This window comes from Streptomyces sp. NPDC001851 (assembly GCF_040297165.1).
In the GTDB taxonomy this organism is placed as follows: domain Bacteria; phylum Actinomycetota; class Actinomycetes; order Streptomycetales; family Streptomycetaceae; genus Streptomyces.
Window position 1 is genome coordinate 1 of the sequence record NZ_JBEOYR010000011.1, and the last position, 57,025, is coordinate 57,025.

The 57,025-nt window shown below is 71.6% G+C and carries 50 protein-coding genes and 1 riboswitch (1 of these 51 cut by a window edge); of the genes, 27 read left to right on the forward strand and 23 right to left on the reverse strand.

Translation table 11 applies throughout. From position 1 onward, the window contains the following. Positions 1-149 precede the first annotated feature (149 nt). The 6 genes from ABT171_RS17665 to ctaE form a co-directional block, all read right to left on the reverse strand. Complete coding sequence (locus tag ABT171_RS17665; RefSeq protein WP_351244643.1) at positions 150-1,511, reverse strand: aminotransferase class V-fold PLP-dependent enzyme; 1,362 nt, start codon at positions 1,509-1,511, stop codon at positions 150-152. Between the two features lie 142 nt (positions 1,512-1,653). Continuing rightward, positions 1,654-1,770: riboswitch (SAM riboswitch) on the reverse strand. A gap of 75 nt (positions 1,771-1,845) precedes the next feature. After that, positions 1,846-2,910, reverse strand: a complete 1,065-nt coding sequence (gene trpD / locus ABT171_RS17670; RefSeq protein ID WP_351244645.1) for an anthranilate phosphoribosyltransferase — start codon at positions 2,908-2,910, stop codon at positions 1,846-1,848. A 118-nt stretch (positions 2,911-3,028) separates the two neighbouring features. Beyond that, positions 3,029-4,666, reverse strand: coding sequence for a cytochrome bc1 complex cytochrome b subunit (qcrB, locus tag ABT171_RS17675; protein WP_351244647.1), 1,638 nt, complete (start codon positions 4,664-4,666; stop codon positions 3,029-3,031). Further along, positions 4,663-5,730 (reverse strand): cytochrome bc1 complex Rieske iron-sulfur subunit, encoded by a 1,068-nt coding sequence (gene qcrA / locus ABT171_RS17680; protein WP_351244649.1) that lies wholly within the window; start codon positions 5,728-5,730, stop codon positions 4,663-4,665. Before qcrA ends, qcrB begins: the two co-directional genes overlap by 4 nt. Continuing rightward, positions 5,727-6,539 (reverse strand): cytochrome bc1 complex diheme cytochrome c subunit, encoded by an 813-nt coding sequence (qcrC, locus tag ABT171_RS17685; protein ID WP_351244651.1) that lies wholly within the window; start codon positions 6,537-6,539, stop codon positions 5,727-5,729. The genes qcrA and qcrC overlap by 4 nt, the downstream gene beginning before the upstream one ends. A 61-nt stretch (positions 6,540-6,600) precedes the next feature. Beyond that, the gene (gene ctaE, locus ABT171_RS17690) at positions 6,601-7,221 is read right to left on the reverse strand and encodes an aa3-type cytochrome oxidase subunit III (RefSeq protein ID WP_351244653.1); all 621 of its coding nucleotides are present in this window, start codon (positions 7,219-7,221) and stop codon (positions 6,601-6,603) included. A 166-nt stretch (positions 7,222-7,387) separates the two neighbouring features. Here ctaE and ABT171_RS17695 point away from each other — a divergent pair, with 166 nt between their 5' ends. Beyond that, the gene (locus tag ABT171_RS17695; protein WP_351244655.1) at positions 7,388-7,789 is read left to right on the forward strand and encodes a response regulator; all 402 of its coding nucleotides are present in this window, start codon (positions 7,388-7,390) and stop codon (positions 7,787-7,789) included. Between the two features lie 101 nt (positions 7,790-7,890). Here ABT171_RS17695 and ABT171_RS17700 read toward each other — a convergent pair whose 3' ends face one another. From ABT171_RS17700 to ctaC, 4 genes are all read right to left on the reverse strand, one after another. Beyond that, complete coding sequence (locus ABT171_RS17700; protein ID WP_351244657.1) at positions 7,891-9,150, reverse strand: L,D-transpeptidase; 1,260 nt, start codon at positions 9,148-9,150, stop codon at positions 7,891-7,893. A 133-nt stretch (positions 9,151-9,283) separates the two neighbouring features. Further along, positions 9,284-9,682: a cytochrome c oxidase subunit 4 gene (locus tag ABT171_RS17705; protein ID WP_031166647.1), complete on the reverse strand. Its 399-nt coding sequence runs from the start codon at positions 9,680-9,682 to the stop codon at positions 9,284-9,286. Then, a complete protein-coding gene (gene ctaD / locus ABT171_RS17710; RefSeq protein WP_351244660.1) occupies positions 9,679-11,412 on the reverse strand; it encodes an aa3-type cytochrome oxidase subunit I in 1,734 nt (577 codons plus the stop codon). Before ctaD ends, ABT171_RS17705 begins: the two co-directional genes overlap by 4 nt. Beyond that, positions 11,409-12,368: an aa3-type cytochrome oxidase subunit II gene (ctaC, locus tag ABT171_RS17715; RefSeq protein WP_351244662.1), complete on the reverse strand. Its 960-nt coding sequence runs from the start codon at positions 12,366-12,368 to the stop codon at positions 11,409-11,411. Before ctaC ends, ctaD begins: the two co-directional genes overlap by 4 nt. 281 nt (positions 12,369-12,649) lie before the next feature. Here ctaC and ABT171_RS17720 point away from each other — a divergent pair, with 281 nt between their 5' ends. Beyond that, on the forward strand, positions 12,650-14,014 hold the full coding sequence (locus ABT171_RS17720; RefSeq protein WP_351244664.1) for a cysteine desulfurase/sulfurtransferase TusA family protein: 1,365 nt from the start codon (positions 12,650-12,652) through the stop codon (positions 14,012-14,014). Between the two features lie 12 nt (positions 14,015-14,026). On the opposite strand, the gene ABT171_RS17725 is transcribed toward ABT171_RS17720, so the two are convergent. Further along, complete coding sequence (locus tag ABT171_RS17725) at positions 14,027-15,001, reverse strand: carbohydrate kinase family protein (RefSeq protein ID WP_351244666.1); 975 nt, start codon at positions 14,999-15,001, stop codon at positions 14,027-14,029. Positions 15,002-15,130: 129 nt separating this feature from the next. Between ABT171_RS17725 and ABT171_RS17730 the strand changes: the two genes are divergently transcribed. Then, the gene (locus ABT171_RS17730) at positions 15,131-15,340 is read left to right on the forward strand and encodes a hypothetical protein (protein ID WP_351244668.1); all 210 of its coding nucleotides are present in this window, start codon (positions 15,131-15,133) and stop codon (positions 15,338-15,340) included. 101 nt (positions 15,341-15,441) lie between these two features. Then, positions 15,442-17,094 (forward strand): hypothetical protein, encoded by a 1,653-nt coding sequence (locus ABT171_RS17735; protein WP_351244670.1) that lies wholly within the window; start codon positions 15,442-15,444, stop codon positions 17,092-17,094. Between the two features lie 67 nt (positions 17,095-17,161). Here ABT171_RS17735 and ABT171_RS17740 read toward each other — a convergent pair whose 3' ends face one another. Further along, a complete protein-coding gene (locus ABT171_RS17740; protein WP_028422454.1) occupies positions 17,162-17,518 on the reverse strand; it encodes an iron-sulfur cluster assembly accessory protein in 357 nt (118 codons plus the stop codon). Between the two features lie 275 nt (positions 17,519-17,793). On the opposite strand from ABT171_RS17740, the gene nadA reads away from it, so the two are divergent. Both nadA and ABT171_RS17750 read left to right on the forward strand, forming a co-directional pair. Next, a complete protein-coding gene (gene nadA, locus ABT171_RS17745; protein WP_351244672.1) occupies positions 17,794-18,978 on the forward strand; it encodes a quinolinate synthase NadA in 1,185 nt (394 codons plus the stop codon). 143 nt (positions 18,979-19,121) lie between these two features. Next, the gene (locus ABT171_RS17750) at positions 19,122-19,697 is read left to right on the forward strand and encodes a Uma2 family endonuclease (RefSeq protein ID WP_351244674.1); all 576 of its coding nucleotides are present in this window, start codon (positions 19,122-19,124) and stop codon (positions 19,695-19,697) included. Between the two features lie 51 nt (positions 19,698-19,748). On the opposite strand, the gene ABT171_RS17755 is transcribed toward ABT171_RS17750, so the two are convergent. The 5 genes from ABT171_RS17755 to ABT171_RS17775 form a co-directional block, all read right to left on the reverse strand. Further along, on the reverse strand, positions 19,749-22,850 hold the full coding sequence (locus tag ABT171_RS17755) for an efflux RND transporter permease subunit (RefSeq protein WP_351244676.1): 3,102 nt from the start codon (positions 22,848-22,850) through the stop codon (positions 19,749-19,751). A gap of 159 nt (positions 22,851-23,009) precedes the next feature. Next, positions 23,010-23,690 (reverse strand): response regulator, encoded by a 681-nt coding sequence (locus tag ABT171_RS17760; RefSeq protein WP_351244678.1) that lies wholly within the window; start codon positions 23,688-23,690, stop codon positions 23,010-23,012. Next, complete coding sequence (locus ABT171_RS17765) at positions 23,687-24,952, reverse strand: sensor histidine kinase (protein WP_351244680.1); 1,266 nt, start codon at positions 24,950-24,952, stop codon at positions 23,687-23,689. Before ABT171_RS17765 ends, ABT171_RS17760 begins: the two co-directional genes overlap by 4 nt. Before the next feature lie 128 nt (positions 24,953-25,080). Continuing rightward, positions 25,081-25,359 carry a PspA-associated protein PspAA gene (gene pspAA / locus ABT171_RS17770; RefSeq protein ID WP_351244682.1) on the reverse strand — a complete coding sequence of 93 codons (279 nt, stop codon included), beginning with the start codon at positions 25,357-25,359 and terminating at the stop codon, positions 25,081-25,083. A 33-nt stretch (positions 25,360-25,392) separates the two neighbouring features. Beyond that, positions 25,393-26,184 carry a PspA/IM30 family protein gene (locus tag ABT171_RS17775; protein ID WP_351244684.1) on the reverse strand — a complete coding sequence of 264 codons (792 nt, stop codon included), beginning with the start codon at positions 26,182-26,184 and terminating at the stop codon, positions 25,393-25,395. 257 nt (positions 26,185-26,441) lie between these two features. On the opposite strand from ABT171_RS17775, the gene ABT171_RS17780 reads away from it, so the two are divergent. The 3 genes from ABT171_RS17780 (at position 26,442) to ABT171_RS17790 (ending at position 29,108) form a co-directional block, all read left to right on the forward strand. Beyond that, positions 26,442-27,071 (forward strand): DUF3043 domain-containing protein, encoded by a 630-nt coding sequence (locus ABT171_RS17780; RefSeq protein WP_351244686.1) that lies wholly within the window; start codon positions 26,442-26,444, stop codon positions 27,069-27,071. 83 nt (positions 27,072-27,154) lie between these two features. Beyond that, on the forward strand, positions 27,155-27,856 hold the full coding sequence (locus tag ABT171_RS17785) for a class I SAM-dependent methyltransferase (RefSeq protein WP_351244688.1): 702 nt from the start codon (positions 27,155-27,157) through the stop codon (positions 27,854-27,856). A 178-nt stretch (positions 27,857-28,034) separates the two neighbouring features. Further along, positions 28,035-29,108: a S1C family serine protease gene (locus ABT171_RS17790; RefSeq protein WP_351244690.1), complete on the forward strand. Its 1,074-nt coding sequence runs from the start codon at positions 28,035-28,037 to the stop codon at positions 29,106-29,108. 45 nt (positions 29,109-29,153) lie between these two features. Here the strand turns inward: ABT171_RS17790 and ABT171_RS17795 are convergent, their stop codons facing one another. Beyond that, positions 29,154-29,369 (reverse strand): hypothetical protein, encoded by a 216-nt coding sequence (locus ABT171_RS17795; RefSeq protein ID WP_351244692.1) that lies wholly within the window; start codon positions 29,367-29,369, stop codon positions 29,154-29,156. An 80-nt stretch (positions 29,370-29,449) separates the two neighbouring features. Here ABT171_RS17795 and ABT171_RS17800 point away from each other — a divergent pair, with 80 nt between their 5' ends. Then, positions 29,450-30,652 (forward strand): bifunctional adenosylcobinamide kinase/adenosylcobinamide-phosphate guanylyltransferase, encoded by a 1,203-nt coding sequence (locus ABT171_RS17800; RefSeq protein WP_351244694.1) that lies wholly within the window; start codon positions 29,450-29,452, stop codon positions 30,650-30,652. A 108-nt stretch (positions 30,653-30,760) separates the two neighbouring features. On the opposite strand, the gene ABT171_RS17805 is transcribed toward ABT171_RS17800, so the two are convergent. Then, positions 30,761-31,744 carry a class I SAM-dependent methyltransferase gene (locus tag ABT171_RS17805; RefSeq protein WP_351244696.1) on the reverse strand — a complete coding sequence of 328 codons (984 nt, stop codon included), beginning with the start codon at positions 31,742-31,744 and terminating at the stop codon, positions 30,761-30,763. Positions 31,745-31,877: 133 nt separating this feature from the next. Here ABT171_RS17805 and cobT point away from each other — a divergent pair, with 133 nt between their 5' ends. The 3 genes from cobT (at position 31,878) to ABT171_RS17820 (ending at position 35,767) form a co-directional block, all read left to right on the forward strand. Beyond that, positions 31,878-32,990 (forward strand): nicotinate-nucleotide--dimethylbenzimidazole phosphoribosyltransferase, encoded by a 1,113-nt coding sequence (gene cobT / locus ABT171_RS17810; RefSeq protein WP_351244698.1) that lies wholly within the window; start codon positions 31,878-31,880, stop codon positions 32,988-32,990. Positions 32,991-33,138: 148 nt separating this feature from the next. After that, positions 33,139-34,989, forward strand: a complete 1,851-nt coding sequence (locus ABT171_RS17815; protein WP_351244700.1) for a phosphatidylglycerol lysyltransferase domain-containing protein — start codon at positions 33,139-33,141, stop codon at positions 34,987-34,989. Positions 34,990-35,014: 25 nt separating this feature from the next. Further along, positions 35,015-35,767, forward strand: coding sequence for a hypothetical protein (locus ABT171_RS17820; RefSeq protein ID WP_351244702.1), 753 nt, complete (start codon positions 35,015-35,017; stop codon positions 35,765-35,767). Here ABT171_RS17820 and ABT171_RS17825 read toward each other — a convergent pair. Next, a complete protein-coding gene (locus tag ABT171_RS17825) occupies positions 35,707-36,471 on the reverse strand; it encodes a hypothetical protein (RefSeq protein WP_351244704.1) in 765 nt (254 codons plus the stop codon). The genes ABT171_RS17820 and ABT171_RS17825 overlap by 61 nt on opposite strands. Before the next feature lie 60 nt (positions 36,472-36,531). On the opposite strand from ABT171_RS17825, the gene ABT171_RS17830 reads away from it, so the two are divergent. The 9 genes from ABT171_RS17830 to ABT171_RS17870 all read left to right on the forward strand — a co-directional run bounded on the left by ABT171_RS17830 (position 36,532) and on the right by ABT171_RS17870 (position 48,669). Next, a complete protein-coding gene (locus ABT171_RS17830) occupies positions 36,532-37,317 on the forward strand; it encodes an adenosylcobinamide-GDP ribazoletransferase (protein WP_351244706.1) in 786 nt (261 codons plus the stop codon). A 72-nt stretch (positions 37,318-37,389) separates the two neighbouring features. Continuing rightward, positions 37,390-37,980: an RDD family protein gene (locus tag ABT171_RS17835; RefSeq protein ID WP_351244708.1), complete on the forward strand. Its 591-nt coding sequence runs from the start codon at positions 37,390-37,392 to the stop codon at positions 37,978-37,980. Between the two features lie 182 nt (positions 37,981-38,162). Beyond that, positions 38,163-39,719 (forward strand): leucyl aminopeptidase, encoded by a 1,557-nt coding sequence (locus ABT171_RS17840; RefSeq protein WP_351244710.1) that lies wholly within the window; start codon positions 38,163-38,165, stop codon positions 39,717-39,719. 301 nt (positions 39,720-40,020) lie between these two features. Next, complete coding sequence (lpdA, locus tag ABT171_RS17845; protein WP_351244712.1) at positions 40,021-41,409, forward strand: dihydrolipoyl dehydrogenase; 1,389 nt, start codon at positions 40,021-40,023, stop codon at positions 41,407-41,409. A 61-nt stretch (positions 41,410-41,470) separates the two neighbouring features. Continuing rightward, positions 41,471-43,255, forward strand: coding sequence for a 2-oxoglutarate dehydrogenase, E2 component, dihydrolipoamide succinyltransferase (gene sucB, locus ABT171_RS17850; protein ID WP_351244714.1), 1,785 nt, complete (start codon positions 41,471-41,473; stop codon positions 43,253-43,255). A gap of 183 nt (positions 43,256-43,438) precedes the next feature. Next, positions 43,439-44,062 (forward strand): GntR family transcriptional regulator, encoded by a 624-nt coding sequence (locus tag ABT171_RS17855; RefSeq protein WP_351244716.1) that lies wholly within the window; start codon positions 43,439-43,441, stop codon positions 44,060-44,062. Positions 44,063-44,322: 260 nt separating this feature from the next. After that, positions 44,323-47,025 carry a pyruvate dehydrogenase (acetyl-transferring), homodimeric type gene (aceE, locus tag ABT171_RS17860; RefSeq protein WP_351244718.1) on the forward strand — a complete coding sequence of 901 codons (2,703 nt, stop codon included), beginning with the start codon at positions 44,323-44,325 and terminating at the stop codon, positions 47,023-47,025. A gap of 60 nt (positions 47,026-47,085) precedes the next feature. After that, positions 47,086-48,084, forward strand: coding sequence for a helix-turn-helix transcriptional regulator (locus tag ABT171_RS17865; protein WP_351244720.1), 999 nt, complete (start codon positions 47,086-47,088; stop codon positions 48,082-48,084). Positions 48,085-48,150: 66 nt separating this feature from the next. Then, positions 48,151-48,669, forward strand: a complete 519-nt coding sequence (locus tag ABT171_RS17870; RefSeq protein ID WP_351245158.1) for a DUF4240 domain-containing protein — start codon at positions 48,151-48,153, stop codon at positions 48,667-48,669. Between the two features lie 47 nt (positions 48,670-48,716). Here ABT171_RS17870 and ABT171_RS17875 read toward each other — a convergent pair whose 3' ends face one another. After that, the gene (locus ABT171_RS17875) at positions 48,717-49,505 is read right to left on the reverse strand and encodes a peptidoglycan recognition protein family protein (RefSeq protein ID WP_351245160.1); all 789 of its coding nucleotides are present in this window, start codon (positions 49,503-49,505) and stop codon (positions 48,717-48,719) included. A 380-nt stretch (positions 49,506-49,885) separates the two neighbouring features. On the opposite strand from ABT171_RS17875, the gene ABT171_RS17880 reads away from it, so the two are divergent. Continuing rightward, the gene (locus tag ABT171_RS17880; RefSeq protein ID WP_351244722.1) at positions 49,886-51,070 is read left to right on the forward strand and encodes a MarP family serine protease; all 1,185 of its coding nucleotides are present in this window, start codon (positions 49,886-49,888) and stop codon (positions 51,068-51,070) included. A 13-nt stretch (positions 51,071-51,083) separates the two neighbouring features. Here ABT171_RS17880 and ABT171_RS17885 read toward each other — a convergent pair whose 3' ends face one another. Then, on the reverse strand, positions 51,084-51,572 hold the full coding sequence (locus tag ABT171_RS17885) for a GNAT family N-acetyltransferase (RefSeq protein WP_351244724.1): 489 nt from the start codon (positions 51,570-51,572) through the stop codon (positions 51,084-51,086). A gap of 82 nt (positions 51,573-51,654) precedes the next feature. Here ABT171_RS17885 and ABT171_RS17890 point away from each other — a divergent pair, with 82 nt between their 5' ends. Together ABT171_RS17890 and ABT171_RS17895 are read left to right on the forward strand one after the other, a co-directional pair. Beyond that, positions 51,655-52,548: a TIGR01777 family oxidoreductase gene (locus tag ABT171_RS17890; RefSeq protein WP_351244726.1), complete on the forward strand. Its 894-nt coding sequence runs from the start codon at positions 51,655-51,657 to the stop codon at positions 52,546-52,548. 212 nt (positions 52,549-52,760) lie between these two features. Next, positions 52,761-54,125 (forward strand): NAD(P)/FAD-dependent oxidoreductase, encoded by a 1,365-nt coding sequence (locus ABT171_RS17895; RefSeq protein ID WP_351244728.1) that lies wholly within the window; start codon positions 52,761-52,763, stop codon positions 54,123-54,125. Positions 54,126-54,234: 109 nt separating this feature from the next. Here the strand turns inward: ABT171_RS17895 and ABT171_RS17900 are convergent, their stop codons facing one another. Continuing rightward, a complete protein-coding gene (locus ABT171_RS17900) occupies positions 54,235-55,704 on the reverse strand; it encodes an NsdA family TPR-like regulatory protein (RefSeq protein WP_351244730.1) in 1,470 nt (489 codons plus the stop codon). 238 nt (positions 55,705-55,942) lie between these two features. Between ABT171_RS17900 and lipB the strand changes: the two genes are divergently transcribed. Further along, positions 55,943-56,743 (forward strand): lipoyl(octanoyl) transferase LipB, encoded by an 801-nt coding sequence (gene lipB / locus ABT171_RS17905; RefSeq protein WP_351244732.1) that lies wholly within the window; start codon positions 55,943-55,945, stop codon positions 56,741-56,743. A 77-nt stretch (positions 56,744-56,820) separates the two neighbouring features. Then, positions 56,821-57,025: the start of a lipoyl synthase gene (gene lipA, locus ABT171_RS17910; protein WP_351244734.1), read on the forward strand. It continues 761 nt past the right edge of the window; only the first 205 of its 966 coding nucleotides appear in the window; it begins with the start codon at positions 56,821-56,823; the stop codon falls past the right edge of the window.

Genomic DNA, 57,025 nt, shown 5'->3' on the forward strand with positions numbered 1-57,025 from the left:
CTCGTCCTTTCTCCCCCAGCCCGCGGCTCTGGGGGGGGGGGGTGGGCCGGCTTGGGGGGGGCTATTTCTTTGGGGGGGGGGCCGGGGGGCGGGGGGGGGGGGGGGGGCCCCCCCCCGCGCCCCCGGACTGGCTGCCCGTCGGGTCAGCCTTACACCGCCGGCACGCAGCGGCCGTCCTCCGTGCGGTACGTCCACTTCGCGCCCTCGGTCACCAGTTCCCGTACCGCCGTCACGAAACGCTCCACGTGTTCGTCGGGGGTGCCCGCGCCGAAGCTGACGCGGATGGCGTTGAGGGACTTTTCACCCGGGGCAGCCTCGGGGGCGCCGCATTCGCCCTGGGTCTGGGGGTCGCTGCCGAGGAGGGTGCGGACCAGGGGGTGGGCGCAGAAGAGGCCGTCGCGGACGCCGATGCCGTACTCGGCGGAGAGCGCCGCGGCGAAGTGGGAGCTGTTCCAGCCCTCGACGACGAAGGAGATGACGCCGACGCGCGGGGCGTCGTCGCCGAAGAGGGACAGCACCTTCACCTGCGGGACCTCGGCGAGGCCCGCGCGGACCCCGGCGATCAGGTGCTGCTCGCGGGCGACCAGGGTGTCCCAGCCGGCCTCGGTGAGCGCCTTGCACGCCGAGGCGATGGAGTAGGCGCCGATCACATTGGGCGACCCCGCTTCGTGCCGCGCGGCGCTCTCGTGCCACTCCACGTCCACACCGCCGTCCTGACGCCGGGTCACCTTGCGGCTGGCGCCGCCGCCCGCGAGGTACGGCTCGGCCGCGCGCAGCCAGTCGGCGCGGCCGGCCAGGACACCCGAGCCGAACGGGGCGTACAGCTTGTGGCCGGAGAAAGCGACCCAGTCGACGTCCAGGTCACGGACGGACACGGGGTGGTGGGGGGCCAGCTGGGCGGCGTCCAGGACGATCCGGGCGCCGTGCGCGTGCGCCGCCGCCGCCAGTTCGCGCACCGGCCACAGTTCGCCGGTGACGTTGGAGGCGCCGGTGACGCAGACCAGGGCCGGGCCGTACGGGTCGCGGTCGGCGAGGGCGCGCTCCAGGGTCTGGACGGCCTGCTGCGGGCTGCGCGGGGCGTTGAGGTAGGTGACCTTCGCGTCCTGCCAGGGCAGCAGGGAGGCATGGTGCTCGGTCTCGAAGACGAAGACCTGGCAGTCGGCGGGGAGGGCGCGGGCGAGGAGGTTCAGGGAGTCCGTGGTCGAACGGGTGAAGACCAGCTGGTCGTCGGGGCGGCAGTCCAGGAACTCGGCGACCGTCTTCCGGGCGTTCTCGAACAGGTCGGTGGACAGCTGGGACAGGTAGCCGGCGCCGCGGTGGACGCTGCCGTAGTACGGCGCGTAGGCCGCCACGTCGTCCCAGACGCGCTGCAGGGCGGGCGCGCTGGCCGCGTAGTCGAGGGCGGCGTAGGTGACCTCGCCGCCGGTGACGAGCGGGACGGTGACATCCCGGCCCAGAACCGGCAGAGGGGCACAAACGGACTGGTCGGCGGCAGCGGTGAAGACGGACATGGGTGACTCCCGTGAGGACATACGCCCCGAGGGCGCAGGAAGAAGAGAAGAAGGGTGTGCGGAGGCGGGGCTCTGCGGCCCTATCGCATTCGCTTGCTCACGGAAGGCTCCTCGACGACCAGGACCCCTGGCTCATACGAGGGGTCCGCGCTTGCCGTGGACCTCGCTGCCCACGGCCTGGTCCTCACCCGGGGCACCCCGCCACGGACGGAGGGTTGCCGGACAGTCGGCCGGGGCCTCATGACTGTCACTCATGACCTGGTACAGGAACGTACGTGAAACGATCGTCGTCCCGCAACCCGCGTCCGGATCGCGGGACGAGCGCCGGTGGACGCTACGCGTTGCTGGCCGCCACCCAGCGGTCCAGCGTCCGCTTCGCCGCACCGGAGTCGATCGACTCCGCCGCCCGGTCCATCCCGGCCCGCAGCTGCTCGGTCAGCGGCGCGTCCGCCGGCCGCAGCGCGACGAGCGCCGCCGCCGAGTTCAGCAGCACCGCGTCCCGTACGGGCCCGGTCTCGCCGTCGAGCAGACGGCGGGCGACCTCCGCGTTGTACGACGCGTCCGCGCCGCGCAGGGCCTCCACGGGGACGAGATCGAGGCCGACGTCCCGCGGGTCGAAGGACTCCTCGGCGACCTTGCCGTCCCGGACCACCCACACCCGCGAGGTGGCGGTGGTGGTCAGCTCGTCCAGGCCGTCGTCGCCGCGGAAGACCAGGGAGGAGTTGCCGCGCTCGGCGAGGACACCGGCCACGATGGGCGCCATCCGGAGATCCGCCACCCCGACGGCCTGGGACCGCACCTTCGCCGGGTTGGTCAGCGGGCCGAGCACGTTGAAGGTCGTGCGGATGCCCAACTGGCCGCGGGCCGCGGCCACATGGCGCAGCGCCGGGTGGAACTTCACCGCGAAGCAGAAGGTGATCCCGGCCTCTTCGGCGACCTGCGGGACCCGCTCCAGCGGCAGGTTCAGGTTGACGCCCAGCTTCTCCAGGACGTCCGAGGCACCCGATGCGGAGGACGCGGCCCGGTTGCCGTGCTTGACGACCTTCGCCCCGGTGCCGGCGACGACGATCGACGACATCGTGGAGATGTTCACCGTCTTGGCACCGTCACCGCCCGTGCCGACGATGTCCACGGTCTGCCCCGGCACCTCGATCACGTTGGCGTGCGCGTACATCGCGCGCACGAGCCCGCTGATCTCCTCCACCGTCTCGCCCTTGGCACGCAGCGCCACGGCGAATCCCGCGATCTGCGCGTCCGTCGCCTCCCCGCGCATGATCCGGTCCATGGCCCATGCCGTGGCGTCCGCACTCTGGTCGCGGCCCTCCAGCAGGGCGTTCAGTACCTCGGGCCAGGAACGGCCCGCCGCGGTGTCGCCTCCAGCGGGGGTCACAGCGCTCATAGCCGCTCCTGGTGTCGTAAGAACCGTTCCGATCCCACCCTATCCAGCCCCGGACAGGGCGAAGGGCCCCGTCCGCAACCCGGACGGGGCCCTTCAGCGTGGCGTGGCGACGCGGGGATCAGTGGTGGCCGTGGCCGCTCACGATCTCCTTGTACTCCTCGACGGTCGGCTTCGGGATCTGGTTGTCCTCGCCGTAGTAGGCGTGGGACAGCTTCGCCCGGAGCCTCTCCGAGGCCTTGACCTTGCGCTCGACACCGTTCTCGTCGACCGTCGGGCCGATCTCGGCCGGCTCGTACTGGTGGTGGGCCGTGAGGGTGTGCAGCTGCTCCTGGCTGAGCGGCTCGTGCACCTCGATGAACTCACCGTGCGGCAGGCGCTTGATGATGCCGGTCTCGCGGCCGTGCAGCACCTTGTCGCGGTCCCGGCGCTGCAGGCCGAGGCAGATCCGCTTGGTGGCGATGAACGCGACGACCGGTCCGACGAAGAAGCCGATCCGGACGAACCAGGTGACGGCGTTGATCGACAGGTGGAAGTGGGTGGCCCACAGGTCGTTGCCACCGCCGACCAGGCCGATCATGTAGACCGTCACCCAGGCGACACCGAACGCGGTGCGGGTCGGGGCGTTGCGCGGGCGGTCCAGGATGTGGTGCTCGCGCTTGTCGCCGGTGATCCAGGACTCGATGAACGGGTAGACCGCGATCGCCGCCAGGACGAGACCGAAGAGCACCAGCGGGATGAACACACCCAGGACGAGCGTGTGACCCCAGAGGTTGATCTCCCAGCCCGGCATGTAGCGGACCAGACCCTCGGCGAAGCCCATGTACCAGTCGGGCTGGGCGCCGGTGGACACCTGGTCCGGACGGTAGGGACCCATGGCCCAGATCGGGTTGATCTGGGCGACCGCCGCGATGGCCGCGATGACACCGAAGACCAGGAAGAAGAAGCCTCCCGCCTTGGCCATGTAGACCGGCAGCAGCGGCATGCCGACGACGTTCTTCTCGCTCTTTCCGGGACCCGCGAACTGCGTGTGCTTGTGGTAGAAGACCAGGATCAGGTGCGCCACCATCAGGCCGAGCATGATGCCCGGCAGCAGCAGGATGTGGATCGAGTAGAACCGGGCGACGAAGTCGTGGCCGGGGAACTCGCCGCCGAAGAGGAACATCGAGATGTACGTGCCGACGATCGGCATCGACAGGATCGCGCCCTCGGTGAAGCGCACACCGGTGCCGGAGAGCAGGTCGTCCGGGAGCGAGTAACCGGTGAAGCCGGTGAACATGCCGAGGACGAACAGCAGGAAGCCGAACAGCCAGTTGATCTCACGCGGCTTGCGGAACGCGCCGGTGAAGAACACGCGCATCATGTGCACGAACATGCCGGCGAGGAAGATCAGCGCGGCCCAGTGGTGGATCTGCCGGACGAGCAGACCACCGCGCACGTCGAAGGAGATGTGCAGGGTCGAGTTGAACGCCTCGGACATCAGCTGTCCCTGGAGCGGGACATAGCTGCCGTGGTACTCCACCTCGTTCATCGACGGGTGGAAGAACAGCGTCAGATAGACACCCGTCAGGATGATGATGATGAAGCTGTACATGCACACTTCGCCCAACATGAACGACCAGTGGTCGGGGAAGATCTTGCGCATGTTGGCCTTGGCCAGGGAGTAGATCCCGAGCCGGCCGTCGGCCCAGTCGGCGATCCGCTCGCCGGCCGGGGCCTTCCCGCGAGAGCGGGGTGCGTCGTTCGATGCAGTACTCATCCGCGCTCCCAGAATGCAGGACCGACGGGCTCCTCGAAGTCGCCGAGCGCCTGGAGGTAACCCTCACTGTCCACGCCGATACGCAGCTGCGGCAGGGCGTGGCCGGCGGGGCCGAAGATCACTCGGGCACCGTCGGAGAGGTCGAAGGTGGACTGGTGGCACGGGCACAGCACGTGGTGCGTCTGCTGCTCGTACAGCGAGATCGGGCAGCCGACGTGGGTGCAGATCTTGGAGAAGGCGACGATGCCTTCGTGCGACCAGTCGAGCTCGCGCTTGTCCTTGATGTTGCCCGGCTGCAGCCGGACGATCATCAGGGCCGCCTTGGCGATCTCGTTCTGGAAGTCCTCGTCGGTCTCCTCCAGGCCGTCGGGCTTGGCGAAGGTGAGGGAGCCGACGGCGACGTCCTCGGGGCGCAGCGGCTGGTTGGTGTTCATGTTGATCAGGCGCTTGCCCTTGGCCCACAGGGTGTGCCGGAGCATGGTGCCGGGCTTCGGGCCCAGGCCGCCGAGCAGCATGACGGCGGAGAGCGGCATCAGGGCCATCGCGCCGAACATGGTGTTGCGGATCAGCTTGCGGCGGCCGAGCGCCGACTCCTTGGCACCCTGGCGGAAGTCCGCGTGGACCTTCGCGCGGACCTCGGGCGAGGCCTCGATCGGGTGACGGTCGTCGGCGACCTCGACGTCGGACATCAGGGTGCGGGCCCAGTGGACCGCGCCCGCGCCGATGCAGAACAGCGCCGCGCCGAGGGTCAGCCCCAGCGCGAAGTTCAGCGCGTTGATGTGCCCGATCGGGAAGACGAAGACCGCCTTGTCGTGCGGAATCGCGAAGTACGAGGCGATGAAGCCGATGGTGGCCAGCATCGACACCGTGAACAGCAGGGCCACCATGCGCTCGGACCGCCTGGCGGCCCGCTCGTCGATGTCCTGGATCCGGTGCTCGTGAGGCGGCAGCCCCGGGTCGGCGAACGGGTTCTCCTCGTCCGCGATCGATACCGCGCCGTGCGCGCCCTTGTGGGCGTCCTGCTCAGCGGGCAGGTTCTCTTCTGGAATGTCTTGGCTACTCATGACTTCTTGGCCTTTGCGGTCCGAGCGGCGACCCAGACGGCGACCACGATCAGCGCACCGAGGCCGAAGATCCAGGCGAACAGACCCTCACTGACCGGCCCGAGGCCGCCCAGCTCCAGACCGCCCGGGTTCTCCGTCTCTTCGCCGTTGACCGCGTTCAGGTACGCGATGATGTCCTTCTTGTTCTTCTCCGACATCGTGGTGTCGGGGAAGGACGGCATGTTCTGCGGGCCCGTCTGCATGGCCTCGTAGATGTGCTTCGGAGCGACACCCTCCAGGCTCGGCGCGAACTTGCCCTTGGTCAGGGCGCCGCCCTTGCCGGTGAAGTTGTGGCACTGCGCGCAGTTGGTGCGGAACAGCTCGCCGCCCTTGGCGATGTCCGCGCCGCCCGGGCCGTACTGCTCCTTGGTGGGCACGCTCGGGCCGGCGCCCAGCGAGGCGATGTACGCGGCGAGCTGGTCGATCTGCGTCTGGTTGTAGACGACCTTCTTGCGCGGGACCTGGGCGCCCTGCGAGGTGGCCGCGGGCATACGGCCGGTGCCGACCTGGAAGTCCACGGCCGCGGCGCCCACGCCGACCAGGCTGGGTCCGTCGGAGGAGCCCTGGCCACCGGTGCCGTGGCAGCTGGCGCAGCCGACCTCGTAGAGCTTCTTGCCCTCCTTGATGGTCAGGGACTGGGCGGAATCATCGGCCTGCGCCTTGCCCGCGGGCGCGAACGCGGCGTACAGCCCCCCAGTGGCCGCCAGCGCGAGGAGTAGGACGACGACCGCCGCCAGCGGATGGCGTCGTCGTACGGAGAGCTTTTTCACGGATTACCCCGGTGTCAGGATCTTCTGCGTCGGTGCTTCTGGATGTGCGGGAGCGGTCCCGCTACTTGATCAGGTAGATCGTGGCGAAGAGGCCGATCCAGACCACATCGACGAAGTGCCAGTAGTAGGACACGACGATGGCAGCGGTCGCCTGCTCGTGGGTGAACCTCTTGGCCATGTACGTGCGGCCGAGGACCAGCAGGAAGGCGATGAGGCCGCCCGTCACGTGCAGGCCGTGGAAGCCGGTGGTCAGGTAGAACACCGAGCCGTACGGGTCGGAGGAGAGCGAGATGCCCTCGTCCTTCACCAGGCTCGTGTACTCGTAGATCTGACCGCCGATGAAGATCGCACCCATGATGAAGGTGAGGATGAACCAGCCACGGAGCTTCTTCACATCGCCGCGCTCGGCCGCGAACACGCCGAGCTGGCAGGTGAGGGAGGAGAGCACCAGGATCGTGGTGTTCGTCGCGGAGAAGGGCACGTTCAGCGCGTGCGCCATCTCCTTCCAGTGAGCCGGTCCGGTCACCGACCGGAGGGTGAAGTACATCGCGAAGAGGGCCGCGAAGAACATCAGCTCGGAACTCAGCCAGATGATGGTTCCGACGCTGGTGAGGTTCGGCCGGTTGACCGACGGGTGCGCGTGCCCGGTTTCTACTGTCGTTGCTGTCGCCACGACCGACATTATGTCGGTCGCTTATCCCGCCCTCACTCCGGGGGGTGCCGTTCGGAGTGTTGCCCCCCGCCGGACCCGTGTTGACGTGGTGTTCACGGGGACTTCGACGGGAGTAAGCTCCGCCCCGAACGGCCCTGTCCGTCCGTCCGTACGACGCTGACGTCCCGGAGGAACCATGCAGCCGACCGCCACGGTGCTGGTCTACAGCGACGACTCCACCACCCGCGAGCAAGTACGGCTGGCCTCCGGCCGCAGGCCGGCTCCTGACGTTCCCCTTGTCGAGTTCGTGGAGTGCGCGACACCCGACGCGGTGCTGCGCGAGCTGGACCGGGGCGGCATCGATGTGTGCGTCCTGGACGGCGAGGCCGTGCCGATGGGGGGCATGGGGGTGTGCCGGCAGATCAAGGACGAGGTCTTCAACTGCCCGCCGGTGCTGCTGCTGATGGGGCGGCCGCAGGACGCGTGGCTGGCCACGTGGAGCAGGGCGGACGCGGCGGTGACCCTGCCGGTGGATCCGGTGGAGTTCGCGTCGGCGTTGGCTGCGCTGCTTCGGCAGAAGAGGCTGCTGAGCGCCTAGGAGCCCGGGGCGCGCGGTCCGTGTGCGGCTGCCGGTTCGTCGTGGCCTGTCGCGCCCACGCGGCGGTGGCCGCATACCGAACGCGGCCCCGCGCCCCTTCACTACAGCGCCGTCGGCTTGAGGCGTACCGTGTCCGCCGGGGTCGGGCCGTCGGGCTTGCCGGTGTTCAGGGCCGAGCCCGTGAGCCACTTCTTCCAGTCGACGTTCCAGTCGCCGAAGCCGTTGCCGAACGGTTCCATCGGGTCGCCGTTGGAGTTGACGACCCTGACGATGTCGCCCTCGTGGATGTGGTCGAAAAACCACTCGGCGTTGCCGGTGCTCATCCCCGTGCAGCCGTGGCTGACGTTGGCGTAGCCCTGTGAGCCCACGGACCAGGGTGCGGCGTGGACGTACTCGCCCGACCAGGTGACCCGGGTGGCGTAGTAGACCGGCAGGTCGTACGAGTCGGAACTGCCCTCGGCGATACCGACGGTGACACCGCGCATCCGTACGAAGTACTGCTTCTCCAGGACGACCTTGACACCGTTGCGGGTCTCGTAGCCGGGTTTGCCGGTGGTGACGGGCACCTGGTTGATCACCTTGCCGTTCTCGAAGAACGTCAGCTGGTGCGCCGAGGCGTCCGTGACGGCCTCGATCCTCTCCCCCGTGGTGATCCTCAGCGGCTTGGACCTGCCGCCCCACAGCCGGTCGCTGATCCGGACGCCGTCCAGGTTGCTGTGCACCTGGATGACGGCATGGGTGGGCCAGTACTCCTTGGGGCGGTAGTGGAGCTCCTTGTTGCTCACCCAGTACCAGGAACCCGGCACGGCCGGCGTGGAGTCCACCCGCAGGGCGCGCTCCACGACGGCCCGCTGCGCCTTGTCCCTGACCTCCTGGTCGAGTTGGGCGGTGATGGGCTGCCCCACGCCGTACTGGCCCGCGTCCGGCCCGAAGGTGACGTTCAGGCGCTTCTTGCCGCTGGGCTTGCTGGTGTCGAACGTGTAGACCTTGCGGCCCGGCGCGCCGTCGTCGTCCTCGGTGCTCACGGTGACCGTGTAGTGGGCGTTGGCGGCCAGCGGGGAGGTGCTGTGCCAGCGACTGCCGTCGGCGGTGAGTTCGCCCGTCACATAGCGGCCTGTGGAGTCCTGGGCGGTGACGTCGGTGATGCGCCCCTCGTCGTCCACCGTGACCTCAAGGGGCTTGTCGGGGTCGGCCCGCTTGCCCGCGTCGGCGGGGCCGTTGAAGGAGATCAGGTCCGCCGCGTCGTACGGCTTGGCCGACAGCGGGTTGCCATCCGAACCGCAGGCGATGAAGCCCGCGCCGAGGACGGTCACCAGCAAGGCGCAGCTGACGACGGTGCGGGTCCGCGGAATGTGGTTCATATGATCACGCTATGAGACGCCGACCCCACTGGCGCGGCAGGTAATCCGTACGAGTCATCGACACTACGGCAGACGCCGGAAGCCCGGACCCTCCTGATGGAGTGTCCGGGCTTCCGGCGTGCGCTCTCGTGTGCTACTGGGTGCGGTTCTCACCGTGGTAGTACTCGAACACCCAGCCGAACAGGCCGATCACGATGAACGGGGCCGAGAAGTAGATCAGCCACCAGCCGACCGCGATGCTGAGGAAGGCGATCGCACCGCCGAAGCCCAGCATGAGCGGCTGCCAGCTGTGCGGGCTGAAGAAGCCCAGCTCGCCCGCGTCGTCCGCGACATCGGCCTCCTTGTCGTCCTGGGCGCCCGCGTCGACCCGCCGGGCGGTGAAGCCCAGGTAGAAGCCGATCATGACGCTCAGGCCGAAGGCCAGGAAGAGTGCGGTGGTGCCGGCCGGCTCCTTCGACCACACGCCATACACGATGGCCATGATCAGAATGAAGACGCTCAGCCAGATGAACATCCGACCCTGGATCTTCACTTGCCGGCCTCCTTGCTGCCCGCGATGGCGGTGCCGTGACCGGCGTGCTCAAGCTGCTCAAGCGCGGCGATCTCAGGGTGGTGCAGGTCGAACGCCGGGGATTCGCTGCGGATCCGCGGCAGGGTGACGAAGTTGTGCCGGGGGGGCGGGCAGGACGTCGCCCACTCCAGCGAACGGCCGTAGCCCCACGGGTCGTCGACGTTCACCGGCTTGCCGTACTTGGCCGTCTTCCAGACGTTGTAGAGGAACGGCAGGATCGACAGGCCGAGCAGGAACGAGCTGATCGTCGAGATCGTGTTCAGGGTGGTGAAGCCGTCGGCCGCCAGGTAGTCGGCGTAGCGGCGCGGCATGCCCTCGGCGCCCAGCCAGTGCTGGACCAGGAAGGTGCCGTGGAAGCCGATGAACAGCGTCCAGAAGGTGATCTTGCCGAGCCGCTCGTCCAGCATCTTGCCGGTCATCTTCGGCCACCAGAAGTGGAAGCCGGAGAACATCGCGAAGACGACCGTGCCGAAGACCACGTAGTGGAAGTGCGCCACCACGAAGTACGAGTCGGAGACGTGGAAGTCCATCGGCGGCGAGGCCAGGATGACACCGGTCAGACCACCGAAGGTGAAGGTGATCAGGAAGCCGACCGCCCAGAGCATCGGCGTCTCGAAGGACAGCGAGCCCTTCCACATGGTGCCGATCCAGTTGAAGAACTTCACCCCGGTCGGCACGGCGATCAGGAACGTCATGAAGGAGAAGAACGGCAGCAGCACACCACCGGTGACGTACATGTGGTGGGCCCACACGGTCACGGACAGACCGGCGATCGCGATGGTCGCGGCGATCAGACCCATGTAGCCGAACATCGGCTTGCGGGAGAACACCGGGATGACCTCGGAGATGATGCCGAAGAACGGCAGCGCGATGATGTACACCTCTGGGTGGCCGAAGAACCAGAAGAGGTGTTGCCAGAGCAGGGCTCCGCCATTGGCCGCGTCGAAGACATGGGCACCGAACTTGCGGTCCGCCTCCAGGGCGAACAGCGCGGCCGCCAGGACCGGGAAGGCGAGCAGGACCAGCACGGCGGTCAGCAGCACGTTCCACACGAAGATCGGCATGCGGAACATGGTCATGCCCGGGGCACGCATGCAGATGATCGTGGTGATGAAGTTGACCGCGCCGAGGATGGTGCCGAAGCCGGAGAAGGCCAGACCCATGATCCACATGTCGGCGCCGACGCCCGGGCTGCGGACCGCGTCCGACAGCGGGGAGTAGGCGAACCAGCCGAAGTCGGCCGCACCCTCCGGGGTGAGGAAGCCGCCCACCGCGATGGTCGAGCCGAACAGGTACAGCCAGTAGGCGAACATGTTCAGCCGCGGGAACGCCACGTCCGGCGCGCCGATCTGCAGCGGCATGATCCAGTTCGTGAAGCCGGCGAACAGCGGCGTCGCGAACATCAGCAGCATGATCGTGCCGTGCATCGTGAACGCCTGGTTGAACTGCTCGTTCGACATGATCTGCAGGCCCGGCCGGGCCAGCTCGGCGCGCATCAGCAGCGCCATCACGCCGCCGATCAGGAAGAACGCGAACGACGTGACCAGATAGAGCGTGCCGATCGTCTTGTGGTCGGTGGTCGTCAGCCACTTCACCACGAGATTGCCGGGCTGCTTGCGCCTGACCGGCAGCTCGTCCGCGTACGCGCCTTCAGCTGCCGCGGCACCCTGGGGTTCGTTGAGGATGCTCACAGGTTGTTCGTCTCCCGGTTCTTCTCGTGGCTCGTCTGCGCGATGCCGGCGGGAATGTAACCGGTCTGCCCCTTCTTGGCGAGGTCCTTGAGGTGCTGCTCGTATGCCGCCGGGGAGACGACCTTCACGTTGAACAGCATCCGGGAGTGGTCGACGCCGCAGAGCTCGGCACACTTGCCGAGGAAGGTGCCCTCGTGGTTGGGGGTCACCTGGAAGGCATTGGTGTGGCCCGGGATGACGTCCTGCTTCATCAGGAACGGCACCACCCAGAAGGAGTGGATGACGTCACGAGAGGTCAGGACGAAGCGGACCGTCTTGCCCTTGGGGAGCCAGAGCGTCGGACCGGGGTTGTTCGTGTCCGGGTTCCGCGTGCCCGGGGTACCGACGTCGTAGACACCGCCGGCGTTCGCCGGGAAGTCCTTCTTGAACCGGTCCGGAATGGCGTCCAGGTTCTTGTCGGTCTTGGCGTCGCCGGAGACACCCGGGACGTTCTCGACGTAGTTGAAGCCCCAGCTCCACTGGAAGCCGACCACGTTGACCGTGACGTCGGGCTTCTTGGAGAGGTCCAGGAGCTTGGACTCGTCCCGGGCCGTGAAGTAGAAGAGCACCGAGATGATGATGATCGGGACCACCGTGTACAGGGCCTCGATCGGCATGTTGTACCGGGTCTGCGGAGGTACCTCGACCTTGGTGCGGCTGCGCCGGTGGAACATGGCGCTCCACAGGATCAGGCCCCACACCAGCACGCCGACGGCGAGCGCGGCAGCCCAGGAGCCCTGCCACAGCGTGAGGATCCGCGGAGCCTCATCCGTGGTCGGGGTGGGCATGCCAAGGCGGGGGAAGTCCTTGTATGTGCAACCGGTTGCGGTCGCCAGGACCAGGCCCGCGGTCAGTGCCTGCAGCAGCTTCCGCCGCATCGGGCGCCGCGGCGAGCGGTCGGAGCCGTTGGGACTCACGTAGCGCCTTCCCGAGAGTCTCGCCCGCGCGGTCGGCTGCGGCCTTCTCGCTGGTCGGTCGCCGCCCTGCGTCGGGCAGGGGTTTGGATGTTTATGCGGACCAAACCCTAGCCCACCCTCTCCGAGGGTTCGCGGGGAGGGGTGCCTACTAACTCGGGTGGTTCGCTTGATTGGCGGCTGCGGGTGTGTTGTGGCTGGTCGCGCCCCGCGGCGGAGCCGCTGATGTCATGGCCTCGCGCCCCTTTGGGGCGCTGCCCCGACCGGCGGTCTAGCGTTGCCGTATGGCCTACTTTGACGCTGCTTCCGCCGCTCCTCTCCATCCCGTGGCCCGTCAGGCCTTGTTGGCCTCTCTGGATGAGGGATGGGCGGATCCGGCCCGGCTCCACCGGGAGGGGCGCAAGGCCCGGATGCTGCTGGACGCGGCGCGGGAGGCGGCTGCCGAAGCCGTCGGCTGCCGGGCCGACGAGGTGGTGTTCACCTCGTCCGGGACCAGAGCCGTACACAGAGGTGTGGCGGGGGCGTTGGCCGGGCGGCGGCGGGTGGGACGCCACCTGATCGTGTCGGCCGTCGAACACTCCTCGGTACTCCATTCGGCGGAGGCGTTCGAGGCGGACGGGGGGACGGTGACCCGGGTGCCGGTGACCCGCGCGGGTGCCGTGGACCCGTCGGACTACGAGGCTGCCCTGCGGCCGGACACCGCGCTGGCGTGTCTGCAGTCGGCCAACCACGAAGTCGGCACCGTGCAGCCGGTGGGTGAGGTGGCCGAGGCGTGCCGGGCGGCCGGGGTGCCGCTGCTGGTGGACGCGGCGCAGTCGCTGGGGTGGGGGCCGGTCGGGGGTGACTGGTCACTGCTCGCGGCCAGTGCGCGCAAATGGGGCGGACCGTCCGGGGTCGGGCTGCTCGTCGTACGCAAGGGGGTGCGGTTCGCCGCACAAGGGCCCGGCGACGAGCGGGAGTCCGGGTCCGGGGACATCCCGGCGATCGTGGCGGCCGTGGCCTCCCTGCGGGCGGTACGGGCCCAGGCGGCCCAGGAGGCGGTACGGCTGCGGGAGCTGACGGAGCGGATCCGGGCGCGGGTGCCGCGGGTCGTGCCGGATGTGGAGGTCGTCGGGGACGCCGAGCGGCGGCTGCCCGGCATCGTCACCTTCTCCTGTCTCTACGTCGACGGCGAGGCGCTGCTGCACGAGCTGGACCGGGAGGACTTCTCGGTCTCCTCCGGTTCGTCCTGCACCAGCAGCACCCTGACGCCCAGCCATGTGCTGAAGGCGATGGGTGTGCTCAGCGAGGGGAACGTGAGGGTGTCCCTGCCGATGGGGGCGGCCGAGGAGGACGTGGAGCGGTTCCTGACGGTGCTGCCGGGGGCCGTGGCGGGCGTCAGGGAGAAGCTCGGCGCACCGGCCCCCGAGACGGCCGTACAGGCCGAGGCGCTGGTCGTCGACTCCCTCGGCAAGCGCTGCCCGATCCCGGTCATCGAACTGGCCAAGGTGTTCGGAAAGGTACCGGTCGGGGGGACCGTACGGGTCCTCTCCGACGACGAGGCGGCCCGCCTGGACATCCCGGCGTGGTGCGAGATGCGGGGGCAGGAGTACGTCGGCGAGGAGCCGGCGGACCGGGGAACGGCGTACACGGTCCGCCGGGTCAGCTGACCGGCGCGGGGCTCAGCGCAGGTGGGCCTGGACCTCCTGCGCGGCCTCGTCCCCGTACGCCTTGGTGAACCGCTCCATGAAGTGCCCGCGCAGCAGCCGGTACTCCTGCGTTCCCACCGTCTCGATGACGAGCGTCGCCAGCATGCAGCCGACCTGCGCCGCCCGCTCCAGCGAGACACCCCAGGCCAGTCCCGACAGGAACCCCGCGCGGAAGGCGTCGCCGACACCGGTGGGGTCGGCCTTGCGCTCCTCCTCCGGGCAGCCGACCTCGATGGGGTCCTCGCCGACCCGCTCGATGCGCACGCCCCGCGAACCGAGCGTGGTGACGCGGTGGCCGACCTTGGCCAGGATCTCGGCGTCGGTCCAGCCCGTCTTGGACTCGATGAGGCCCTTCTCGTACTCGTTGGAGAACAGGTACGTCGCGCCGTCCAGCAGTATCCGGATCTCCTCACCCTCCATCCGGGCGATCTGCTGCGAGAAGTCGGCGGCGAAGGGGATCGCGCGGGAGCGGCACTCCTCGGTGTGGCGGAGCATCGCCTCGGGGTCGTCGGCGCCGATGAGGACCAGGTCGAGGCCGCCCACGCGGTCGGCGACGGTCTTCAGCTCGATGAGGCGGGCCTCGCTCATCGCGCCGGTGTAGAAGGAGCCGATCTGGTTGTGGTCGGCGTCCGTGGTGCACACGAAGCGGGCGGTGTGCAGGGTCTCGGAGATCCGGACCGACTCGGTGTCCACACCGTGCCGGTCGAGCCAGGCCCGGTACTCGTCGAAGTCGAAGCCGGCGGCGCCGACCAGGATCGGCCCGGTGCCGAGCTGGCCCATGCCGAAGGCGATGTTGGCGCCGACGCCGCCCCGGCGCACGTCCAGGTTGTCGACCAGGAAGGAGAGCGAGACCGTGTGCAGCTGGTCCGCGACGAACTGGTCGGCGAAACGGCCGGGGAAGGTCATGAGGTGGTCGGTGGCGATGGAGCCGGTGACTGCGATGCGCACGTCGGCATTCTCCTGCGGGAGGCTGGATTGACAGTTCACGCTACCCGGTCGGCCGCCGGGACTGCAGCTGGCGAAACTACCCGATAGTAGATCTTTCTCCGCGGCACGGAGCAGGCCTACGGTGCCGTCATGACGAACCTCGAGTTCCGCTCCGCCGCCCCCGCCGACCAAGAGGGTGACCTCGCAGCGCTGCGCGGTGACTGCGCCCGGATGGCTCCGCACTGGACGGTTCCCGAGCACGCCGAGTCCCGGCCGGTGCCGCCGTCCCTGATCCACGGGGTGGAGGTGCCGGCGCGGTCCGCGCGGCTGCTGGACGCGATGTCGGACTACGGCGACTGACGCGCGGGCGCATTCCGCGGGGAACCGCACGCTCCCCTCGCGCGTCCCATCGCCGTCCCCCAGGCGGGGGACGCGGGATACGACCAGCGAGGAGCGATGCGGTGAACACCGAGCGACCCGAGAACCGCGAGCAACTTGAGGGCTCCGAGCAGTCCGGGAGCGTCGGGGGCGCCGGGAGCCAGGAGGGCTCTGAGGGGCCCGGGGACTCGGGGAAGCCGGAGCCGGCGATCGCGGCGGCGGACGCCGCGGACGACGTTGTCGGCGCTGGTGGTGCTGAGGGCGGCGCTGGTGGCACTGATGGCCCTGGCGGCCCGGAGGAGGGCGGCGCGGACGGCGGGCGTGCCGGGCGGCGGCGGTCGCGGCTCGCCGTCGTCTCCGTCGCCGCCGCCGTGCTGCTGGTCGGCGGCGGTGGCGCCTATCTCGCGGCGGGCAGTGACGCCGGAGGCGGTACGGCCGGCGACGGTGCCCCTCCCCCGCCGCTCGCCCTGGACGGCTGGAGCGGCACGGGCGGTATCGCGCCGGGCGAGCCGGACCCGTACGGGGCGACGTACGTGGCCCGGGGCGAGTTGCCGGCCGGTCCCGCCTCGGCGCCGGTCTACGTACCGAAGGGCGAGGTGGGCAAGGACGCGGTGATCCGGCTGGCCAGGGCGCTCGGTGTCGGCGGCGCCCCGGTGGCCGAGGGCCGGATCTGGCGGGTCGGCGGCAAGGACGGCTCCGGGCCGAGCCTCCAGGTGAACCGGGAGGCGCCGGGCAGCTGGAGCTACAGCCGGTACGCGCCGGGCACCGACGACTGCAGGAAGGGCCCCCTCTGCGCGCACGACCCGATGGGCCCCGTCGGCACCCCGGTGAGCATGGCGAAGGCGACCGAGGCCGCCGCGCCGGTGCTGAAGGCGGCCGGTCTGGACGCCGCGAAGATCGACGCGAGTCAGGTCATGGGCACCCAGCGGGTGGTGAACGCCGATCCGGTGATCGGCGGGCTGCGGACGTACGGCTGGACCACCGGCCTGACCGTGAACCGGCAGGGTGAGCTGGTCGGCGGGCAGGGCCTGCTCGGGGCTCCGGTGAAGGGCGACACCTACCCCGTGCTGAGCGCCGCGAAGACGCTGGAGCTGATGAACGCGGCTCCGAAGGGCGGCCATCGGATGGGGATCGGCGGCTGCACCAGCCCGATGCCGCTGAAGGACCGGCTGGAGCAGCCCTGCCGGGCGTCCACGGGTGTGCCGAAGCAGGGGGCGGACCCGGGCACCGACACGGTCACCGTCGACAAGGCGGTCTTCGGGCTGGCCTCGCACTCCGTCGCCGGGCGGCAGACGCTGGTGCCGTCCTGGCTGTTCGAGGTGCGGGGGCCGGCCGGCGAGGGCGCGTCGACGGTGTCGTACCCGGCGGTCGGTCCGCGGTATCTGGCGTCGGCGGCCACGCCCTCGGCTCCCCCGGCCTCCGGGACGCCGGCACCCGGGACCGTGAAGGTGACCGGCTATCTGGCCGACGACCGGGAGCTGACCGTGAGCTTCTACGGCGGGGTGTGCGCGGACTACAAGGTGGCGGCGAAGGAGAGCGGCGAGCGGGTGACCGTGACGGTGACCGAGCACCGCTGGCCGGACAAGGTGTGCGTCCTGATCGCCAAGGAGTATGTGAAGACCGTGCGGCTGGCCGCGCCACTGGACGGGCGGACGGTGGTCGGTGCCGACGGCAGCCGTATTCCGCAGGGCAAGCCGGGCGCGCTGCATCCGGACGCGCCGGCCGGGTCGCGCTAGCCTCCCGGCGTACGACGAAGGCGGCGGCCCCCATGGTGGGGGTCGCCGCCTTTTTCGGACCGTCGGCTCAGCTGAAGGAGTCGCCGCAGGCGCAGGAGCCGGTCGCGTTCGGGTTGTCGATCGTGAAGCCCTGCTTCTCGATCGTGTCCACGAAGTCGATGGTGGCGCCGCCGAGGTACGGAGCGCTCATGCGGTCCGTGACGACCTTGACCCCGCCGAAGTCCTTCTCCACGTCACCGTCGAGCGAGCGCTCGTCGAAGAAGAGCTGGTAGCGCAGGCCGGAGCAGCCGCCGGGCTGGACGGCGACACGCAGCGCGAGGTCGTCACGGCCTTCCTGGTCGAGCAGGGCCTTGACCTTGGCCGCGGCGGCGTCGGTCAGGATGATGCCGTCGGTGACGGTGGTGGTCTCGTCCGATACGGACATCTACATCTCTCCCGGGTTGTACGGAGACTGCTTGCCGACGAGTGCAACCGGCGCTTCCGCGGATTCATTCCGGGCCGGGCAGTCGCGTTGTCGCGTTTTTCCTTCTGTCTTCATGCTCGCACATGCCCCTGGGCACCGGCAGCGGCCTGTGGAGGGATCACACGGGGAGCCGAGCAGGATTCACGTCACATCGACGCTATGGCCATCGTCAAACTGACGTGAACCAGTTATGATAGATAGCGTCAGTTAGACGAAAAGTAGAAAGGGTGCGTGTCGTGACCACCGCCCAGACCCCGGAGCTCGACGTGCAGCCGACTCCGCTCGCCCTGCTGCTGCTCGGCCGTGAGGCCGACCCGAAGAGCGAGCGGGGCGTCGAGTGCCCCGGTGACCTGCCGTCGCCGTCCGACCCCGACCTGGTCGAGCGCGCCCGCGCGGCCAAGGAGAAGCTCGGCGACAAGGTCTTCGTGCTCGGCCACCACTACCAGCGCGACGAGGTCATCCAGTTCGCCGACGTCACGGGTGACTCCTTCAAGCTGGCCCGGGACGCGGCCGCGCGCCCGGAGGCCGAGTACATCGTCTTCTGCGGTGTGCACTTCATGGCCGAGTCGGCGGACATCCTCACCTCCGACGCCCAGAAGGTCGTCCTGCCCGACCTCGCCGCCGGCTGCTCCATGGCCGACATGGCGACGGCCGAGCAGGTGGCGGAGTGCTGGGACGTGCTGACGGAGGCCGGGATCGCCGAGCAGGTGGTCCCCGTCTCGTACATGAACTCCTCGGCGGACATCAAGGCGTTCACCGGCAAGCACGGCGGCACGATCTGCACCTCGTCGAACGCCAAGCGGGCGCTGGACTGGGCCTTCGAGCAGGGTGAGAAGGTGCTGTTCCTGCCGGACCAGCACCTGGGCCGCAACACCGCCGTCCGGGACATGGGCATGTCCCTGGACGACTGCGTGGTCTACAACCCGCACAAGCCGAACGGCGGCCTGACCGCGGACGAGCTGCGTGCGGCGAAGATGATCCTGTGGCGGGGCCACTGCTCGGTCCACGGCCGCTTCAGCCTGGACTCGGTCAACGACGTGCGCGCCCGCATCCCCGGCGTGAACGTCCTCGTCCACCCCGAGTGCAAGCACGAGGTCGTCGCCGCCGCGGACCACGTCGGCTCGACGGAGTACATCATCAAGGCCCTGGAGGCGGCCCCGGCGGGCTCCAAGTGGGCCATCGGCACCGAGCTGAACCTGGTCCGGCGGCTGGCGAACCGTTTCGCGCCCGAGGGCAAGGAGATCGTCTTCCTCGACAAGACGGTCTGCTTCTGCTCGACCATGAACCGCATCGACCTGCCGCACCTGGTCTGGGCCCTGGAGTCCCTGGCCGAGGGCAACCTGGTCAACCGGATCGAGGTCGACAAGGAGACGGAGGCGTTCGCGAAGCTGGCGCTGGAGCGGATGCTGGCGCTGCCGTAACGGGCCTTCACACGAGTCAGGGGCGCTTCCCGGTGTCGGGGGGCGCCCCTTTCGTGCCACGATCGAGGGAACGGTCCCCGATCCCATGGACAGGTGATCTTTCGATGTCCCAGTCTGGCGAGCGACGGAAGGAAGGGCGTGACATGACTGCGATGGCACACGAACCGATCACCCAGGAAGTCCTGCTGGATGGGTTCCTCGCCCTGGACACCCCGGAAGGTTTCCGGGCCGAGCTGGTCGAGGGGGAGATCGTTGTGACGCCGCCGCCGGACGGGGATCACGAGGACTACATCAACGTGATCGTGAAGCAGGTGATCAGGCGGTCTCGGACCGACATGGATTTCTCCGGGAACAAGGGACTGAAGCTGGAGAGCGCGGTCGGCTGCCCGAAGGACCATGTGATCCCGGACGGCACATTCGCCCCCGCGCAGCTGCGGCTCTACCGGGGCGCCGACCCCTGGATGCCCTGCGAGGGGGTCGCCATGGTGCTGGAGGTGACGTCCTCGAAGCCCCGGGCCGATCGCGAGACGAAGCGCCGCTGCTACGCCCGGGGCGGTATCCCGCTCTACCTGCTCGTCGACCGCAGCACCTCCTCCACCACGCTCTTCAGCGACCCCGGAGCGGACGACTACCGCGAGCAGTGCATCCTCGCCTTCGGCAAGCCCCTCGCCCTCCCCGAGCCCTTCGCCTTCGAGCTGGACACCGCGGACTTCCTGTGAGTCCCGGGCCCGCACCGCTGTGCGGGCCCGGTCCTTCGGGCAACCGGCCGGCTACACCCCGGCCGGCTCCGGAGTCCGCCGAGGCTGCGGCTCCTTCTTCGCCGCCCGCTTCTTCGCCCGGCGCTCCTTGCGCAGTTCCAGCATCGCGTAGAGCGTGGGCACCAGCAGGAGTGTCAGCAGCGTGGACGTGATCAGGCCACCGATGACGACCACCGCGAGCGGCTGGGCGATGAAGCCACCCTCACCCGTGACGCCCAGGGCCATGGGAAGCAAGGCGAAGATCGTCGCCAGCGCCGTCATCAGGATCGGGCGGAGGCGGTGGCGACCACCCTCGATCACCGCTTCCACGACGCCGTAACCCTGCCTCCGGTACTGGTTGATCAGGTCGATCAGCACGATCGCGTTGGTCACCACGATGCCGATCAGCATCAGCATGCCGATCATCGCCGGGACGCCCATCGGGGTGCCGGTGGCGACCAGCAGGCCGATCGCGCCGGTCGCCGCGAACGGGATGGAGACGAGGAGGATCAGGGGCTGCGCGAGCGAGCGGAACGTCGCCACCAGCAGCATGAAGACGATCGCGATCGCTGCCAGCATGGCCAGGCCCAGGTTCTTGAACGCGTCGTTCTGGTCCGACGTCACGCCGCCGATCTCCGCCTTCGCGCCCGCCGGCAGCTTCAGCGCCTTGATCTTCGACTGGAGCTTGGTGCTGATCGCACCCGTGTTGTCGCCCGTCGGCCTGGCGGTGATCGTCGCGGCGCGCTGCCCGTCGATCCGGGTCAGCGACACCGGGCCGTCCACCAGCTTCACCGTGGCGATGTCCGCCAGCTTCACGGGGCCGAGGCGCAGCGCCTTCAGCTGGGCCAGCGTCGTCGCGGGCTTCGCCGACCGCACGACGACATCGCGCTCGGTGTCGTCGAGGACCGCCTTCGCCGCCGTCGTACCGCGCACCGCCTGGGCGACCGCCGCACCGAGCTTCTGGTCGTCGAAACCGGCCGCCGCCGCCTCGGCGTTGGCCCTCACCGAGATCCGCGGCACGCTGGTCGCGAGGTCGCTGGTGACGTCCGTGACGCCGTCGAGGCCGGCGACCGTCGCGCGGACCTGCTCCGCCGCCGTCCGCAGCGCCTGCGGGTCGGACGCCTTGACCACCACGCTCAGATTCTGGTTGCCGAAGCCGCCACCGGCCGACACTGTGGTCGTACCGATGCCCCTGAGCTGCTTGAGGCCGTCCTCCAGGTGCTTCTGCACCTCGTCGTACGACGCGGAGTCCTTCAGCATCACCTGGTACGAGGCCTGGTTGCTGTCCGTGCCGCCGCCGAAGGCCGCCATGAAGCCGGAGGAGCCGACGGTGACCTGGTAGTCCTTCACACCCTCGGTGGCGGCCAGCAGCCTCTCCACCTTCTTCGCCTGCGCGTCCGTGGCGGCCAGGCTCGTACCCGGCTTCAGCTCCTGCTTGACCGTGAGGACCTCCTGGTCACCCTGGTCGAAGAAGTTCGTCTTCAGCAGGCCGCCCATGCCGAAGGTCACCACCAGGACCACGATCGCGATCAGGACACTGGTCAGGCGGCGGCGCGTGGCGAAGCGCAGGACGGGGACGTACGCGCGCTGCAGGCGGCTGTTCGCCTCCTTCTCCTCGGCCCTGCGGCGGGCCTGCTCGGCGTCCTCGGGCGTGCCCTTCGGGGCGCGCAGGAACCAGTACGACAGGACCGGAACGACCGTCAGGGACACCAGCAGGGAGGCCAGCAGGGCCGCCGTCACCGTGATGCTGAACGAGCCGAACAGGGCGCCCACCATGCCGCCGACCAGGCCGATCGGCAGGAACACGGCGACCGTGGTGAGCGTGGAGGAGGTGACGGCGCCGGCCACCTCGCGCACGGCGTTCAGGATCGCGTCCCTGCGCTCCTCGCCGTAGCCGAGGTGGCGCTTGATGTTCTCCAGGACCACGATCGAGTCGTCCACGACCCGGCCGATGGCGATGGTCAGCGCGCCGAGCGTGAGCATGTTCAGGGACAGGCCGCGCGTCCACAGCACGATCAGGGCGAGGACGACCGACAGCGGGATGGAGACCGCCGTGACCAGCGTCGAGCGGATCGACGCCAGGAAGACCAGGATGACGAGGACCGCGAAGAGCAGGCCGAGCGCGCCCTCCGTGGTCAGCCCCTCGATGGACTTGGAAACGGCCGGGCCCTGGTCGCTGACGACCGTGAGCTTCGCGCCGGAGCCGAGCTGCTCGCGCAGGTCGGGCAGCTTGTCCTTGACCGCGTTCGAGATGGTCACCGCGCTGCCGTCGTGATCCATGGTCACGTTGACGGCGAGGCTGGGCCTGCCGTCGGTGCGGGTGATCGAGTCGGCCGGGGCCGGCTGCTCCTTGACGGTGGCCACGTCACCGAGGCGTACCGGCTTGCCGCCGCTGTGGCCGGTGACCATCAGGTCCCGGATCTGCTTCAGCGAGGTGAAGCCGCCGCCGACCTGGACGGTGCGGTTGGCGCCGTTCTCGTCGAAGGAACCGGCCGGGACGGTCGCGCCGCCCGCCTGGAGGGCCTGGCCGAGCGCGGCGGAGGTGAGGCCGGCCCGCGCGAGCCCGGCGTCGTCCGGGGTGACCGTGACCTGGAGGCCGCGGACGCCCATGACCTGGACGCGGCCGACGCCGTCGATGTCCTTCAGGGTGGGTACGACGGTCTTGTCGAGCTGGTCCGCGAGCGCCTGCTGGTCCTTGTCGGAGGTGACGGCGAGGACCACGGCCGGCATGTCGTCGGTGGAGCCGGATATGACCTGCGGGTCGACGTCGTCCGGGAGCTGGTTGCGGGCCCGGTTCACGGCCTGCTGCACGTCGGAGACGATCCGCTTGGTGTCGTTGTCGTAGTCGAAGGACGCCATGATCACGGCGTTGCCCTCGCCGGCGGTCGAGGTGACCCCGGTGACACCGTCGACGCCCTGGAGGCTGTTCTCGATCGGCTCGACGACCTGCTTCTCGACCACGTCGGGCGAGGCGCCCCGGTACGGCGCGATCACCGACACCATGGGCAGGTTGATGGTGGGCAGCAGCTGCTGCTTGATCTGCGGGATCGCGATCAGCCCGAAGACGAGCGCGACGAGCGACATCAGGCCGGTCAGGGCCCGTTGACGGAGGCTGAATCTCGACAGCCAGGACATGGGTCAGGTCTCTCTTCTGTGGGTCTGTGAGCGGCAGACCCCCTCACCCTCACCCATCGCAGAAGGCCGATCCGTAGGCCCTGGGTCCCGTTCCTTATCCGGGCCCTACTCCGTCCGCAGTACGCCCGGGTGGAGATCTGCAGTAGTCCCGGGTGGAGGTCACTCCATCCTCGGACGTACCAGCCCCGACTCGTACGCGATCACCACGAGCTGCGCCCGGTCGCGCGCGCCCAGTTTGGCCATGGCCCGGTTGACGTGCGTCTTCACCGTCAGCGGGCTGACCTCCAGGCGCTCGGCGATCTCGTCGTTGGAGTGGCCGCCGGCGACCTGGACGAGCACCTGCCGCTCCCGGCCGGTGAGCGTGCCGAGCCGCGCGGAGCGGGCGGGGTCGCGGTCGTCGTCACCGGCGCCCTGGGCGAGGAAACGGGCGATCAGGCCCTTGGTGGCGGCGGGGGACAGCAGGGCCTCGCCGCCCGCCGCGACCCGGATGGCGTTGAGCAGCTCCTCCGGCTCGCTGCCCTTGCCGAGGAAGCCGGAGGCGCCCGCGCGCAGCGCCTGGACCACGTAGTCGTCCACCTCGAAGGTGGTCAGGATGACCACACGGACCTGCGTCAGGGAGGGATCGGCGCTGATCAGCCGGGTGGCGGCGAGGCCGTCCGTGCCGGGCATCCGGATGTCCATGAGGACCACGTCGGGGGCCTGCTCCCTGGTCAGCCGGACCGCCTCGGCCCCGTCGGACGCCTCCCCCACGACCTGCATGTCGGGCTCGGAGTCGACCAGCACCCGGAACGCGCTGCGCAGCAGTGCCTGGTCGTCGGCGAGCAGGACACGGATCGTCATGCGGGCTCCCCCGGGGCCGTCGTACGGGAATCGGTACGGCTGTCGGTACGGGTCTCCGTACGGGTCTTGAGGGGCAGGATCGCATGGACGCGGAAGCCGCCGCCGTAGCGGGGTCCGGTGGTGAGGGTGCCGCCGACGGCGGTGACCCGCTCGCGCATGCCGAGCAGTCCGTGCCCGCCGCCGGCCCCGGGCACCCCGGCCGCGCCCGCCCCGTCGTCCAGCACGGTCACCTCGATGACCGTCCCCACCCGTACGACGCTGACCTCCGCCCTGGCCTCGGGCCCGGCGTGCTTCTGCACATTGGTCAGGGCCTCCTGGACGATCCGGTAGGCGGCCAGGTCGACCGCGGCGGGCAGTTCGGTGCCCTGGTCGGCGCGGGCCACCTGCACCGGCAGGCCCGCGTTGCGGAAGGTGGCGGCCAGCTCCTCCAGGCGGCTCAGGCCGGGTGCGGGCTCGGTCGGTGCCTCCGGGTCGCCGGACTGCCGCAGCAGTCCTACGGTGGCGCGCAGCTCGTCGAGCGCGGACCGGCTGGCCTCGCGGACATGGGCGAGGGCCTCCTTGGCCTGGTCGGGCCGCTTGTCCATGACGTGCGCGGCGACCCCGGCCTGCACGTTCACGAGGGCGATGTGGTGGGCGACCACGTCGTGCAGATCGCGGGCGATGCGCAGCCGCTCCTCGGCGACGCGGCGCCGCGCCTCCTCCTCGCGGGTGCGTTCGGCTCTCTCGGCGCGCTCCCGGATGGCCTGGACGACCGCGCGCCGGCTGCGTACGGCGTCCCCGGCGGTGGCGCCGATGCCGGTCCAGGCGAGCACGCCCAGGTTCTCCTGCGCGTACCACGGCAGGGGGCCGCCGAGCATGGCGGCGGCCGTCAGCACGGTCATGGTGAGCAGGCCGACGCGCCAGGTGGTGGTGCGGTCGGTGGTCGCGGCGACGGTGTACAGGGCGATGACGGCGGACATCGCGACCGGGGCGCGCGGGTCACCGGTGACGCACTCGACCACGGAGAGGGCGCCGGTGGTGGCGAGGACCGTCTTGGGGACGCGGCGGCGCAGGACCAGCGCGGCCGCGGCGAGCAGCATGAGGAGCAGGCTGAGGGGGTCGGGGGTGCGGACGCCCCAGGTCACGCCGTGGGCTCCGCGGGGGACGACGAAGGAGCCGACGACCATGCAGACCAGGACGCCTGCGGCGATGGACGCGTCCAGGGCCAGCGGGTGGGCCTTGAGGCTGCAGCGGGCGCGGTCGAGCGTGCGGGCGGTACTCACGGGGGTGAACAGTACGGGTCTGTGCGGGAGAGGGGGACCGCGACCGCAGCTCCCCGAGGGGCGCGGGGAACCGCGCGGTCAGCCCCCACCGGCCCGCAGCCGGCGCACGGCCCGAGCCGCCCGAGCCCTCAGCCGGGAATCAGCCCGTCGTCGCTGAGCATCTCCCGGACCTCCTCCAGCGACGCGTCGGCCGACGGCAGGATCAGCTCCGACGGTTCCAGCGAAGCGTCCGGCAGCGGCCGGCCCAGCTCACGGACCTTGTCCAGGAGGGCGTGGAGGGTGGCGCGGAAGCCGGCGCCGTCGTCGCTCTCCATCGCGGCCAGCAGCTCGTCGTCCAGCTTGTTCAGCTCGACGAAGTGGGAGTCGTCCAGCTGCACCTGGCCCTCCCCCATGATCCGTACGATCACGTCGGCCTCCTCGGCTCGGGTCCCGGCGCCGGGCTACTGCTTGTCGAAGCGCGGGGTGTCCTGCGGCTGCTGCTGGGTCCGCCCCTGGCCGGTGCCGCCCTCGATCGCCTGCTGCGGGGAGCCTCCGGCCAGCTCGGCCTTCATGCGCTGCAGTTCCAGCTCTACATCACTACCACCGGACAGCCGGTCCAGCTCGGCCGCGATGTCGTCCTTGGCCATGCCGGTCGGGTCGTCCAGGGCACCGGAGGCGAGCAGCTCGTCGATGGCGCCGGCGCGGGCCTGCATCTGCTGCGTCTTGTCCTCGGCGCGCTGGATGGCCAGGCCGACGTCGCCCATCTCCTCGGAGATGCCGGAGAAGGCCTCGCCGATGCGGGTCTGGGCCTGGGCGGCGGTGTAGGTGGCCTTGATGGTCTCCTTCTTCGTACGGAACGCGTCCACCTTGGCCTGCAGGCGCTGGGCCGCGAGGGTGAGCTTCTCCTCCTCGCCCTGGAGGGTGGCGTGCTGCGTCTCCAGGTCGGTGACCTGCTGCTGGAGCGCGGCGCGCCGGGACAGCGCCTCGCGGGCCAGGTCCTCGCGGCCGAGCGCGAGCGCCTTGCGGCCCTGGTCCTCCAGCTTGGTGGACTGCTGCTGCAACTGGTTGAGCTGGAGTTCCAGGCGCTTGCGGCTGGTCGCCACGTCGGCGACGCCGCGGCGGACCTTCTGCAGCAGCTCCAGCTGCTTCTGGTACGAGTAATCGAGGGTCTCGCGCGGGTCCTCGGCCCGGTCAAGGGCCTTGTTCGCCTTCGCGCGGAAGATCATCCCCATACGCTTCATGACACCGCTCATGGGCTTCGCGCGCCCCCTTCTGACGGACTCCAGCTCACAGATCCTGCGACAGGACCCACAGTACGGGCCCTGACTCCATTACCGCACTGTTCGGGGAGTGATGCGCTCATCCCCGAGGACGACTGCGGACGCTACCGCTCCGGCGCAAGGAGTAGGTGATCCCCCACCAGTCCTCCGCCGGCCCCCACCGGAACGTCCCCTCTGTCCCCCTACAGACGTCCGGTGTTGCCGGATCGTTCCCGGCCGGACTGGGGTCCATGCCGGTGCAGCCCTTACCCTTGGGTTTTGTGTTCCGTAGCCGTGCCAAGGACGAGAAGGCCCCGACCGCCGACAAGGCGCAGGTGGACCTCTCCAAGCAGCCCCGTGACCCGCAGGCCCCGAAGGGCAGGCCCACGCCCAAGCGCAGTGAGGCCCAGTCCCAGCGGCGCAGCGTGGCCCACACGCCCACCACCCGCAAGGAGGCCGCGAAGCGTCAGCGCGAGGAGCGGCGCCAGGCCCTGGAGCGGCAGCGCCAGGCGCTGGCCAGCGGTGACGAGCGCTATCTGCCCGCCCGGGACAAGGGGCCGGTCCGCAAGTTCGCCCGCGCCTGGGTGGACTCGCGGTTCAACGTGGCGGAGTTCTTCCTGCCGCTCGCCGTGGTGATCCTGGTGCTGAGCGTGGTGCGGGTGCCGGCGATCCAGTCGATCGCGCTGCTGCTGTGGCTGGTGGTGATCGTGCTGATCGTGCTCGACGCGGCGTTCAGCGGCTTCCGGCTGAAGAAGCGGCTCAAGGAGCGCTTCCCCGACCAGAACACGCGGGGCGCGGTGGCCTACGCCCTGATGCGCTCCCTCCAGATGCGCCGGCTCCGGCTGCCGAAGCCGCAGGTCAAGCGCGGAGAGCGGCCCTGAGCGCAGAGGCTTTCACCGGGGGCGCGGCCGAGGTCTGGCTGAGCAAGCTGGGCAGGCTGCGTGATGTCGTACGCCAGGAGCTGGTGGCCCGGCAGCTGGACGAGCAGATAGCCGGGCGGTTCCCGGTCGGGCAGCGGCTGCGGGTGCTCGACGTGGGGATGGGCCAGGGCACGCAGGCGCTGCGGCTGGCCCGGCTCGGCCATCAGGTGACCGGGGTCGAGCAGGACGCGACGATGATCGCCGCCGCGCACGAGGCGCTGGCCGCCGAGCCGGAGGGCATCCGTGAGCGGGTGCGGCTGGTGCAGGGCGACGGGCGGGACACCGGTGTGCACTTCCTGCCGGGCAGCTTCGACGTGGTGCTGTGCCACGGGGTGCTGATGTACGTGGAGGACCCCGACCCGCTGGTGGCGGGGCTGGCGCGGATGCTCGCCCCCGGCGGACTCCTCTCCCTGCTGGTCCGCAACGGCGACGCGCTCGCCATGCGGCCGGGCCTCGCCGGTGACTGGGCGGGCGCGCTGGCCGCCTTCGACACGACCGCCTATCGCAACCGCCTGGGCCTGGACGTCCGCGCCGACCGGCTGTCGGCGCTCACCGCGACGCTCGCCGGCATCGCGGCCCCGCTGCACGCCTGGTACGGCGTCCGGGTCTTCACGGACACCGCGGCGGACGACGCGCCGATCCCGGACGACCTGGAGGCACTGCTCGCCGCCGAGGAGCGGGCCGGACGCACGGACCCCTACCGCGGGGTCGCGGCACTCCTGCACCTGTGCGGCGTCCGCGGCTGAGACCCTTCGGCACCACAACCAGGGCCACGGACAACACGCCGATCCCGGACGCCCTGGAGGCACTGCTCGCCGCCGAGGAGCGCGCCGGGCGCGCCTCTGCACTGTGCGGCGTACGCGGCTGAAGCCGTTCGGCGGAACAGCGCGGGCCTGGTGATCATCGCGCGGTGAGACTCGGGGCATGGACGCTCTCCTCAGCCGTGCCCTCCGGAAGGCCGTGTCCGTCGTCGCCCTGGCGTGCTGCGCGATCCTCGTCGCCGGCTGCACCGGCTCCGCCGCTCCGGCCGGCCAGGGCACCGCCGCACCCGCGCGGGCGGCCGTGCCGCAGGCGGTGAGTGATCTGCAGGCCCAGTACCAGAAGGTCATCAAGGAGGTCCTGCCGTCGGTCGTGCAGATCCAGGCGAGCCACGGCCTGGGCTCCGGAGTGGTCTACGACGGCAAGGGACACATCGTCACCAACGCGCACGTGGTCCAGTCGGAGAAGACCTTCCAGGTGACCACGGCCAACAGCGAGGAGCCGCTCACCGCGCGCCTGGTGTACTCCTACCCCGAGCAGGACCTGGCCGTGATCAAGCTGGACAGGGTGCCGGAGGGGCTGAAGGCGGCGGAGTTCGGCGACTCCGAGAAGGTGGAGGTCGGCCAGATCGTGCTGGCCATGGGCTCGCCGCTCGGGCTGTCCTCCAGCGTGACCCAGGGCATCGTCTCGGCGACCGGGCGGACCGTCAGCGAGAGCAGCGCGGGCGGGGGTACCGGCGCGACGATCGCGAACATGGTGCAGACCTCGGCGGCCATCAACCCCGGCAACAGCGGCGGCGCGCTGGTGAACCTCGCCGGGCAGGTCATCGGCATCCCGACGCTCGCCGCCGCCGACCCCGACCTGGGGGGCAGCGCGGCGCCCGGCATCGGGTTCGCGATCCCGGCGTCCATGGCCAAGACGGTCGCCGGACAGATCGTCAAGCACGGCAAGGTCGTCGACTCCGGGCGGGCCGCGCTCGGCATCACCGCGCGGACGGTCGTCGACGACCGCTACCAGCCCGCCGGGGTCGCGGTGGTCACCGTCGCGAGCGGCGGCGCGGCCGACAAGGCGGGCCTGCGCCCCGGCGACATCATCACCGGACTGGGTGACCAGCCCATCACCACCATCACCTCCCTCTCGGAGGCGCTGGCGGCGGACAGGCCGGGCCAGCGGACGACGGTGACCTTCCAGCGGGACGGCGCCGAACGGACGGCGGAGGTGACGCTGGGCGAGCAGTGAGACAGCGGGGGTACGGCCCCGAGCCGTACCCCCGGAGGGTCGTGCCTACGCCTCCATGGCGGCACGCAGGCTCATCGGCCCGTAGATCTCGGTGTTCTCCTCGAACAGCCGCACCTGGTCGGCCCCGCCCTCCAGCAGCGCCTTCCAGTGCTCGCCGATCCAGGACTCGGCATCGCCCTGGGTGGTGAACTCCTCGGGCTGCACCGCGGGCTGGACCTCCGTCCCGTCGGCCTTCTCGAACCGCCACGTCCATGCCGTCATGTGGGCCTCCTTGTGATCCAACACCTGCCGGAAGACTAGCCGGAAGCGCAAGAGCTGGTCGGACAGGCGAAAATCGATCCGTGGACGTGACTCTGCTCGGTACCGGCGCCCCTGCCGGACTGCCCCGGCCCGACTGCCCCTGCGCCGCCTGCGCCACCGCGCTGGGGCCCGACGCCCGGGCGGCCACGGCCGTGCTGGTGGACGGGGCGCTGCTGCTCGATCTGACGCCGGGCGCGGCGTTCGCGGCGGCGCGGGCCGGGCATTCGCTGGCCGGGGTACGGCAGGTGCTGCTGTCCCATCCGCACAACGGGCCGGTGGTGGAGGTGCCGGCCGGACTGCCGCAGCCCGGGCGGGTACCGGACGGGCGGGAGTTGGCGCTGCTGACGGGGCATCGGGTGCGGGCCGTGGCGATGGACGCGGGCGGCACCGGGTACGCCGTGACCGGGCCGGCCGGGCAGCGGCTGCTGTATCTGCCGCCGGACGGGGCGCCGGCCGGTCTGGAGGAGGCGACGGCGGAGTCGTACGACATGGTCCTCGCGGACGTCGTGGGCCGCCCGGACGCGCTGGCCCGGCTGCGGGCGGTCGGCGCCGCCGGTCCGACCACGGACGTGATCGCCGTCCACCTCGACCACGATGTGCCGCCCGGCCCGGAGTTGCGGCGCCGGCTGGCGGCGGCCGGGGCGCGGGCGGTCGCCGACGGTACGACGCTGACCGTCGGCGCGTACGAGGACGTACCGGACGTGCCGCGCCGGACCCTGGTGCTGGGCGGGGCGCGCTCGGGCAAGTCGGTGGAGGCCGAGCAGCGCCTGGAGTCCTTCCCGGACGTGCTGTACGTGGCGACCGGCGGGACGCGCGGCGGGGACGGCGAGTGGGCCGAGCGGGTGGCCGCGCACCGGGAGCGGCGGCCGGGGTCGTGGCGTACGGCGGAGACGACGGACCTGGTGCCGTTGCTCCGCGAGGACGGGCCGCCGCTGCTGATCGACTGTCTGTCGCTGTGGCTGACGGACGTCATGGACTCGGTGGGGGCGTGGGACGACGCGGAGTGGGCGGGCGGGGGTGAGAAGTCCCTGCGGGAGCGGGTGCGGGAGCTGGCGGACGCGGTGCGCCGTACCCGGCGGACCGTGGTCGCCGTGTCCAACGAGGTGGGGTCGGGGATCGTGCCGGCGACTGCCTCCGGCCGCCGGTACCGGGATGAACTGGGGCGGCTGAACGCGGCGTTCGGGGCGGAGTGCGAGCAGGTGCTGCTGGTTGTCGCGGGCCAGGCTCTGGTGCTCCGGGGCTGAGGCACGACCGCCCGCACGGCAGGGCGGGCTGCCGCTCCCCGGGGGCGCGGGGCTGTATCAATGTGCGGCTCCGCCGCGTGGGCGCGACCAGCCACGACGCACCCGAGGTCAGCCGCGGTCCTTGCGGGCCACGATTCGGTACGCGTTGGAGAACGCGGTGCGGCGGAACACGGGTGCCAGGATGTGGTCCACGGCCGACGCCAGGTCCAGCAGGGGCGCCGCGGCGATCCTCAGCAGCGGATGCGCGGCCGAGGCCAGGGCGACGGCGCCGGACAGGTCGTAGGGGATGTGCGGCGCACACCGGTCCGTGACGAGGATCGTGCAGCCCAGGGACTCCAACTCCGCACGCAGGTTGGCCAACGGCATCAGGTGCAGGTGGCGGGGCTGGCCGTACGGCAACCAGAGCCTGCCGAGCAGCGCGGCGAACGCGCAGCGCGGGTCGGCGACTTCCACGACGAGGTGGCCGCCGGGGCGCAGGACCGTCAGGGCCGCGCGGAGTTCGGCGCGCGGGTCGGGCGCGTGCTCCACATGCCGGAACATGCTGACCACGTCGTAGCGGGCGCGCAGCCGGGCCGTCATTCCGGGGGTGGAGAGGTAGCCGCGGTGGGCCTCCTCGACCCGCTCCTGCAGCTGCGCCTGCTGCACCCGGGCCGTCGGGTCCAGGCCGTCGAAGCTCGTGTAGGGGAAGAACTCCTTCGCCGCCTCGGGGAAGCCGGCGTGCCCCGTGCCCACGTCCAGCCAGCTCTCCGCCTCGGCCAGCGCCGACAGCTTGCGGGCGGTGGCGCGGTGCCGGCGGCGGACCGCCTCGGCGGAGCGGATCCGGGCGGTGAACTCCTCCAGGTGCCGTTCGTAGAAGTCCCGGTGGAAGAAGGTGAAGCCTTCCGCCGTGAGCCGGGGGTTCTGGAAGACATGGGCGCAGTCACGGCACTGGTCGACGGCGAACCTGCCGGGCCGGTGGCGCAGGGGGTCTCGCGCGCGCACCCGGGTGCGCAGCCGTGCGGAGCCGCACCAGGGGCAGTTCTCGCGGCGTGGCTCCAGGAACGGGTCGGCCGACCGGGGGTGGGTCGTCGGCGTGAAGGGCGAGGTCGGCATGGGCGGCTCCCTGTGCGACATTCCGCTGCAAACCGGAACGTATGGGATCGCGATCTTGGGTGCAATGACGTCATGGGGGTGTGGTGGCGATGTGGCGCGGAAGCGTGCGTTCTCTGGCGGTACTGTTCGGCGAATGAGCAGGCTTAATCTCGACGACTTCACCGATCTGATCGAGCGCCCGGACGGGGGCGTGCGCCGTGACGCCGAGACCCGGCGGGAGCGCCAGATCGTGCCGCCCGGGGCGCTGGGACGCCTCGACGAGCTGGGCGAGTGGCTGTCCGCCGCGCAGAGCGCCGTACCGGTACGGACCGTGGAGCGGCCGCGGGTGATCCTCTTCGCCGGTGACCACGGAGTCGCCGAACTGGGCGTGTCGGCGCGTCCGGCCGGCAGTGCCGCGCAGCTGGTGCGGGCCGTACTGGAGGGCGCGAGCCCGGTGTCCGTGCTCGCGCGGCGCCAGGAGGTGCCCGTGCGGGTCGTGGACATGGCCCTGGACTGCGCGCCGGACGCCTTCCCGGAGGACGTCGTGCGGCACCGGGTGCGGCGCGGCAGCGGCCGCATCGACGTCGAGGACGCGCTCACCCCGGAGGAGGCCGAGGCGGCGCTGCGCGCGGGTGTCGCCGTCGCCGACGAGGAGGCCGACTCGGGTACGGACCTGGTGGTGCTCGGCGACATCAGCGTGGGCGGGACCACGGCCGCGGCGGTGCTGATCGCCGCGCTGTGCGGGACCGACGCGTCGGTGGTGACCGGGCGGGGCGGGCTCGCGATCGACGATCTGGCGTGGATGCGCAAGTGTGCGGCGATCCGGGACGCGCTCAGGCGGGCGCGGCCGGTGCTCGGGGACCAGCTGCAGCTGCTGGCGGCCGTGGGCGGCGCGGACCTGGCGGCGATGACCGGGTTCCTGCTGCAGTGCGCGGTGCGGAAGCTGCCGGTGATCCTGGACGGGGTGGTGGCCGCCGCGTGCGCGCTGGTCGCCCAGCGGGTCGCCTTCCGGGCGCCGGACTGGTGGCTGGCCGGACACGACAGCGGGGAGCCGGGGCAGGCGAAGGCGCTGGACCGGATGGCCCTGGAACCGCTGCTGGAGCAGGGGGTGAAGGTCGGCGAGGGTACGGGGGCGCTGCTGGCGCTGCCGTTGGTCCGGGCCGCGGCGGCGCTGGCCGCCGAGCTTCCCGAGAAGGATCCGGAAGAGCCTTCGGAGAAGGAGCCGGAAGGGCCTGCCGTGAAGGAGCCGGAAGAGGCGACGGAGTAGTCGGGTCCGGCCGGTTCGGCGCCGCCGGATCGGCACCGCCGGAATCGGCACCGCCGGAATCGGCACCGGGTCGGCCGTACACCGTACGCACGCCACGGGGGCCGGAAAAGTGCGGTTGGCCCGGGCAGCGCCCATATCATCCTGCCCCATGGGAGATGCCCGAATTGCCGTGCGGCAGCAGGCCGAACCGGGGCGCCCGGGTGCGGAGGGGCGGCGGTCCACCGGGGCCTCCCGACGGGCCGCCGCCTTCGCCGTCTGGTATCTGCGGACCGTCGCCTTCATCAACTTCCTCAGCGCGGTCTGGGTCTCGCTCGGCCAGGACGTGCGCCGGCACAACCAGGACGACTTCTTCACCCCGTACCTGCTGACGGCCGGTTTCGCCTCGGGCGTCTTCACCGCGTTCCTGGCCATCACCATGCGGCGCAGAAAGCGGGCCGCCTGGATCCTCAACCTCGCGCTCAGCGGGTCCTTCCTCGCCCTGTTCGCACTCGCCATGGCGTTCCCGGAGATCCAGCGGTACCCGCAGAACTGGATCTCGCTCGTCCTCACGGCCGCGTTCGTCGCCGCGCTGCTGGTGGGCCGCCGGGAGTTCTACGCCAAGGGCGACCGGTCCAACCCGCGGCTGGCGGCGACGGTCGCCGTCGGCGGCGGGCTCGTGGCCAGTCTGCTCGCCGCGCTGCTGGTGACCGTCACCAACCAGGCGCCGGACGCGGCCCGTTCGACCTTCCTGGAGCGCTGGCACTACGGCACCCTGCGCCTGGTGTCGGTGGCCGCCGAAGAGGCCCGCTTCCAGGCGATCGACCCGCCGAACTGGGCCAACGTCGCCGTGAACGTGCTCAGCACGGCCCTCGTCCTCGCCGTGCTCTACGCCGCCTTCCGCTCCCGGCGCGCCGTCGACCCGCTCACCGAGGACGACGAGAAGCAGCTGCGGGCCCTCCTGGAGCGGCACGGCGAGCGGGACTCGCTGGGCTACTTCGCGCTGCGCAGGGAGAAGAGCGTGGTGTGGTCGCCGACCGGGAAGGCGGCCGTCGCCTACCGGGTGGTCGGCGGGGTGAGCCTGGCCTCCGGCGATCCGCTCGGGGATCCCGAGGCCTGGCCGGGCGCGATCGCGCCGTGGCTGGCCGAGGCGCGGGCGCACGGCTGGATCCCGGCGGTGATGGGGGCGAGCGAGGAGGCGGGGACCGTCTATGCGCGGCACGGTCTGGACGCCCTGGAACTCGGCGACGAGGCGATCGTGGAGGTCGCCGAGTTCACGCTGGAGGGCCGGGCGATGCGGACGGTCCGGCAGGCCTACAACCGGGTGAAGCGGGCCGGGTACGAGGTGCGGATCCGGCGCCACGAGGACATCCCGGCGGACGAGATGGCGTATCTCGTCGAGCGCGCGGACGACTGGCGGGACGGGGCGACCGAGCGCGGCTTCAGCATGGCGCTCGGCCGGCTCGGGGACCCCGGGGACGGGCGGTGCGTGATGCTGCAGTGCACGGACGCCGAGGGCCGGCTGCGCGCCCTGCTCTCCTTCGTGCCGTGGGGGCCGCACGGGCTGTCCCTGGACCTGATGCGCCGCGACCGGCACGCCGAGAACGGGCTGATGGAGTTCATGGTCATCGAGCTGCTGCGGCGGGCCGACGAGATCCAGATCACCCAGGTGTCACTGAACTTCGCGATGTTCCGTTCGGTCTTCGAACGTGGCGCTCGTCTCGGTGCCGGTCCGGTGCTGAGGCTGTGGCGGTCGCTGCTCAGCTTCTTCTCGCGCTGGTGGCAGATCGAGTCGCTGTACCGCGCCAACGCCAAGTACCGGCCCATCTGGGAGCCGCGGTTCCTGCTCTTCGAGAAGAGCGCGGACCTGCTGCGCATCGGCCTCGCCTCGGCCCGCGCGGAGGGGTTCCTGGGGGGCCTGTCGCCGGATTCCCGGCGTCCGCCCGGAGGGCGGGCCCCGCGGCGTCTGGTGCGTGCGATCGCGGCGAGCACGCGTGCCGGGCACCCCGGCACGCACAGATGACCGTACGGGGGATGAGGAACGCTTGATGGGAACGCTCGCCCGCTGGGCACGTGAGGAATGGGGCCTGCTGTACGTCACCGTACGGGAGGCACTGCCGAAGCGGCGCCTGCGGGCGGTCCCGATGGCGCTCGGGGCGGTGTGTCTGACGGCCCTGCTGCAGTACGTGCAGAACCAGTCGTGGGGCTACGAGCTCGTGCAGAAGGCGGGTGGCGTACGGGCCGAGGACCCGCTGTGGCTGGCCCTGCTGCGCACTCCCCTGTCGCTGTTCGTGCCGGCGCCGGACCTGCCGGTGTGGGGCGCGCTGGCGCAGATCCTGCTGGTGTTCGGGATCGCCGAGGTGTGCATGGGCTGGTGGCGGACGCTGGCCATCGCCTACGTCGCCACGCTCGCCGGGACGCTGTACGCCCGCATCGGCATCACGCTCGGCACGCACGCCCCGTTCGGGCTGCCCTGGACGGACGCGCAGGTGGTGGACACCGGCCCGTCGGCGGCGGTGGTGGGGCTCGCCGTGTTCGTGAGCTGGCGGTACGGCGCCTACCTCACCTCGGGCGCGGTGACCCTGGCGATGGTCGCCGAGGTGCTGGTCAAGGAGAACCTGGCGGGCAAGGAACATCTGGCCGCGCTGATGGCCGTGGGGATGCTGTGCCTCGCGGTGGCGCTGCGGCACCGCCGTGGGCACGGGCTGGAGGGCGCGTACGGCCGTCTGCTGCGGGTCGGTCAGCGGCGGCCGGGCAGCCGGGCCGGGGGCGGGTCGGGCTTGCCGCCGATCCAGTCCTGAACGGCGCGGCGCGGCCGGGACCAGCGGCGTTCGTGGCGGCAGGCACGCAGGGCCGCCTTGGCGCGGGCGCGGGGGCGGCGGCCGTAGAAGCGCCGGTCCCACGGGGAGCCGGGGCGGGCGAGCCGGATCGCGCCGACGAGCGCGACCAGCGGCACGATCACACCGAACACCGCGACGCGCGCCTTGCCCTTGCTCAGGGCCACGAGGGAGAGCAGGAAGTTCCCGGCGATGGTGGAGATGACCGTGCCCCGGCTGGCCAGCTCCTGCTGGGAGAGGTCGTTCACGCCGAACGGCGCGAAACCGGCCAGCAGCAGCCCGACGAGCGCGGCGGTGAGCACGACGGCCTCGACGCTCTTGCGGCCCTCCTCGGTCCAGTAGACGTCGTCCAGGTGCAGGATCAGTGCGAACTCGTCCAGCACCAGACCGGCACCCGTCCCGAACAGGACGGCGGCGATGGCGCCGCCCGTACCGTGCCGGTCGCTGGCGACCGCGCCGAATCCGCCGACGACGGTCAGGACGACCCCGGGGACGACGTGGTGGATGTGCAGCCCGCCCGCCTTGACGTTGCCGAACGGGCCCTTGCCGGCCCGGATCAGCCGGGTGATCACCCGGGTGATCACGAAGGTCAGCAGGAGGGCGGTGAGGGCGAGCAGCAGCGGGAGTTTGCCCGGTTCGACGATGTTCCGTACCCACCAGTGCCCCATATGCGCACCCTATCCCCGGGCGCGGACCGCGGCTCCGCGACCGCCGGATAACCTTCGCCGGTGCTCAAGTCCAGTCCTCTCGACGGCCTCCGCTTCGCCTTCGGCACCCTCACCGTGCTGCCCGTCCGGGTGCACCGCTGGGACCGGCAGGCCGCACGCGGCGGCATGCTGGGTGCCCCGGTCGCCGGACTGGTCGTGGGCGCCTGCGCGGCCGGACTCGGGCTGCTCCTGCTCCTCCTGGGCGCCGGCCCGCTGCTCGCCGCGGTCGCCTCGGTCGCCGTACCCGCCGCCCTGACCCGGGGCCTGCACCTGGACGGGCTCGCCGACACCGCCGACGGTCTGGGCAGCGGCAAGCCCGCGGAGGACGCCCTCAGGATCATGAAGCAGTCGGACATCGGCCCGTTCGGGGTCATCACCCTCGTCCTGACCCTGCTGGCCCAAGTCGCCGTGCTGGCCCAGCTGTACGGCGACTCCTGGGCACGAGGTGCCGCCGCTGCCGTGACCTCGGCGGTCGCCGCCCGGCTCGCCCTCACCTGGGCCGCCCGCACCGGGGTGCCGGCCGCCCGGCCGGAGGGGCTGGGAGCGGCGGTGGCCGGGGTGGTACCGGTGACGGGGGCGGGGGCGGTCGCGGCCGCGGTCACGCTCGGTTCGGCCACCGGGGGCTGGACGTCCGGCCCGTACGGCGCCGTGCGCGCGGCGGCGGCGGTGCTGCTGGCTCTCGCCGCCGCCGAACTCCTGCTGCGCCGCTGCGTGCGCCGCTTCGGCGGAGTCACCGGGGACGTCTTCGGCGCACTGGAGGAGACGGCCGCGACGACCGCGCTGGTGGTCCTGGCCCTGGGCAACTGAGGCGCCCGGCAGACGCCGAACGCTAAGCTCTCCGCCAGTACACGGACAAGTAAGCATGATCGGGGGATCTCCGTGCTGAGGCTGCGCCGCACCCTGGCCTGGTCCATAGACTTCGCACTCGTCGTGGCGGCGGCCACCCTGCTGGCCGTCCTCACCTTCCACAGGATCACCGCGCTGGTGACGGACGTGCCCGGGTTGGCGACGAAGGGCGGCCTCGACCTCGTCACCTCGCGCGGCGACGTCATCGGCGCCTCCGAGCACCTCGGCCTGTCCCTCTGGGACACGGTGGTCCTGGACGTCGAGGAGGCCTTCGGGGCGCTCGTCCTCGTCACGTTCCTCTACCAGTGGGCCTGCCTCAGCTGGCTCGGCCGCACCCTCGGCAAGGGCCTGCTCGGCCTGCGGGTCACCCCGCGGCTGTCCCGGCACGCCCTGCGCCGGGCCGCGGTCAGCACCGCCGCCGACGTCGCGGCGTACGCGCTGGCCTGCGTTCTGCTGATCGAGGGGCACGTCGCACTGTCGGTGCTGGTGTGGGCCGTCGCGGTGGTGCTGTTCCTGGTCAACGCGCTGACGGTGTTCTTCCCCGGCCGCCGCTCCCTCGCCGACCGGATGGCCGGTACCTCGGTCGTGGGCGCGTTGGGTGGCCACCACGCCACACGCGGGTGACCACCCGAAGGAATGAGCGAACGGGCATACGCGCGTAGTCTCGTCCCGGGTGTTCGCCGACAGGGTGAAGGCCCCGGTTGCCACCTGCGCCCAGGTTTGGACCTAGGGTCGGCTCTCGGGCCCGGTCGACCCACCCCACATCGGCCACAGCAACTTCACATCGGAAGCGAGAATTCACCACCGTGACTGCTCTGACTCTCAGCACCGCAGCGGCGCCCGGCCTGCGGGCCGACGCGATCGTGATCGGTGTCGCCAAGGGCGCTGGATCCAGGTCCGGGGACCTCGTCATCGCGCCGGGCGCCGAGGCCGTGGACAAGGCGTACGACGGCAAGCTGGCCGGCGTCCTGGAGACCCTCGGCGCCTCGGGTGCCGAGGGCGAGCTGACGAAGCTGCCCGCTCCGGCCGGCTTCAAGGCACCGCTCGTCGTGGCGGTCGGCCTGGGCACGGAGCCGGACGCCAAGGCCGGGAACGCGGCCGACGAGGGCTACGACGCCGAGGCGCTGCGCAAGGCCGCCGGCGTGGCGGCCCGGGCGCTGGCCGGCTCGAAGAAGGCCGCGTTCGCGCTGCCCGTCGACGGCCCGGGCGCCGTCGGCGCGATCGCCGAGGGTGTGCTGCTCGGCGCGTACTCCTTCGACGTCTACAAGGAGAACGGCAACGGCGGGAAGGCCAAGAACGGCAAGGCGCCGCTGGCCGAGGCCACGCTGCTCGGCGGCAAGCCGCGCGACGCCGCCCACAAGGGCGCCGTCGCCCGCGCCGTCGCGGTCACCGAGGAGCTGAACCGCGCCCGCGATCTGATCAACACCCCGCCGAACGACCTCACCCCGGCCATCTTCGCCGGCCTCGCGCAGACCGCGGCCAAGGAGCACGGCCTCAAGGTGCAGGTGCTCGACGACAAGGCGCTGGCCAAGGGCGGCTACGGCGGCATCCTCGGCGTCGGCGGCGGTTCGGCGGCCACCCCGCGCCTGGTGAAGCTGTCGTACACGCACCCGAAGGCGGCCAAGCACCTCGCCTTCGTCGGCAAGGGCATCACCTACGACTCGGGCGGCATCTCACTGAAGCCGGCCGGGCACAACGAGACGATGAAGTGCGACATGAGCGGTGCGGCGGCCGTGTTCGCCGCCGTCGTCGCCGCCGCGCGCCTCGGCCTGGAGGTCAACATCACCGGCTGGCTGGCGCTGGCCGAGAACATGCCATCCGGCTCCGCGGTGCGCCCGGGTGACGTGCTGCGCATGTACAGCGGCAAGACCGTGGAGGTCCTCAACACCGACGCCGAGGGCCGGCTGGTGCTCGCCGACGCGCTGTGGGCGGCCTCGCAGGAGAACCCGGACGCGATCGTGGACGTCGCGACGCTCACCGGCGCGATGATGCTGGCGCTGGGCAGCCGGACGTTCGGGGTCATGGCCAACGACGACGCGTTCCGCTCCGCGGTGTTCGAGGCGGCGGAGGAGGTCGGCGAGCCGGCCTGGCCGATGCCGCTGCCGGAGCACCTGCGCAAGGGCATGGAGTCCCAGGTCGCCGACATCGCGAACATGGGTGAGCGGATGGGCGGCGGGCTCGTCGCGGGTCTGTTCCTGCGCGAGTTCGTGGGCGAGGGGATCACCTGGGCGCACCTCGACATCGCCGGGCCGGCGTTCAACGAGGGCGGGCCGTTCGGGTACACGCCGAAGGGTGGTACGGGTTCCGCGGTGCGGACGCTGGTGCGTCTCGCGGAGCTCACGGCCGCGGGTGACCTGGGCTGAATCGCCTGAGGGCGCGGTCCGTTCCGCAGTACGGCTCCGCCGCGTGGGTGCTCGCGCCCGCGCGGCGGAGCCGCATACCGGGCACAGCACCGCGCCCCTTGCTCACGCGCGCCTTCGTTTTCAGCTGTACGTGGGGTGTCTCACACCCCAGCCCGGCGTCTCGTCCGCCTCGAACAAGTGCAAAGATGGAGCCCGGCAGGACAGGGCCCCACCGAAGGGCCGAAGCATCAAGCGGCCGGACACCAGCCGCCCGCCGGTCATCGGAGATCGGCGCAAGGCGCACATGCATGGAGGACGTGACGTGGCGAACGACGCCAGCACCGTTTTCGACCTAGTGATCCTCGGCGGTGGTAGCGGTGGTTACGCCGCGGCCCTGCGCGGGGCGCAGCTGGGCCTGGACGTCGCCCTGATCGAGAAGGACAAGGTCGGCGGCACCTGCCTGCACCGGGGTTGCATCCCCACCAAGGCCCTGCTGCACGCGGGCGAGATCGCCGACCAGGCCCGCGAGAGCGAGCAGTTCGGTGTGAAGGCGACCTTCGAGGGCATCGACGTACCGGCCGTCCACAAGTACAAGGACGACGTGATCGCGGGCCTGTACAAGGGCCTGCAGGGTCTCATCGCCTCCCGGAAGGTGACGCACATCGAGGGTGAGGGCCGGCTGTCCTCCCCCACCTCCGTCGACGTGAACGGCCAGCGCATCCAGGGCCGCCACGTCCTGCTGGCGACCGGCTCCGTGCCGAAGTCGCTGCCGGGCCTGGAGATCGACGGCAACCGGATCATCTCCTCCGACCACGCCCTCGTCCTGGACCGCGTGCCGAAGTCCGCGATCATCCTGGGCGGCGGTGTCATCGGCGTCGAGTTCGCCTCGGCGTGGAAGTCCTTCGGTGCCGACGTCACCGTCATCGAGGGCCTCAAGCACCTCGTCCCGGTCGAGGACGAGAACAGCTCGAAGCTTCTTGAGCGCGCGTTCCGCAAGCGCGGCATCAAGTTCAACCTGGGCACCTTCTTCCAGAAGGCCGAGTACACCCAGGACGGCGTCAAGGTCACCCTCGCCGACGGCAAGGAGTTCGAGGCCGAGGTGCTGCTGGTGGCCGTCGGCCGCGGCCCGGTCTCGCAGGGCCTGGGCTACGAGGAGGCCGGGGTCGCCATGGACCGCGGTTACGTCCTCGTCGACGAGTACATGCGGACCAACGTCCCGACCATCTCCGCCGTCGGCGACCTCGTCCCGACGCTCCAGCTCGCGCACGTCGGCTTCGCCGAGGGCATCCTGGTGGCGGAGCGTCTGGCCGGTCTGAAGGTCGTCCCGATCGACTACGACGGTGTCCCGCGGGTGACGTACTGCCACCCGGAGGTCGCCTCCGTCGGCATCACCGAGGCCAAGGCCAAGGAGATCTACGGCGCGGACAAGGTCGTCGTTCTGAAGTACAACCTGGCGGGCAACGGCAAGAGCAAGATCCTGAAGACCGCGGGCGAGATCAAGCTCGTCCAGGTCAAGGACGGTGCGGTGGTCGGCGTCCACATGGTCGGCGACCGCATGGGTGAGCAGGTCGGCGAGGCCCAGCTGATCTACAACTGGGAGGCGCTGCCGGCCGAGGTCGCCCAGCTCATCCACGCCCACCCGACGCAGAGCGAGGCGCTCGGCGAGGCCCACCTGGCGCTGGCCGGCAAGCCGCTGCACTCCCACGACTGAGCCTTCGGTCAACGGGCGCGACGACACAGACTTCCGCAATTCGTTAGGAGCAACCGAAACCATGGCGGTTTCCGTAACCCTTCCGGCGCTCGGTGAGAGCGTCACCGAGGGCACTGTCACCCGCTGGCTGAAGGCCGAGGGCGAGCGCGTCGAGGCCGACGAGCCGCTGCTTGAGGTCTCGACCGACAAGGTCGACACCGAGATCCCCTCGCCGGCCGCCGGTGTGCTGGCCTCCATCAAGGTCGCCGAGGACGAGACGGTCGAGGTCGGCGCCGAGCTGGCCGTCATCGACGACGGCACCGGCGCCCCGGCGGCCGCCCCGGCCCCCGCCGCCGAGGCCGCTCCGGCCCCGGCCGCTCCGGTGGCCGAGGCCCCCGCCCCCGCCCCGGCCCCCGAGGCCCCGGCCGCCCCCGCCGCCCCGGCCGGTGGCGCCGAGGGCACGGACGTGGTCCTGCCCGCGCTCGGTGAGTCCGTCACCGAGGGCACCGTCACCCGCTGGCTGAAGTCGGTCGGTGACTCCGTCGAGGCCGACGAGCCGCTGCTTGAGGTCTCCACGGACAAGGTCGACACCGAGATCCCGGCGCCCGCCTCCGGCGTGCTGCTGGAGATCGTGGTGAACGAGGACGAGACCGCCGAGGTCGGCGCCAAGCTCGCCGTCATCGGCGCCCCGGGTGCCGCCCCGGCCGCCGCTCCGGCTCCGGCCGCCCCGGCCCCGGCTCCCGCCGCCGCTGCCCCGGCTCCGGCCGCCCCCGCGGCTCCGACCGCCCCGGCCCCGGCTGCCCCGGCTGCCCCGGCCCCCGCCGCTGCCGCCCCGGCCCCGGCCGCTCCGGCGCCCGCCCCGGCCCCGGCTCCGGCTCCGGTCACCCCGGCCACCGCGCCGACCTCCCCGACCGCCACCCAGGCGACCGACGAGGGCGCGTACGTGACCCCGCTGGTGCGCAAGCTCGCCGCCGAGAACGGCGTCGACCTGGCCACCGTCAAGGGCACCGGCGTCGGCGGGCGCATCCGCAAGCAGGACGTCATCGCCGCCGCCGAGGCCGCGAAGGCCGCCGCCGCTGCTCCGGCTCCGGCCGCCGCGGCTGCTCCGGCCGCCGCGAAGAAGGCCCCGGCGCTGGAGGTCTCCCCGCTCCGCGGCCAGACCGTCAAGATGCCGCGCATCCGCAAGGTCATCGGCGACAACATGGTCAAGGCGCTGCACGAGCAGGCGCAGCTGTCCTCGGTCGTCGAGGTCGACGTCACCCGCCTGATGCGCCTGCGCGCCCAGGCCAAGGACTCCTTCGCCGCGCGCGAGGGCGTCAAGCTGTCCCCGATGCCGTTCTTCGTGAAGGCGGCGGCCCAGGCGCTGAAGGCCCACCCGGTCATCAACGCGAAGATCAACGAGGCCGAGGGCACGATCACCTACTTCGACTCCGAGAACATCGGGATCGCGGTGGACTCCGAGAAGGGCCTGATGACCCCGGTCATCAAGCACGCCGGCGACCTCAACATCGCGGGCATCGCCAAGGCCACGGCGGAGCTGGCGGGCAAGGTCCGCGCCAACAAGATCACCCCGGACGAGCTGTCCGGCGCGACCTTCACCATCTCCAACACCGGTTCGCGCGGCGCGCTGTTCGACACGATCATCGTGCCGCCGGGGCAGGTCGCGATCCTCGGCATCGGTGCCACGGTCAAGCGCCCGGCCGTCATCGAGACCGAGGAGGGCACGGTCATCGGCGTCCGCGACATGACCTACCTGACCCTCTCCTACGACCACCGCCTGGTCGACGGCGCCGACGCGGCCCGTTACCTGACGGCGGTCAAGGCGATCCTGGAGGCGGGCGAGTTCGAGGTCGAGCTCGGTCTGTAGTCCCCGGGTCCTGTGCCTGTACGACGCCCCGTCCGGAGCTTTCTCCGGGCGGGGCGTTTCGTGTTTGCCGGCACACGGTGCGTGTAAGGCTCGTCTCACCTGCGCGAAAGCGACCCCACCCCTCCTACCCGCGGAGCGAACGCGCCGTATTGTCTAAACGTCAGCCCTCCCGAAGGAGCCCTCATGACCGCGCCCGTCGTCCACTCGCTGCGCGAACAGATCCGCGAGCACATCGTGGAAGGGATCGTCAGCGGGCGCTGGCAGCCGGGTGAGCGGATCGTGGAGCGCCGGATCGCCACCGAGCTGGAGGTCAGCCAGACCCCGGTGCGCGAGGCCCTGCGCGAGCTGGAGTCGTTGCGCCTGATCGAGTCCGCGCCGAACAAGGGCGTCCGCGTACGGAACCTGACGGCGGCCGACCTGGAGGAGAGCTACCCCGTCCGGGCCGGCCTGGAGGCCATCGCGGCGGAGCTGGCGGCCGACCGCCTCGCGGAGGACTGCTCGGCCCTGGAGCCGCACGTGGCGGCGCTCTACGACGCCGACCGCAACGCCGACGGCACGGCCCAGGTCCGGCACACCGTCGGCTTCCACCGCGAACTCGTCCGCGCCGCGGACAACTCGGTGCTCCTGCACACCTGGGAGGGCCTGGGCATCGAGGTGTTCACGGCGCTGTCCATCCGCTGGCTGGGCACGGTCCAGCAGTCGTACGCGGAGGAGCACGAGGAGCTGGTGCAGGCGTTCAAGCGCCGGGACCCGCGGATCGCGGAGCTGGTGAAGGCACACGTGCTGGGCTGCGCCCCGCGCGCCTGACGCAGCCGAGCATCCCCGCGCTCACCTGCGAAAACAAGGCAATTCCGCGTCACCCGGTGCCATCACCGAAGGCACCGGGTGCCGACTTTCTCGGAATCGAGAGGTTTTCGAGCTCAACCCTTTGATCGATCATCGATCAGGGAGTTACAGTCGCCGACGGACTTCTACCGAAGCCCGACTGCCCTGTCCTGCCAAAGACCAAGGGCACCCCCGAACCCTTACCGATGAGGGAACCCCCTTCGACTGAGGAAGGCGGCGACATGACCGACCCCAACGCCATCCAGCCGAGCGCGCTCGACCAGCTCCCCGACCGCGACCCGGAGGAGACCGCCGAATGGCAGGCCTCTCTCGACGCCGTCGCCAGGGAGGCCGGGCCGCACCGCGCCGCGTACCTGATGCGGCGCACGCTGGAGCGCGCCGAGGCGGGCGGCATCGCGCTGCCGAAGCTCCTCGAGACGGACTACGTCAACACCATCCCCACCTCCGCGGAGCCGGCCCTGCCCGGTGACCCGGAGATGGAGGCCCGGATCACCGCCTGGAACCGCTGGAACGCGGCCGCGATGGTGACCCGCGGCGCGAAGCACGGCGTCGGCGGCCACATCGCCACCTTCGCCTCCGCGGCCTGGCTGTACGAGACCGGCTTCAACCACTTCTTCAAGGGGAAGGAGGGCGACGGCTCCGGCGACCAGCTGTACATCCAGGGCCACGCCTCCCCCGGCATCTACGCCCGCGCCTTCCTCGACGGCCGGCTGAACGAGCACCACCTCGACAACTTCCGCCAGGAGGCCGGGGGCAACGGCCTGCCCTCCTACCCGCACCCGCGCCGCCTGCCCTGGCTGTGGGAGTTCCCGACGGTGTCGATGGGCCTCGGCCCGCTCTCCGCCATCTACCAGGCGCGCTTCAACCGCTACCTCACCAACCGCGGCATCAAGGACGTCTCCGCGTCCCACGTGTGGGCGTTCCTCGGCGACGGCGAGATGGACGAGCCGGAGTCGACGGCGGCCCTCGCGCTCGCCGCCCGTGAGGAGCTGGACAACCTCACCTTCGTCATCAACTGCAACCTGCAGCGCCTCGACGGCCCGGTCCGCGCCAACTTCAAGATCGTGCAGGAGCTGGAGGCCCAGTTCCGCGGCGCCGGCTGGAACGTCGTCAAGACGCTGTGGGGCACCGCCTGGGACGAGCTGTTCGCGCTCGACACCACCGGCGCGCTGGTACGCCGTCTGCGCCAGGTACCGGACGCGCAGATCCAGACGTACCAGACCCGTGACGCCGCCTACATCCGCCAGGACTTCTTCGGCGCCGACCCGGCGCTCGTCGAGATGGCGAAGCTGCTGAGCGACGACAAGATCCTGGAGTGCTTCCACCTCTCCCGCGGTGGTCACGAGGCCCGCAAGGTCTACGCCGCGTACAAGGCCGCCGTCGAGCACAAGGGCGCGCCGACCGTGGTCCTGGCCCAGACGGTCAAGGGCCACACCCTGGGCGAGGGCTTCGCGTCGAAGAACGCCAACCACCAGATGAAGAAGCTCTCGGTGGACGAGTTCAAGGCGATGCGCGACCTGCTCGGCCTGCCGATCAAGGACAGCGACTTCGTCGACGGCGTGGTCCCCTACGGCCACCCGGGCGCCGACTCCCCCGAGGTGCGCTACCTCCAGGAGCGCCGCGCGGCCCTCGGCGGCCCCGCCCCGGCGCGCCGCACGCACGCGCTGGCCCCGCTGCCGGCCCCCGGCGAGAAGGCGTTCGCCTCCTTCGACAAGGGCTCCGGTTCGCAGAACGTGGCGACGACGATGGCCTTCGTCCGCCTCATCAAGGACCTGGTCCGCGACAAGGAGACGGGCAGGCGCTGGGTGCCGATCGTGCCGGACGAGGCGCGCACGTTCGGCATGGAGAGCCTGTTCCCGTCCCTGGGCATCTACTCCCCGAAGGGCCAGACGTACGAGCCGGTCGACCGCGACCAGCTGATGTACTACAAGGAGGCCAAGAACGGCCAGATCCTCAACGAGGGGATCACCGAGGCCGGTTCGATGGCCGACTTCATCGCCGCGTCCACCGCGTACGCGACGCACGGCGAGGCGATGATCCCGTTCTACATCTTCTACTCGATGTTCGGCTGGCAGCGCACCGCCGACCAGATGTGGCAGCTCGGCGACCAGCTCGGCCGCGGCTTCCTCGTCGGCGCGACGGCGGGCCGTACGACCCTGACGGGCGAGGGCCTGCAGCACGCCGACGGCCACTCCCCGGTCATCGCGGCCACCAACCCGGCCGCCCTCACCTACGACCCCGCGTTCGCCTACGAGGTCGCGGTGATCGTCCGTGAGGGTCTGCGCCGGATGTACGGCGAGGCCAAGCCGGGCGAGGACCAGAACGTCTTCTACTACCTGACGGTCTACAACGAGCCGCTGCCGCAGCCCGCGAAGCCGCAGGGTCTCGGCATCGACGAGGGCATCGTCAAGGGCCTGTACCGCTTCAACACGGCGGAGTCCGCGGGCGTGACCGCCCCGGCGAACGCCCCGCGCATCCAGCTGCTGGGCTCCGGTACGGCCATCCACTGGGCCCTGGAAGCCCAGAGGCTGCTCGCCGAGGAGTGGGGTGTCGCGGCCGACGTCTGGTCGGCGACCTCGTGGTCGGAGCTGCGCCGGGACGCCATGGAGGCGGACGCGGGCCTGCTGCGCGGCGAGGAGCGGGTGCCCTACGTCCGCCAGGCGCTGCAGGGCGCCGAGGGCCCGGTGCTGGCCGTCTCCGACTACATGCGCCAGGTCCCGGACCAGATCGCGCAGTGGGTCGAGCAGGACTACTCCTCGCTGGGCGCCGACGGCTTCGGTCTGTCGGACACCCGTGAGGCCGCCCGCCGCCACTTCGGCGTCGACGCCCAGTCGATCGTGGTCGCGGCCCTGGCCCAGCTCGCCAAGCGCGGCGAGGTGAAGGCCACGGCGGTCAAGGAGGCCCGGGAGAAGTACGGGCTGTAAGGACCGGTCGAGCAGGAAGGGCCCCCACTTCGGTGGGGGCCCTTCCTGCATGATGAGCGCATGCGTGCGGCCCGGCTCATCAAGATGGTGCTTCTTTTGCAGTCCCGGCCCTCCATGACCGCCGCCGAGCTGGCCCGCGAGCTGGAGGTGTCGGAGCGGACCGTGACACGGGACGCGCAGGCGCTGTCGGAGTCGGGGGTGCCGGTGTACGCGGACCGGGGGCGGGCCGGCGGGTACCGGCTGATCGGCGGGTACCGGACGCGGCTGACGGGGCTGGCCAGGAGTGAGGCGGAGGCGCTGTTCCTGAGCGGGGTGCCCGGGGCGCTGCGGGAGATGGGCCTGGAGGATGCCGCGTCCGCCGCCCGGCTGAAGGTGTCCGCGGCGCTGCTGCCGTCCCTGCGGGACGCCCCGGACAGCGCCGCGCAGCGGTTCCACCTGGACGCGCCGGCCTGGTTCCGGGAGCCGGAGACGCCCGCGCTGCTGCCGGTGGTCGCGGAGGCGGTGTGGGAGGACCGCCGGGTCACCGCCCGGTACCGGCGGGGGGCGGAGGAGGTGGAGCGGCTGCTGGAGCCGTACGGACTGGTGCTGAAGGCGGGCGTCTGGTACCTGTGCGCGCGGGTGGCCGGCGGCGGCTCCTTCCGGACGTACCGGATCGACCGGTTCCGCGCGGTGGAGCCGCTGGAGGAACGCTTCGCCCGTGATCCGGACTTCGATCTGCCCGGCCACTGGACCGAGCAGGCCGAGCGGTTCGCGCGCTCGCTGCTGCGCGCCGAGGTGGTCGTACGGCTGTCCCCCGAGGGCGTGCGGGGGCTGCGGTACGCCGTCGACCCGATGTCGGCGCGGGAGGCGCTGAGCGGGGTGGGCGAGCCGGACGGGGAAGGCTGGGTGACGGTCACGCTGCCGGTGGAGTCCGAGGAGGTCGCCCACACGCAGCTGACGGCGCTCGGCGCGGACGTCGAGGTGCTGGCCCCCGAGAGCCTGCGGGAGCGGTTCGCGGCGACCGCGGCCCGGCTGGCCGCGCTGTACGGCGGTACGGGCGACGGCGCGGGCGCGGGGTAACGATCCGCCGTACTCCGGCGCACTCCGCGTGCGTCCCTCCGGTGGAGGCCCGATGCTGGTGCCGTGATGGACGAGACGGAGTTCTGGGAGCTGATCGACGCCGCCCGCGAGACCGCCGAGGGCGATCCCGAGGAACAGGCCGACGTGCTCGTGGACCGGCTGCTGCAGCTGGACCCCGACCTGGTCCTGGACTTCGCCCGTCACTTCGAGGCCCGGTACAACCGGGCCTACCGCTGGGACCTGTGGGGCGCCGCCTGGGTGCTGCTGGACGGGGCCAGCGACGACGCGTTCGACTTCTTCCGGTGCTGGCTGATCGGCCAGGGCCGTGAGGTCTACGAGGGCGCGCTGCACGATCCGGACTCGCTGGCGGAGTCGCTGGGCGAGTTCGACGAGGAGATCGACGGCGACGGCGAGGAGCTGGGCTACGCGGCGGACGAGGCGTACGAGCAGCTGACCGGTACCGTCGCGCCGGATCTGGGGATCGCCCCGGCGCCCGCCGAGCCGGAGGGCACACCGCTGGACTTCGAGAACGAGCAGGCGCTCGCCGAACGCTTCCCCCGGCTGTGGGCCCGCTTCCGGGAGTGACCGCGCACGACCGCGGCGCGCCGGGTGCGCACCGGGCCACGTGGCGGCTATGGCGTCCTTGTGGACGACCGGGCCGGTGCGGGGCGCTTGGGGCGCTTGGGGCGGGCCGGGGTGCGGCCCTGGAGGCGGGCGGCCTTCTCCCGGATCTCGGGGAGGCGGGCGGTGAGGGCGGCGCCGGGGCAGCTGGTCATGAACCCGGCGTCGTGGCCGGCGAGGGCGGGCAGGGTGACGGTGGTGCCGGCGTGGTAGCGGCTGCGGCTGCTGCTGGACACCAGGCGGACGGTCGCGCGCGGGTCGACGTCGGCGAGGCCGAGCTTCCAGGCGGCCAGGGCGGCGATCGCGTCGGTCATGGCCCGGGGCACGGGGGCGCCGGCGGTGAAGGTGCCGAGGGCGGCGATGCCGGCGGTGCGGTGGTTGAAGCCCAGGGTGTGGGCGCCGGTGACGGGCCGGCCGGTGCCTCCGGCGCGGCCTTCGTAGATGGTGCCGCAGCGGTCGACGAGGAAGTTGTAGCCGATGTCGTCCCAGCGGCGGTCGCCGGTCTGCCCGGCGTACAGGTGCTGGATGATGCGCGGCGCGTCGGCGCAGTCGTACGCGCTCGGCGAGTCGGTGTGGTGGATGAAGACGGCGACCACCTTGTCGTCGTAGCGCGGGGGCGGCTGGGTGCGCCGGGCGGTGCCCAGCCAGACCGAGCGGGGCACGATGGGCGGCCGGGCGGCGCGGTGGGCACGGGCCGGGCCGGGACGGTCGAGGCGGACCGCCTCGGTGTGCCCGGTGTCGCGGGCGCACAGGACGAGCACGAGGACGGCCACCAGCCCGGGCAGACACCCGACCAGCACCAGCAGGGCCCCGGGCACCCGCCGGCGGATCCGGCTTCCCCTTCCCGGGCGCTCCGGCGGTCCAGGCGTGGTCGCCGCCCCGGAGGGCCCGGGCTGCTCCATGCCGGCGTCTGCCGAGGGCACCGGCGGCCCGGACGGCTCTCGGGTCCCGGGCGTGTGCGAGGTTCTTCGGGCGGCACGCATGGTCCCACTCTCGTGGCGGCGGGGCGTGTCCGCGATGTGCGCTGTGCCACCCGGCGGAACCATCGTCCTGGTCCGGGACGTTTCTGGGGGTACACACATACGTGGCCGGTTCGCCGCCCGGTGGCCGTGCCCGCGTGGGTGACTGATCACCGGGCCCGTCCCGTCCGTACTGAGGGGTCCGAGAGAAAGGCGGCTCCGTGGACCTGCTCGACCTGGTGCTTGTGCTGGTCATCCTCGTCTACGCGGCGTCCGGTTACCGGCGCGGACTGGTGGCCGGCTGTGTCTCGCTGGCCGGATTCGTCGGCGGCGCCGCCGCCGGCGTGTGGGTGCTGCCCTGGGTGACCGGCCTGGCGGAGCGGGGTACGGCGCAGGCGACGGTGCTCGCCGTGGTGACGGTGCTGGTGCCGGCGGTGCTGGGGCACGAGCTGGCGGGCCGGCTGGCGCTGCGGCTGCGCGGGGAGCTGGACCGGGGTGCGCTGCGGGTGGCGGACGGGATAGGGGGCGCGGCGGCGAACTCGGTCGCGGTGCTGATCGTGGCCTGGGTGGCGGCGAGCGTGCTGGCCGCGGCCCCTTCACAGACCCTGACCACGGCGATACGGAACTCGACGCTGCTGGGCGCGGTGCAGCAGGCGATGCCCGACACGACGCCCGCGTGGTTCTCGCGGGCCACGTCGGCGCTGACGGAGGCGGGTTTCCCGCAGGTCTTCAACCCGTTCGAGAACGAGTCGACGGCCCGGGTGGCCCGGCCCTCGGGTGACAGCGTCACCCCGGCCGCGACGCGCGCCGCGAAGCTGAGCACGGTGAAGATCGAGGGCCTCTCGGGCAGCGAGGGCCGGGAGGGCAGCGGGTTCGTCTACTCCGCGCGGCATGTGATGACCAACGCGCACGTGGTGGCGGGCATCGACCACCCGAGCGTGCGGGTCGGCGGCGTCGGGCGGTCGTACGAGGCCCGGGTGGTGCTCTTCGACCCCGGCCGGGACGTCGCGGTGCTGTATGTGCCGGATCTGCGTGCCCCGGTGCTGCGCTTCGACACGGGCGCGGTGCGCGGCGAGCCGGCGGTGGTGGCGGGCTATCCGCAGGACGGCGGCCTGAACCTGCAGGCGGCGACGGTGGCGAGCCGGGTGCAGGCGACCGGGCAGAACATCTACAACGACGGCGTGGTCACCCGGGACATCTACTCCATCCGGTCCACGGTCCGGCCGGGCAACTCAGGCGGCCCGCTGCTGACCACGGACGGCAGGGTGTTCGGCGTGGTCTTCGCCCGCTCCACCTCGGACGCCGAGACGGGCTACGCGCTGACGGCGGACGAGGTGGCGGGCGACGCGCAACGCGCGGCCAGGGCGACGGCACCGGTGGACACGGGGCAGCTGGTCAGCTCCTAGAGGGGGGAGGCGGTCACAGGCGCCGGCCCATGAGCACGTCGTCGACGTAGGCGCCGTCGAGGAGGAACTCCCCGGGCTGCACTCCCTCCACGGCGAACCCCTCGGACTCGTACAGCGCGCGGGCCGGGGCGTTGTGGCCGAGGACCCGCAGGCTCAGCCGCCGTGCGCCGCGTGTGCGCGCCTCCTCGACGGCGGCCCGGATCAGCGCGCGCCCGAGCCCCCGCCCGCGGGCCTCCTCGGCGACGGCGAGGCCCTGGATCTGCAGGACGTGGGCGTTGGAGGCGAGCGGGGTCGGGCGGGCGAGGCGCACATAGCCGACGAGCCGCCCCCCGGCTTCGGCGACCAGGTAGTCCCCCGGGCGGTGGCGCTCGTCGAAGAACGGCTCGTAGGGCGGCTCCGGGGGCGGCGACACGGCGTGCAGGGTGGACCAGGTGGTCCGGTCGAGGACGGCCAGTTCCTCTTCGTCGGCGGCCACGGCGATGCGTATGTACGGCTCCGGCATGACGATCACCCTACGGCGGGCGGCCGGAGCGCCTCACGGGGTTTTCGCGCGGGCCCGCCGGGGTCGCGGGCATGCTGGGGCCATGGAGCGTATGCGAATCGCCGTGGCCGGCGCGTCGGGGCTCATCGGCAGCGCCCTGGTGCGGTCCCTGACCGCGGACGGGCACGAGGTGGTGCGCCTGGTGCGCCGGGCGGCGGCGGGCCCGCACGAGGTCTGCTGGGACCCCGCGGGGCGGTATGTCGACGTGGCGGGGCTGACCGGCTGTGCCGCGGTGGTCAATCTGGCCGGGGCCGGGATCGGCGACCGGCGCTGGACGCCGTCGTACAAGCGGCTGCTGCGGGACAGCCGGGTGCGGGGCACGGCCGCGCTGGCGGAGGCGGTGGCCGCGCTGCCCGAGCCGCCGCGGGTGTTCGTCAGCGGCAGCGCGATCGGCATCTACGGCGACACCGGCGACCGGGTGGTGGACGAGAGCGCGCCCCCGGGTGACGGCTTCCTGCCGTCGCTGTGCGTGGAGTGGGAGGAGGCGGCGGCGCCCGCGCAGGAGGCGGGCGTGCGGACGGTGTTCGCCCGTACGGGGCTGGTGGTGGCCCGGGGCGGCGGTGCGTGGGGGCGGCTGTTCCCGCTGTTCCGGGCGGGGCTCGGGGGGCGGCTGGGTGACGGGCGGCAGTACTGGTCGTACATCGCGCTGCACGACGAGGTCGCCGCGCTCCGGTTCCTCCTCGACCACGGCACGCTGTCGGGGCCGTTCAACCTGACGGCGCCCGAGCCGCTGACGAACCGTGAGATCACGGCGGCGATGGCGCGCGTGCTGCGCCGCCCGGCCCCGTTCGCGGTACCGGCGCCGGTGCTGCGGGCGGTGCTGGGCGAGCTGGCCGGGGACGTGCTGGGCAGCCAACGCGTGGTGCCCGCGCGGCTGTTGGGGGCGGGATTCCGTTTCGCGTTCCCGGGTGTCGACGACGCCATCCGGGCGGCGTGACACCCGCAGGAGATCTCCTGCGACTCCCTGACATCTCCTGCGCCCCTCTGAGATCTCTTGTGGCCGTATGCGACCTCTATGCGACCGTGCCCTGTTGATGCGCGACTGTTTGTGACCGATCGCGGCCCTAACCTCGACCCGAACTCGGGTATCCCTGGAGCCAGTTGGGGGCATGACGTCTCCACCGGCCACGCAACCGCAGGAGGGGCCTCGTGCTTGAGCCCGCGTACCAGGTGGACGTCGTCATCGTGGGAGCCGGAATCGCCGGTCTCTCGGCGGCTCACCGGCTGACCAGCGCAGGAATCTCAACCGCAGTCCTTGAGGCCGCCCCTTATGCGGGCGGCCGCATGTCGACGGAGAAGGTCGACGGCTTCCGGCTCGACCGCATCGGACAGCTGCTGTCCACGTCCTACCCCGAACTCCGCACCTCCCCGGGCCTGGACTCCCTGGTCCTGCGCACCTTCGCGCCCGGCGTCCTGCTGCACCGCGACGGACGCGCGCAGCGCGCAGGAGCACCGGCGGCCGGAGGGAGCGCAAGGGGCGCACTCCATGTGGTGCGCGCCCTCGCAAGCGCCCCCCGGGGGCCGGCGGCCACCCCCGGCCGGGCCGGCGCGCCGGTGGGCGGCGCGGTCGACCAAGCCCGGCTCGGCACCGCCCTGGGCCGGATCGCCACCACCCCGGTCGAACGCATCCTGGCCCGCCCCGAGATGCCCGCCGGACAGGCCCTCGCCCAGCGCGGGATGCCGGGGCGCACGATCGACGGCTTTCTGCGCCCGCTCCTGGCCACGCTGCTGTGCGACCCGCAGCTGAGCACCTCCAGCCGGTGTGCCGACCTCGCGCTGCGCGCCTTCGCCGGCGGCCGGCTGTGTGTGCCGGAGGGCGGCGCGGAGATGCTGCCGGTGCTGCTGGCGCGGTCGCTGCCGCCCGGCACCGTGCACACCGGGGTGCGGGTCACCTCGGTCTCCACGACCGCGGTGACGACCGCCGAGCACGGCGAGATCCGCTGCCGGGCGGTCCTGCTGGCGACGGACGCGCGGGCCGCGGCGGAGCTGCTGCCGGGCCTGAGGGTGCCGGACTTCCACCCGGTGACCGTGGTCCACCACACCACCGACGATCCGGCGCCGGCGTTCTCGGCGGGCACCTCGCTGCTGCTGGACGCCGACCGCGGCGGGCCGGTGGCACACACGGCGGTGCTCAGCAACGTGGACCCGAGCCGGGCGCCGGCGGGCCGGGTGCTGATCTCCTCGACGGTCCTGGGCACGCCGCCCGAGGGCGTCGACACCGCGGTCCGCATCCACCTCGCCCGGCTCTACGGCACCTCGACGCGCCGCTGGGAGACACTGGCGGTCCACCACACCCCGGAGGCGGTCCCCGCCATGCGCCCCCCACACGACCTGCGCCGCCCCGTACGCCTCCTGGCCGGCCTGTACGTCTGCGGCGACCACCGCGACACCAGCACGGTCCAGGGCGCCCTGCACTCGGCCCACCGGGCGGCGGCGGCGATTCTGGCCGACCTGGGCGCGGCGGGCTCGATGCACCGCGCGGATCCGGCGCCCATGCTGCCGAAGGCGGCCTAGGCGCCCCGCAGGGGCGCGGGGCCGTAGCGATGTGCGGCCCCGCCGCGTGGGCGGCCAGCCACGGCGGCACGTCACCAGGCGAACAACCGCAGCCCGCAACGGCGGTTGGCTACCCCAGCGCCGCCACCTTCTCCCGATACCCCCGCACCGGTGCCGCGTCCCGGTACGGCTCCAGCCGGCGTTCGAAGTCCCGTACGTACTCCACAGCGCGGACGGACCGCATCTCCGTGGCCTGACCCGCCGCCTCCGCGGCCAAGGCGCACGCCTGGTCGAGTTCACCGAGGCCGAGGCGGGCCGTGGCGAGGACGACCCGGCAGAAGAGGCGGCTGCGGGCGTAGGAGGGGGCGCGGAGCTGGAGCGAGCGTTCGGCGTGCTGGGCGGCGGCCCGGAACTGCTGCAGATCCCGGTGGCAGTGCCCGAACTCGTCGGCGAGCTGCGCCTCGTCGAAGAACCTGGCCCAGTACGGCACCTCGTCCCCGGGCCGGGCCGCCTCCAGGGCGCGCTCGGCCCGCACGAGCGCCGCCGTGCACGCCCGCACCTCGCCGAGCACGCCGTGCGCCCTCGCTTCGGAGGCGTGCAGCAGCGCCTGCACGACCGGCGGCCCACCGGTGCCCGCGCCCTGCTGGGCGACCCGGGCCAGCTGCACGGCCTCCCTGCCGTGGCCGAGATAGACGGCCTGGCGGCTCATGGTGACCAGGACGTACGAGCCGTACGCGCGGTCGCCGGCCGCCTGGGCGAGCCGCAGGGCCTGCACGAAGTAGCGCTGGGCGAGTCCGTGCGCGGCGATGTCGTACGAGGTCCAGCCGGCGAGCCGGGTCAGGTCGGCGGCCGCGGCGAACAGGCGGCGGCCGGTCTGCTCGTCGTAGGTGCCGCGGAGCATCGGCTCGCACTCGTGCTCCAGGTAGCGGACCAGGGCCTGGCGGGCGTGGCCGCCGCCGAACCGGTCGTCGAGGGTGCGGAACAGCTCGCCGACCGAGCGCAGCGCGTTGATGTCGCCGCCGGTGACCTTGTGGCCGGGGGCGCGCTCGGCCTGCCCGCGGCCGCGGGACGGGATCGGGACCGCCGGCCGGACCTGGGGCTTGGCGGGGGCCGGGCGGCCCTGCGCGGGCACCCGGGGTGACTGTTCGCGGGCCACCTTGTCGTCCGGCTTGCCGATCAGCCAGTCCCGGCTGGGCACCACGAGCCCCGCCGGGGTGAAGGCGATCTTGCGGAGCTCGGCGTGGCTGCCGGAGTCCTTGCGCCACAGCCCGCTGACGATGTCGACGGCCTCCTCCGGGGTGGCCGCGAACTCCAGCCCGGCGTACACCGGCGCACAGGCGTCCAGGCCGAGGTCCTGGGCCGTGAGCCGGCGCCCGAGCCGGCGCGTGAACACCTCGGCGATGAGCGCGGGGGTCGTACCGCGCGGCTGCTGCCCGCGCAGCCAGCGGGTGACCGAGGTCTTGTCGTATCTGAGGTCCAGCCCGTGCTCCAGGCCGAGCTGGTCGACGCGACGAGCCAGACCCGCGTTGGAGAACCCCGCCTCTGCGATGAGCGCGGCGAGCTGGCGGTTGGGGGTGCGCTGCGCGGGTCGGTCCGTCATCTGCGGTGCGGTCTCCTGCCTTCCGTGCCTCTGAAGTGCCGGATTGCCTTTGAGCAGCCCTTATGGCCGCACGAACGGCGTGAATGTAGCGGAGAGTGAACGGCCGATCACAACCTTCCGGACGCATTCATCCGATCGTGTGAGGAAAGCCCGCGGGGCTGACGTGCGCCGGTCGGTCGTACAGTGGCGTGGGCGCGTTATGTGCCTGACACACCGGTCGCTGAGGGAGGCGCTTGCCGTGAGTGAGTTGCGGTTCGTCCGCATGGGGTTCGGTGCGGATGCCGTCGAGTACCAGGAGGCCTGGGACGAGCAGCGGCGGGTGCACGCGGCCCGGTTCGCCGACGAGACCCCGGACACCGTGATCCTCCTGGAGCACCCCCCGGTCTACACCGCCGGTCGGCGCACCGAGGACAGCGAGCGCCCGCTGGACGGCACCCCGGTGATCGACGTGGACCGCGGCGGCAAGATCACCTGGCACGGCCCGGGCCAGCTGGTGGGCTACCCGATCCAGAAGCTCCCGCGCCCGGTGGACGTGGTCGCGCACGTCCGGCGCCTGGAGGAGGCGCTCATCCGCACCTGCGCCGAGTTCGGCCTGGAGACCACCCGCGTCGAGGGCCGCAGCGGCGTGTGGGTGCTCGGCGACCCGGTCGAGCGGCGGCCGGCGCTCGGCGGGCTGTCCCTGGACTTCGACCCGCGTCTGACCGACGAGGAGTTCGACCCGCGCCTCAACGGCCCCGAGTACGCCCCCTCCAACGCGGGCCAGCGGCGCGAGGACCGCAAGATCGCCCAGATCGGCATCCGGGTGGCCAAGGGCGTCACCATGCACGGCTTCTCGTTCAACGTGAACCCGGACATGAAGTGGTTCGACCGGATCATCCCGTGCGGGATCCGGGACGCGGGGGTGGCCTCCCTCGCGAGCGAGCTGGGCCGGGACGTCACCATCGAGGAGGTCCTGCCGGTGGTCGAGAAGCACCTCAGGGACGTCCTGGAGCACGCGGATCTGAAGCCGCGGGTGATCGAGAAGACACCGGCTGCGTAGAACAACCGCCTCCGGGCCACCAAATCAACGGGCGTACCCTGGGGAACGCCGAAGAATCAATCGCTAGGGAGCCGGTCGTGTCCGCAGTCGCACCCGACGGACGCAAGATGCTGCGCCTGGAGGTCCGCAACAGCCAGACCCCCATCGAGCGCAAGCCCGAGTGGATCAAGACCCGGGCGAAAATGGGTCCCGAGTACACGAAGATGCAGAACCTCGTGAAGAGCGAGGGTCTGCACACGGTCTGCCAGGAAGCCGGCTGCCCGAACATCTACGAGTGCTGGG

Coding starts and splice junctions, on each gene's coding strand:
- qcrB (WP_351244647.1), bottom strand. CDS start 4,666: ATGAGTACTGCATCGAACGACGCACCCCGCTCTCGCGGGAAGGCCCCG.
- ABT171_RS17815 (WP_351244700.1), top strand. CDS start 33,139: ATGGGAGATGCCCGAATTGCCGTGCGGCAGCAGGCCGAACCGGGGCGC.
- ABT171_RS17780 (WP_351244686.1), top strand. CDS start 26,442: ATGCCGGTGCAGCCCTTACCCTTGGGTTTTGTGTTCCGTAGCCGTGCC.
- ABT171_RS17805 (WP_351244696.1), bottom strand. CDS start 31,744: ATGCCGACCTCGCCCTTCACGCCGACGACCCACCCCCGGTCGGCCGAC.
- ABT171_RS17820 (WP_351244702.1), top strand. CDS start 35,015: ATGGGAACGCTCGCCCGCTGGGCACGTGAGGAATGGGGCCTGCTGTAC.
- ABT171_RS17865 (WP_351244720.1), top strand. CDS start 47,086: ATGCGTGCGGCCCGGCTCATCAAGATGGTGCTTCTTTTGCAGTCCCGG.
- ABT171_RS17700 (WP_351244657.1), bottom strand. CDS start 9,150: ATGAACCACATTCCGCGGACCCGCACCGTCGTCAGCTGCGCCTTGCTG.
- ABT171_RS17885 (WP_351244724.1), bottom strand. CDS start 51,572: ATGCCGGAGCCGTACATACGCATCGCCGTGGCCGCCGACGAAGAGGAA.
- ABT171_RS17890 (WP_351244726.1), top strand. CDS start 51,655: ATGGAGCGTATGCGAATCGCCGTGGCCGGCGCGTCGGGGCTCATCGGC.
- ABT171_RS17755 (WP_351244676.1), bottom strand. CDS start 22,850: ATGTCCTGGCTGTCGAGATTCAGCCTCCGTCAACGGGCCCTGACCGGC.
- ABT171_RS17775 (WP_351244684.1), bottom strand. CDS start 26,184: ATGAGCGGTGTCATGAAGCGTATGGGGATGATCTTCCGCGCGAAGGCG.
- ABT171_RS17695 (WP_351244655.1), top strand. CDS start 7,388: ATGCAGCCGACCGCCACGGTGCTGGTCTACAGCGACGACTCCACCACC.
- ABT171_RS17790 (WP_351244690.1), top strand. CDS start 28,035: ATGGACGCTCTCCTCAGCCGTGCCCTCCGGAAGGCCGTGTCCGTCGTC.
- qcrA (WP_351244649.1), bottom strand. CDS start 5,730: ATGAGTAGCCAAGACATTCCAGAAGAGAACCTGCCCGCTGAGCAGGAC.
- sucB (WP_351244714.1), top strand. CDS start 41,471: ATGGCGGTTTCCGTAACCCTTCCGGCGCTCGGTGAGAGCGTCACCGAG.
- ABT171_RS17720 (WP_351244664.1), top strand. CDS start 12,650: ATGGCCTACTTTGACGCTGCTTCCGCCGCTCCTCTCCATCCCGTGGCC.
- ABT171_RS17665 (WP_351244643.1), bottom strand. CDS start 1,511: ATGTCCGTCTTCACCGCTGCCGCCGACCAGTCCGTTTGTGCCCCTCTG.
- ABT171_RS17750 (WP_351244674.1), top strand. CDS start 19,122: ATGACTGCGATGGCACACGAACCGATCACCCAGGAAGTCCTGCTGGAT.
- aceE (WP_351244718.1), top strand. CDS start 44,323: ATGACCGACCCCAACGCCATCCAGCCGAGCGCGCTCGACCAGCTCCCC.
- trpD (WP_351244645.1), bottom strand. CDS start 2,910: ATGAGCGCTGTGACCCCCGCTGGAGGCGACACCGCGGCGGGCCGTTCC.
- ABT171_RS17730 (WP_351244668.1), top strand. CDS start 15,131: ATGACGAACCTCGAGTTCCGCTCCGCCGCCCCCGCCGACCAAGAGGGT.
- ABT171_RS17855 (WP_351244716.1), top strand. CDS start 43,439: ATGACCGCGCCCGTCGTCCACTCGCTGCGCGAACAGATCCGCGAGCAC.
- ABT171_RS17825 (WP_351244704.1), bottom strand. CDS start 36,471: ATGGGGCACTGGTGGGTACGGAACATCGTCGAACCGGGCAAACTCCCG.
- ABT171_RS17900 (WP_351244730.1), bottom strand. CDS start 55,704: ATGACGGACCGACCCGCGCAGCGCACCCCCAACCGCCAGCTCGCCGCG.
- cobT (WP_351244698.1), top strand. CDS start 31,878: ATGAGCAGGCTTAATCTCGACGACTTCACCGATCTGATCGAGCGCCCG.
- ctaE (WP_351244653.1), bottom strand. CDS start 7,221: ATGTCGGTCGTGGCGACAGCAACGACAGTAGAAACCGGGCACGCGCAC.
- ABT171_RS17870 (WP_351245158.1), top strand. CDS start 48,151: ATGGACGAGACGGAGTTCTGGGAGCTGATCGACGCCGCCCGCGAGACC.
- ABT171_RS17795 (WP_351244692.1), bottom strand. CDS start 29,369: ATGACGGCATGGACGTGGCGGTTCGAGAAGGCCGACGGGACGGAGGTC.
- ABT171_RS17760 (WP_351244678.1), bottom strand. CDS start 23,690: ATGACGATCCGTGTCCTGCTCGCCGACGACCAGGCACTGCTGCGCAGC.
- ABT171_RS17740 (WP_028422454.1), bottom strand. CDS start 17,518: ATGTCCGTATCGGACGAGACCACCACCGTCACCGACGGCATCATCCTG.